The following is a 56461-nucleotide window of genomic DNA, read 5'->3' as shown; positions in this document are numbered from 1 at the left end:
CCGCCGCCTCCACCTCGGCCGGCGAGGCGTCGGGCCGGCCGTACGCGATCGCCTCGCGCACCGTGCCCGCGAACAGGTACGCCTCCTGCGGCACCACGCCCAGCCGGTGGCGGTACTGCGCCAGGTCGAAGCGGGTGAGGTCGACCCCGTCCACCCGCACGGTGCCCTCCGTCGCGTCGTAGAACCGGGCGACCAGCTTCACCAGCGTCGACTTGCCGGCGCCGGTCTCGCCCACCAGCGCCACCGTCTGCCCGGCCGGAATGTGCAGGTCCACACCGGTCAGCACCCTCGGGGCGCCGTCCGCACCACCGTTGTAGGCGAAGCCGACGCCCTCGAAGGAGATCTCGCCGCGCAGCCCCTCGGGCACCGGCACGGGGTCGGCCGCCTCGGCCGTGGCGGTCGGGGTGCGCAGCAGCTCCCGGATCCGGCCGAGACCCACCGAAGCCTGCTGGTAGCCGTCGAACACCTGGGACAGCTGATTGACCGGTGCGAAGAACAGATCGATGTACAGCAGGTACGCGACCAGCGCGCCGACCGTCAGCGTCCCGGCGTCGACCCGGGCCGCGCCCACGATCAGCACCAGCGCGGCGGCCACGCTGGAGAGGAACTGGACGAACGGGAAGTACAGCGAGATGTACAGCTGCGCGCGCACCCGGGCCTCGCGATAGGCGACGCCCCGGGCGACGAAGCGGTCCGTGTTGGTGTCCAAGCGGCGGAAGGCCTGGACGATCCGCATGCCCGCCACGTTCTCCTGGAGGTCGGCGTTGACGGTGCTGATGAGGTCCCGGGACAACTCGTACTGATCCCTGGACTTCCGACGGAACACCAGCGTCGCGATCACCAGCAGCGGCAGCACCGCGAAGACCACCAGGGCCAGGCCGGCGTCGATGATCAGCAGCGCGGCGAAGATCCCGCCGAAGGTCAGCAGGCTGACCACGGCGGTGACCACGCCGGTCTGCAGGAAGGACGTCAGCGAGTCCAGGTCGGTGGTCATCCGGGTCATGATCCGACCGGACAGCTCGCGCTCGTAGTAGTCCAGGCCGAGCCGGTTGAGGTGGGCGAAGATCTTGAGGCGGAGCAGGTAGAGCACCCGCTCACCGGTCCGGCCGCTGACCCGGTTCTCGGCGCTCTGCACCAACCAGTCCAGCAGCACCACCACCAGCGCGGCGAGCGCGGCCACGGCGACCCCGGACATCAGGGCCTTGCTGACTCCCTGGTCGATGCCGTGCCGGATCAGCACCGGCAGCACCAGGCCGGAGGCCGCGTCGAGCGCGACGAGCAGCAGGGCCAAGGCGAGCGGGACGCGGAAGGGGCGCAGCAGGCGGCGGAGGGTGAAGTCCGGGTCACCGGCCTCGGCCTCGGCGCGCGGGACCGCCGGGGAGTCGGCGGCCGGCGGGAGGGCCGCGACCTTGGCCAGCAGGTCAGGGTCGGCGGTGCGGGCCGCCTTGACCAGGGCGGGGGTGGGGAGGTCGGGGGTGGCCGGGGCGGGGGTCTGCGTGGCGACGGGTTCCGGGGTGGGGGGCGAGGCCGGCGTGGGGGTCGGTTCGTGGACAGGCTCGGGGGTGGACCACGCCTCGGTCTGCTCAGCGGCCGGCTGCTCGGGGGCCTGCTGCTCGGGGGCCTGCTGCCCAGCAGGCTGCTCGGGGGTCTGCGGAGAGGCCTGCTCGACGGTCCGCGCGGAGGTCTGCTCGACGGTCTGCGGGGCCTCGGACGACCGGGGTGTGCGGCCGGCCTCGGGGTCGGTGATCAGAGCCCGGTACTGGGGACATCGGGCGTCGAGTTCCTCGTGCGTGCCGATGTCCAGCATCCGGCCGTGATCCAGGACGGCTATCCGGTCGGCGAGCTGCAGGGTCGAACGGCGGTGGGCGATCAGCAGCGTGGTGCGGCCGGTCATCACCGAGCGCAGCGCGTCGTGGATCTCCGCCTCGACCTGCGGGTCCACTGCCGAGGTGGCATCGTCCAGCAGCAGGATCCGGGGGTCGGTGAGGATCGCCCGGGCCAGCGCGATCCGCTGGCGCTGGCCTCCGGAGAGGGTCAGGCCCTGCTCGCCGACCTTGGTCTCGTAGCCGTCGGGCAGCGCGCGGACGAACTCGTCGGCCTGGGCGGCCCGCGCGGCCGCCACCACCTGCTCGTCCGTGGCGTCCGGACGGCCGTAGGCGATGTTGGTGCGGACCGACTCGGAGAACAGGAAGCTCTCCTCGGGGACGATGCCGACCGCCGACCGGACCGAGTCCAGGGTGAGGTCGCGCAGGTCGTGGCCGTAGAGGCGGACGGCGCCGGCCGCCGGGTCGTAGAAGCGCGGCACCAGCTGCGCCACCGTCGACTTGCCGGAGCCGGAAGCCCCGACCAGGGCGAGGGTCTCGCCGGGGGCCAGCTTCAGGCTGAGGCCGTGCAGGACGGGGGCGGGGTGCTCGGGGTCGTAGCGGAACTCGACCTGGTCGAACTCCAGGGCGACATCAGAGGTTCGGGTGTCTGCGGTGGCGCGGGGGCCTGCGGTGGCGCGAGGGCCTGCGGCGCTGCCTTCGCGGACGCCGGTGGCGGCGCCTTCACGGGTGCCGTCCCCGGTGAGGTCCAGGGTGAGCGCGTCCGGGCGCTCCTGGACCAGCGGGCGCTCGTCGATCAGCTGGAGGACGCGCTCCACACCGGCCCGGGCCTGCTGGCCGACCGTGATGACCATGGTGAGCATCCGCACCGGCCCGGTCATCTGCGCGACGTAGGTGGAGAAGGCGACGAAGGTCCCGAGCGACACCTGGCCGTCGACGGCCAGCCAGCCGCCGAAGGCCAGCACCGCGACCTGCGCGAGCGCCGGGATGGCCTGCATCGCCGGGTTGTAGCGGGCGTTGAGCCGGATCGACCGGAGCCGGGCGGCGAACAGGTGACGGGAGGCCCGCTCCAGCTTGTCCAGCTCCTGCGCCTCCTGACCGAAGCCCTTGACCACCCGGACGCCGCCGATCGCGCCGTCCACCACGCCCGCGACGGCGGCCGCCTCCTGCTGGGCGGCCCAGGTGGCGGGGAAGAGGCGCTTGCGGCTGAGGACGGTGATCCACCACAGCGCGGGGGCCATCACCAGGGCTATCAAGGTGAGCGGCGGGGAGAGCCAGACCATCACGGCCAGCGACATGACGAACATCACCAGGTAGCCGGTCATCATCGGCAGCATCGAGAGCAGGCCGTTGATCAGCTGGAGGTCGGAGGTCGCGCGCCCGACCACCTGGCCGGTGTCCAGCCGGTCCTGGCGGTGGCCGTCGAGCCGGCCGAGCGAGCGGAACAGGTCGCTGCGCATGTCGTGCTGGACGTCCAGGGCGAGCTGACCGCCGTAGTAGCGGCGGACCTGGGTGCAACCGAAGACGACGACGGCGGCGAGCAGCAGCACCACCGCCCAGGGGACCAGCGAGCGGGTGTGCGCGGTGATGACGTCGTCGATGATCACCTTGGTGACCAGCGGCACCAGCGAGGTGACGGCCATGCCGACGAGCGAGGCGCCGAAGGCGAGCAGCACGCTGCGGCGGGACCGCCAGCAGTAGCCGACCAGGCGGCGCAGCCAGCCGACGGCCTGCGGGTGGTCGCCGTCCGGCTGCGGGTGGTCGCCGTCCAGCTGCGGGCTCGCGCCGGGGTCCGGTGAGCCGCTCGGGGATTGCTCCACCGTGGATCCGTGAGTCTCAGGCATATTTAGGGATGCTAACCATTTCGTCGGGTGGCCGCCATGGCGTTTCCGGCCCGGATGGGGCCGGAGCGGACCGGGCGGCCCAGATCGTCCGGTCCGGCGGACTGGCCAACAGCCTGAGGCCTGCGGTGATTCCCGGCCGAACGCGTCCCGGCCGAACGCACACACGGCCCGCCGACCCCGCCCGCCTCCAGGGTCGCCTGACTCCAGGGTCGCGGACGACCCGCCGAAGGCCCAGCGGCCAGGGGCGGGCGGGCGGGCGCCATCCTTTGGTCCTAGACCTCCGGTGGCCGTAGGCCTCCGGCCTCGGAGCCGGACCGCCGACGCTTGGGCCCGGACCGCCGGGCAGGCCCTCCGGGGGCGCAGGGATCAGGCCTGCGCGGACACCGACTCTGCCGCCGCCGCGAAGGCGCCGTGGGCGAGGGCGTGCAGCAGGACGGCCATGCCGTCGCGCTGGAGGCCGGAGCGCTCGTCCTGGGCGGGGCCCGGGCCGAGGCTGTGCGGGGTCGAGTTGATCAGGCCGAAGACGGCGTGGACGGCGGCCCTGGCCACCGGTTCGGCGGCGGGGCCCGTCAGCTGCGGATAGGCCTGCCGGACCACGTCCACCCACAGCTCGACGTAGCCGCGCTGGAGCCGGCGGACGGTGCGGCGGTCCTCCTCCTTGAGGTTCAGCAGCTCGCGGTCGTGGAGGGTGATCAGGTCGCGGTCGTCGAGGGCGAAGTCGACGTGGCCGCCGATCAGCGCGTCCAGCGCGGCGGCCGGACCGTCACCGCCGCCCGCCCGGCGCCGCCCCTCCTCCAGCAGGCGCTCGCTGATGCCGATCAGCAGATCGGCGAGCATCGCGTCCTTTCCGGCGAAGTGGCGGTAGAGCCCGGGGCCGCTGATGCCGACGGCCTTGCCGATCTCGTCCACACCCACCCCGAGGAAACCCCGGGCCGCGAAGAGTCGCGCGGCCTCCCGACGGATCTGGTCGCGGCGTGGGAGCGCGGAGGCTGCGGGGACGTTCGGCATGCTGCCCATCGTAGACAGTGGGGTTATCGGCCGTTAACCTGGGCGCGTAAGTTAACGTTAATTAACGTGGGGTCCACGGGCGCACCGCATTCGGCCGCCCACCTGGTGCCGAGGGCAAGGGAGCTCTTGGGAATGGTCATCTCAACCGCCGGTGTACCCACCGGCGTCCATGGCAGCGCAGCGGCCGGCACCACGGCGGCGCCGGGTGCCGTACCGCCGGGAGCCGCTGCTCCCGCGCCCCGGCTCGGCACCGCGGTCGACCCGGGCTCCACCACCTACCGGGCCAACACCGAGGCACACCGGGCCCTCGTCGCCGAGCTGCGCGAGAAGCTCGACGCGGCGGCCCTCGGCGGCGGCGCCAGGGCCCGCGCCCGGCACACGGCGCGCGGCAAGCTGCTCCCCCGCGACCGGGTGGACACCCTGCTCGACCCGGCCTCGCCCTTCCTGGAACTGGCCCCGCTGGCCGCCGACGGGATGTACGACGGGGCGGCGCCCGCGGCCGGGGTGATCGCGGGCATCGGCCGGGTCGCCGGACGCGAGGTGGTGGTGGTCGCCAACGACGCCACCGTCAAGGGCGGCACCTACTACCCGATGACCGTGAAGAAGCACCTGCGCGCCCAGGAGGTCGCGCTGGAGAACCGGCTGCCCTGTGTCTACCTGGTGGACTCCGGCGGCGCCTTCCTCCCCATGCAGGACGAGGTCTTCCCGGACCGCGACCACTTCGGCCGGATCTTCTACAACCAGGCCAGGCTCTCCGCCGCGGGCATCCCGCAGATCGCCGCCGTGCTCGGCTCCTGCACCGCCGGCGGGGCGTACGTCCCGGCGATGAGCGACCAGGCCGTGATCGTCCGCAACCAGGGCACGATCTTCCTGGGCGGGCCGCCGCTGGTGAAGGCCGCCACCGGAGAGGTGGTCACCGCCGAGGAACTGGGCGGTGGTGACCTGCACTCCCGCACCTCGGGGGTGACGGACCACCTGGCCGAGGACGACGCCCACGCCCTCTCCATCGTCCGCACGATCGTGGCCGGGCTCGGCCCGCGCTCGGCCAGGCCGTGGCCGCTCACCCCGGTCGAGCCGCCGGCCGTGGACCCGGTCGGCCTGTACGGGGCCGTCCCGGTCGACCCGCGCACGCCCTACGACGTGCGCGAGGTGATCGCCCGGCTGGTCGACGGCAGCCGGTTCGCCGAGTTCAAGGCCGAGTACGGCGCGACCCTGGTCACCGGATTCGCCCGGATCCACGGCCACCCCGTCGGCATCGTCGCCAACAACGGCGTGCTGTTCTCCGAGTCGGCCCTCAAGGGCGCCCACTTCATCGAGTTGTGCGACCAGCGCGGCATCCCCCTCCTCTTCCTACAGAACATCAGCGGGTTCATGGTCGGCCGGCAGTACGAGGCGGGCGGCATCGCCAAGCACGGCGCCAAGATGGTCAACGCCGTCGCCAGCACCCGCGTCCCGAAGCTGACCGTGGTGATCGGCGGCTCGTACGGAGCCGGCAACTACTCGATGTGCGGCCGGGCCTATTCACCTCGCTTCCTGTGGATGTGGCCGGGCTCGAAGATCTCCGTGATGGGCGGCGAGCAGGCGGCGTCCGTCCTCGCCACCGTCCGCCGCGACCAACTGGAGGCCCACGGCGAGCAGTGGCCGGCCGAGGCGGAGGAGGAGTTCAAGCGCCCCGTCCGCGAGCAGTACGAGCGCCAGGGCAACGCCTACTACGCCACCGCCCGCCTCTGGGATGACGGCGTGATCGACCCGATGGACACCCGCACCGTCGTCGGCCTCGCCCTCACCGCCTGCGCCAACGCCCCGCTTCCGCCGCCCGGCCCGTACGGGGTCTTCCGGATGTGACCCCGCCCCGGCGGGTGTGACCCGCCCCTCCCACGCGACCTCTCCTCTCCTGTCGGTGTGACCCCGCTCCTGCGGGCGTGACTCCCGCGGCGCCGGCGCACCGCCCGGGCCGGCGCCCTCCCCTCCCCGCCGCCACTCCGCCGCCACCTCCTTCGTACGGCTCCCCTCGACCCGGAGGAACGCCTCCCATGTTCGACACAGTTCTGGTCGCCAACCGCGGCGAGATCGCCCTCCGGGTGATCCGCACCCTGCGGCGGCTCGGCGTGCGCTCGGTCGCCGTGTTCAGCGACGCCGACGCCGACGCGCCGCACGTCCGCGAGGCCGACATCGCCGTCCGGCTCGGCCCCGCCGACCGCAGCGACAGCTCGGCGGCCGAGACCTACCTGCGCACCGACCAGATCCTCGCCGCCGCCCGCCGCACCGGGGCCCAGGCCGTGCACCCCGGTTACGGCTTCCTCGCCGAGAACGCCGGCTTCGCCCGCGCCTGCGCCGACGCCGGCCTCGTCTTCATCGGACCTCCTCCCGGTGCGGTCGAGCTGATGGGTGACAAGATCAACGCCAAGGAAGCCGTCCGAACCGCCGGCGTTCCGGTGGTCCCCGGCAGCCAGGCCACCGCGCCCACCGACGGGGAACTCCTCGCCGCCGCCGAGGAGATCGGCTACCCCGTCCTGCTCAAGCCGTCCGCCGGAGGCGGCGGCAAGGGTATGCGCCTCGTGCGGGACCGCGCCGACCTGCCCACCGAGATCGCCGCCGCCCGCCGCGTCGCCCGGACCGCCTTCGGCGACGACACCCTGCTGCTGGAACGCTGGGTCGACCGGCCGCGCCACATCGAGGTGCAGGTGCTCGCCGACGCCCACGGCACCACCGTCCACCTCGGCGAGCGCGAATGCAGCCTCCAGCGCCGCCATCAGAAACTGATCGAAGAAGCCCCCTCCGTTCTGCTCAATGCCGAGACCCGCGCCGCGATGGGCGCCGCGGCCGTCCGCGCCGCGGAGTCCTGCGGCTACACCGGGGCCGGCACCGTGGAATTCATCGTTCCCGGCATCGACCCGGACTCCCCCGCCACCGCCTCCACCGAGGGGGTACGGGACTTCTTCTTCATGGAGATGAACACCCGCCTCCAGGTCGAACACCCCGTCACCGAACTCGCCGTCGCCGTCGGCGATGATTCAGCCCGACTCGACCTGGTCGAGTGGCAGCTGCGGATCGCCTCGGGCGAACGGCTCTCCTTCGATCAGTCCGACATCTCCTTCCTGGGCCACGCCATCGAGGCCCGGATCTGCGCCGAGGACCCGGAACGGGACTTCCTGCCCACCGGCGGCCGCATCCTCGTTCTGGAGGAGCCCCAGGGCGAGGGCGTGCGCGTCGACTCCGGAGTCGCCCCCGGATCCGTCGTCACCAGCGCCTACGACCCGATGCTTGCCAAGGTCATCGCGTACGGGCCCGACCGCCCGACCGCGCTGCGCCGGCTCCGCGCCGCACTGGCCGACACCCGCATCCTCGGCGTCACCACCAACACCGGCTTCCTGCGACGGCTGCTCGCACACCCCGAGGTCGTAGCCGGCCGACTGGACACCGGCCTGGTGGAACAGACGGCCCAACAGCAGCCCGCCCTGCTCGCCTCGCCGTACTCCCCGGCGAACGCGCCGAGCGACGCGAACGAGACCGGCGAGGCCGACAAGGCCAACGAGGCCGATGGCACGCACGAGGCCGATGCCACAACTGCCGACCCGCTGACGACCGAGACGCCACCACCTGCCCACCTCCTCTACTACGCGGCCGCGCTGGCGCGGCACCTGGACCTCACCCCGGCCGCCGACCCCGGCGGCTGGACCGACCCCTTCTCCCTTCCCTCCGGCTGGCGCCTGAGCGGCACCCCCGCCTGGACCACCCACCGACTCCGTACCCCCGGCCAGGATCCGGTCTCGGTGCGCATCCGTTCGATCACTGCGGGCAACGTAGCCGATGCCACTGACAATCCCGCCGAGCTCACCCGCGAGGTCGAGCTCCGGCTCGGCGCCGGGCCCGTCCACCGTGCCCGCGCGACCCGGACCGCCGACCGGCTGCACCTGACCGTCGACGGTCTGCAGACCACGTTCGCGCTGGCCACCGACGCCGCTCCCGGCCTCGCCGCCGGCCCGGTGACCTGGCTCGGCGTCGAGGGCGACGCCTGGTCGCTGCACGCCCACGACCCGGTGGGCGAGCGCGCCGCCGGAACCGCCGCCCACCACGGCGCCCTGACCGCCCCGATGCCCGGGACCGTCACCGTCGTCAAGACCACGACGGGCGAGACGGTCCGCAAGGGCCAGCCCCTGCTCGTGCTGGAGGCCATGAAGATGGAACACGTGATCGCCGCCCCGCACGACGGTGTCGTGGCCGAGCTGCGGGCCACCGCCGGCGCCACCGTCGCGATGGAGGAACTGCTGGTCGTGGTCGCCCCGGCCGGGGACAGCGCCGACGAGCAGGGCGCCCCCGCGACCGCCGGGGTGCGGTCATGACCGCACCCGCCCGCGAGCCCGACGCGCTGGACCTGGGCCTGCCCGACCCCGTCCGCGCCCCCGGCCTGCCCGAGGAGGTCCGGATCCACGAGGTCGGACCGCGCGACGGGCTGCAGAACGAGGGCTCCCTGGTACCCGTGGAGGTCAAGGCGGAGTTCATCGCCCGGCTCGCGACCGCCGGGCTGCGCACCGTCGAGGCCACCAGCTTCGTCCACCCGAAATGGGTCCCTCAGCTGGCCGACGCCGAGGAGCTGATGCCCCGGCTCGCCGACCTGCCGGAGCGCCACCCCGGCCTTCGGCTGCCGGTACTGGTGCCCAACGAACGCGGCCTCGACCGGGCGCTCGCCCACCACGCCACCGACGTCGCGGTGTTCGCCAGCGCCACCGAGACCTTCGCCCGCCGCAACCTCAACCGCTCGGCGGACGAGGCGATGGCCATGTTCCGCCCGGTCGTGGCGCGGGCGACCGAGGCCGGGCTGGCGGTCCGCGGCTACCTCTCGATGTGCTTCGGAGACCCCTGGGAGGGTCCGGTCCCGGTCTCCCAGGTGGTCGCGTACGGCGTGCGGCTGTTGGAGATGGGCTGCGCGGAGCTGAGCCTCGGCGACACCATCGGCGTGGCCACCCCCGGGCAGGTCGGCGCCCTGCTGGCCGGCTTCGCGCGGGCCGGGGTGCCGGCCGACCGGCTCGCCGTGCACTTCCACGACACCTACGGCCAGGCACTCAGCAACACCCTGGCGGCCCTGCGCGAGGGGGTCACCACGGTGGACGCGTCGGCGGGCGGCCTCGGCGGCTGCCCGTACGCGAAGAGCGCCACCGGCAACCTGGCCACCGAGGACCTGGCGTGGATGCTGCACGGGCTCGGCATCCGGACCGGGGTCGACCTGCGCGCGCTGGTCGCCACCAGCGGGTGGATGGCCGAGCGGCTCGGCCGTCCGAGCCCGTCCCGCACCGTCCAGGCGCTGCTCGGCGCCGCCCGGGGCTGACCCCGCCCCACCACCGCTCCCCGGTGCCGGCCGCGCGGAATCCCGGCCGCGGCCGGCACCGGGCACCACGTTCATCGCCCAACCACACCGTGCGACCGTCACACCGTCAGACGGGCGCCGGTCGTCCCGCTCACGCCCGCGGCCACCCCGGCCGGGCTCCAGGAGGATCACCGTGTTCGACCACCGGCTCAGCAGCGAGTACGAAGAACTGCGACGCACCGTCGCCGAGTTCGCCCAGGACGTGGTGGCGCCGAAGATCGGCGGGTTCTACGAGCGGGAGGAGTTCCCCTACGAGATCGTCCGCGAGATGGGGCGCATGGGCCTGTTCGGCCTGCCCTTCCCGGAGGAGTACGGCGGCATGGACGGCGACTACTTCGCGCTGGGCATCGCCCTGGAGGAACTCGCCCGGGTCGACTCCTCGGTGGCGATCACCCTGGAGGCGGCCGTCTCGCTCGGCGCGATGCCGATCCACCGGTTCGGGACGGAGGAGCAGAAGCGCGAGTGGCTGCCCCGGCTGACCTCCGGCGAACTCCTCGGCGCCTTCGGTCTGACCGAGCCCGAGGGCGGCTCGGACGCCGGCGCGACCCGCACGACCGCGCGGTACGACGAGACCACCGACGAGTGGGTCATCAACGGCACCAAGTGCTTCATCACCAACTCCGGCACGGACATCACCGGTCTGGTCACCGTCACCGCACTCACGGAACCGATCGCTCGTTCGAGTGAAGAAGGCGAATTCCGCTCGCCAACGCGCGAAATCTCTTCCATTATCGTGCCCACCGGGACCCCGGGGTTCCAGGTATCGAAGAAGTACTCGAAGGTCGGGTGGAACGCATCCGACACCCGCGAACTGTCCTTTACCGACTGCCGCGTTCCCGCGGCCAACCTGCTGGGCGAGCGTGGCCGAGGCTACGCCCAGTTCCTGCGGATCCTCGACGAGGGCCGCATCGCGATCGCGGCCCTGGCCACCGGCCTGGCCCAGGGATGCGTCGACGAGTCCGTCAAGTACGCCGGCACACGCCGGGCCTTCGGTCGGCCGATCGGCGCCAACCAGGCCATCCAGTTCAAGCTCGCCGACATGGAGCTGCGCGCCCACACCTCTCGCCTGGCCTGGCGGGACGCCGCCTCCCGGCTGCTGCACGGCGAACCGTTCAAGAAGGAGGCCGCGATCGCGAAGCTGTACTCGTCCGAGGCCGCCGTCGACAACGCCCGCGAGGCGACCCAGATCCACGGCGGGTACGGCTTCATGAACGAGTTCCCGGTCGCCCGCTTCTGGCGCGACTGCAAGATCCTGGAAATCGGGGAGGGCACATCGGAGGTTCAGCGCATGCTCATCGCCCGGGAGATCGGCGCCGGGTTCTGATCCGGCCCCACCGGAGCAACTACCCGCTCCTCAGGCGACATTGAGGAGCCCCCGACGCAGAGGAGCGGGCCTACGTCGGCGGGGCGGTCGACGCCAGTAGCGGCCGACACCATCGGCCGACAACGGAGAGACGCCTCCGGGGGCGCGGACACGCCACGCCCGACGGAGCGTCAGGGGATCACGATCACGGGGCGGTTGGCCCGCCGCGCCAGCCGCCCGGAGACCGAGCCGAAGATCTTGCCGAGCAGGCCGTGCGTCGTGCCGACGACGATCGCGTCGGCGGCGTACTCGCGGCCGACCTCCTCGATCTCGTGGCAGATGTCGCCGCCCCGCTCGATCAGGATCCACGGCACCCCGGTGAGGAAGTCCGCGCAGGCGAGCTCCAAGCCCAGGACCTCGGTCCGGTGGTCGGGGAGGTCGACGAAGACGGGAGGTTCACAGCCTGCCCAGACAGTGGCGGGCAGGCGGTTGGCGACGTGCACGATCACCAGGCCGCACTGCGAACGGCGCGCCATGCCCACCGCGTACGCGAGGGCGCGCTCGCTCGACAGGGAGCCGTCGAAGCCGACGACCACGCCGTGCTGGAAGACCGGGTCGAGGGAGCGTGCGGACGCGTCCCGGGCCGTCGACTCGGTGTGCGCGCCGGGCAGGCCGGACGCCTCCGGGCGCTCGGCGCCCGGGCCCAGGCGGCCCGTCACCGGAGAACCTGCGGGGTCGGCCGGGTGCCCGCCACGCCGCTGGCGAGGCCCTGGACGGTCGTGCCGGGCGAGGCCGCCCCGTCGGACCAGGCCGCACAGAGCGCGCACGAGGCCCCGGGGAGCGCCCGGCTCCAGGCCTGCTTCCTCGGCGCCCGGGATGAGATCGGCGGTACCAGCGACGCCCGAGGTGCCAGCCGGTTCGTCGGCTTCGTCGGCTCGCTGGGCGGCGGCGTCGCCAACCCGCTCACCGACAACCCGCTCGCCGACGTGCTCGTCGACACGATCATCAGCCCGCCCGCCCCCACGCTCACCCCCGTGCTCGTCGGCCGGTACGCAGCACGGCTCGTCGGCCTGGGCGTCGACCTGGCCATCGGCCTGCCTGCTGGCGGGCAGACGACCCGATGCATCGGCGTGGCCGTCGGCTGGAGCGAGGTCCGCGCGGCCGCCGTCGTCCCCGGTGTCCGCGCCCGCGTTGCGGGGCGCGTCCGGCTCCACCGGTCGGAAGGACTCAAAACCAGCCATGGCTCACGGCTCTTCATGGGAGAGGGGCCGACAGGAGAGGACAACGCCGCCCGGGCAGCAGGCCCGCCCACGGGATGACGTCGGTCTGCGCCGCGCAGCACCGTATGTGACCTGTTCCTTTCAGAGTACGACGGGTGTGAGGCCCAGCCCAGCGGTGAGGCCTCGGAGCGGCATTGTTCCCGCGAAAGGAGGATGCGCCCGCCGTCGGCAGTGCGCCCTGCCCGCAGGCCACGCGCCCCCTCCAGAAAGGAGGTTCCCTGGAGCTTGACTGAGCGGACCGGGCGACGCAACAGGCCTGCCGGACACCGTGACCGGACTGTCATGGATCGGCGACGATCCGTTGCGACACGTCGCGAACCGTCACGTCCCGCCAGCCTCAGCCGGCCCGCCCGGACCCACCCGTACGCCAGGTTCTGGAACCCGTTTCAGCCACTACGTACGGCTTCGCGACGCGGTCTGGCATTTGCCAGGTGCATAGGCGCGGCCGCTGGCACCATGCTCGGCATGCCCCTGCTCCTGTTCGACCTCGACAACACGCTGCTCCCCAGGGACGCCGCTTTCCGGGCCTGGGCTCAGGATTTCCTGTCCGAGCGCGACCTGCCGCCCGGAGACCTCGACTGGTTCGTCACCCTCGACGGCGGCGGCTACGTGCCGCGCAGCACCGTACTGTCCGCCGTCCGGCGCCGCTACGGGTTGGACGTCTCCGTCGAGTTCCTGCTCGCCCACTACCGACGCGGCATCAACTCCCATATCCACTGCCCGCCCGGACACGTCGACGCGCTGCGGGCGGCACGGGCGGCCGGGTGGACGCTCGGCATCGTCAGCAACGGCGGCACCCGGCCGCAGTTGGAGAAGATCCGGCTGACCGGGCTGGGGCCGTTGGTCGACGGCTGGGTCATCTCCGAGGAGGCCGACTGCGTCAAACCGGATCCGCTGATCTTCGAGATAGCCGCCCAGCGGTGCGGCGTCGCACCCACCGGGACGTGGGCCGCGCACACCTGGATGGTCGGGGACCACGCGCCCGCGGACATCGCCGGCGCCGAACTGGCCGGCCTGCGCAGCGTCTGGCTGCACCACGGCCGGCCCTGGGCCGAGAGCGGCTACCGGCCGACGCTGAAGGCGGCCGGCCTGCCGGAGGCCGTCGGCCAGGTGCTCGCCGCACGCGGCGCGCCGTCGGCCAGGCCGGGCCTGCGCGCGGGTGGGCCGGTCCAGCGGCGGTCCGCCGGGGTGCCGGTGCGCGCGGGGGCCCTCACCGGCGCGCAGACCAGCGCACAGCTGACGGAATCCGCCCCTGACGGCCCGTTCACGCCTGCCGCCGTGAACGCCGGAGCGGCGAGTGCCCCCGATGGTTCGACGGCGGGGTCGGATGTCCGAAACCGCACCGGCGAGTTTGCCGTGGTCGCCAACAGCCGTCCTGGCCTGATCCCCGGCGCGGGCCAGGCGACGGACCGCGGGTCGAGCGTGCTGCGCCCCGTCGCGGTGGCGCGCCCAACGGCCGTCCGCACGGCGGCGGATGGGGTCGGGCCCGCGCGGACCACGTTCGCCGTGGCACCGGCGGCGGCCGCCCCGTAGCGCCCTGCTTGAAGGCGCCACCTCGCGCACCCCGCCCCACACGCCCTTCACGCACCCCACCGCACCGCACCGCACCGCACTCCACCCAACCGCACCGCACCGCACCGCAACCAGCGACCCGCCCCGCACCTGGCGACGACCCGCCGCGGGGCGGCCCGGCCGTCAGCCGTGCGCGGAGGTCCGGGTCCACCAGCAGGTGCGGGCCTGCTCGGTGAACCCGAGCTTGCGGTAGAGCGGTTCGCCGAGCGAGGTGGCGACCAGGGTGGCCGGGCGATCGGGGTGCGCATGGGCCAGGGCGGTCTGGAGCACGGCGCGGGCCACGCCCTGGCCGCGCCGGCTGGGCAGGGTGGCGACCCAGTACACCCCGGTGGCCTGGCCGTCGTCGTAGGTGAGGCAGGTGCCGGCGGTGGCGCCGTCGACGCGGCCCAGCCAGGCCCGGAGCCCCGGTTCGCGCAGGAGCTGTTCCGGCAGCGCGTCGCCACGGGTCCAGGGCTGCCGGGCGGGCAGCGGGAAGCCGTCCACGATCGCACGCTCGACCTGCGCGAAAGCATCGCCGTCCAGCGCCTCATCGACCGTCAGGGATCCTCCGTGGTAAGCCTCCGAGCGGAAGGGGAGGACGGCCGGGACGCCGTCGACCGGGCCGGGTTCACGGGTCATCACCGGCATGACCGGCATCCGGGTGGCGCCGAACCGGGTCAGGTCGAGTGCGCCGTACGGGTCCTCCAGGGTGAAGCAGATGGTTTCCCACTCCTTCAGGAGGTCCGCCAATTCACCTTCCACCAGCGCTGGTTCGATATACGGACCGGTGACCACGAAGCGGTGCGAGTCCTCCGGGGTGCGGGCGCAGCGGACCGCCGTCAAGCCCGGGCGGGTGCGGAACCGCCAGCCGTGCACGCGGGCTTGGGCGAGCCAGAAGGCGGCGGCGTTGTCGTTGGCCTGTTCGAGCCGGCTGTTGGTGTTCACGGCAGGACGGTAACCCGGACGTCACGCCCAGGTTTCGCCGCCCCGGCCCTGGCCGGATGAAGCCTGGGAGGCGCACGAGCTCATTTCGTGCGCCCTCTCGTGCACCGCCGATTTTCGGTCAATTTCGCGCCAATCCCTCCCGCTTGGGCAAATCCGCAGCCCAGACCCGCCGACCGGGCGCGCGCGGGCCGGACGCCCCAGGAGCGGCCCCGCGACAACCAGCCACCGTTACACCGGCCCTCTTCCCAGAAGGGTCGACGGGTGCCACGCTTCGTGATCGAATGCATCACGCCAAATTGCCATGTCGACATAGCGTCGGATGGTGAACTTGTCACAACGGCAATGGTCAACCCGATAGATTTCGATCTTGGCGAGCAGTGCCGCACCACCCACACCACACCACCGAGGGGGCTTGAGCGCCTTGAGCAGGGTGAGCAGGAGCGACGCGGGTCCTGACAGCGGCCAGGCGGCGGCCGGTATCGCGGCTCGGTCCGCGAGAAGCACCGGCACCTCCGCGACCGCCGCCACCACCCGCAACTCCGGCACCCCGGGCGCCGCCTCGCACTCCTCGTACCCCACAGTGCCCTCCACCGGCACGGCCGCCACCGGCACCCCGGCGGCGGCCGCAGAGCACAGCGGAGCGGCACACGGCGGGCAGGCGTACGGCGGTCCCGCGTACGGCGGGCAGGCATACGGCGGAGCAGTGCACGGCGGCCAGCAGTCGCACTCCGGACAGGCCGTCAGCCGAGGCACCGTCAGCCCGGCGCAGGCCTACGGCGCCGACTTCCCGGCCTACCCCGGCTACCCGGGGACGGGCGCGACGAACGGCGCGATCGGAGCGAACGGCACTCCTGGCCTGAACGGCGCCCCCACCAACTCCCTGGGCGGCCCGCTCGCCGGCCTCCCCCTGGGCTCCCCCGGCCACGGCCCGCTGGGCCACGGCGGTGGCCCGGGCGCGAACGGCTCGTCGACCCCGATGACGGTCTCCGCCCCGCGCAAGCTCTCCGGCCGCCGCCGCCGGGAGACCGTCGCGGTGCTGATCTTCGGCGGCGCCCCGATCTTCGAGAGCTCGATCCCGCTGTCCGTCTTCGGCGTCGACCGCCAGGACGCCGGGGTACCGCGCTACCGGCTGCTGGTCTGCGCCGGCGAGGACGGCCCGCTCGCCACCACCGGCGGCCTCACCCTCTCCGCTCCGTACGGTCTGGAGGCCCTCGCCCGGGCCGGCACGATCGTCGTACCGGCCTGGCGCTCGATCTCGCAGCCCCCGCCGGTCGAGGCGATCACCGCCCTGCGCAAGGCCCACCACGAGGGCGCGCGGATCATCGGGCTCTGCACCGGCGCCTTCGTCCTGGCCGCCGCCGGCCTGCTCGACGGCCGTCCGGCGACCACCCACTGGATGTACGCACCGACGCTGGCCAAGCGCTACCCCCGGGTGCACGTGGACCCGCGCGAGCTCTTCGTCGACGACGGCGACGTGCTCACCTCCGCCGGCACCGCCGCCGGCATCGACCTGTGCCTGCACGTGGTGCGCAGCGACCACGGCGCCGAGGCGGCCAACGCGCTGGCCCGCCGCCTGGTGGTCCCGAGCCGTCGCAGCGGCGGCGGACAGGCCCAGTACATCGATCAGTCTTTACCGGAGGAGATCGGCAACGACCCGCTGGCCGAGGTGGTCACCTGGGCGTTGGAGAACCTCAACCAGCAGTTCGACGTCGAGGTGCTGGCGGCCCGCGCGTACATGAGCCGACGCACCTTCGACCGGCGGTTCCGCACGCTCACCGGCAGCGCGCCGCTGCAGTGGCTGATCACCCAGCGGGTGCTCCAGGCGCAGCGGCTGCTGGAGACCTCGGAGCTGTCGGTGGACGACGTCGCCCGCCGGTGCGGGTTCCGTTCGCCGGTGGCGCTGCGCGGGCACTTCCGCCGCCAGCTCGGGGTCTCGCCGGCCGCGTACCGGACCAGCTACCGGGCGCGCCGGCCCGGGCCGCAGTCGGCGGTGCCGACCGGTCCGCACGGCGGCGACCTGCGGCTGCCCGGCGCGCTGCCGCACGCGGCGGCCGCGGCCGGGTCGGCGGCGGGCGCGGCGCTGTTCGGCGGGGCACACGGCACGCAGCACGGCATGCAGCACGGCGCGCAGCCCGCGTACCCGTTCCCGGCCGGGAACGGCGCACCGGCACAGGCCGGACCGCACGGCCAGCCGCTGCCGCACGGCGCGTCACCGGCCTCGGCGGGGCAGCCGGGCCCGCACGGCCAGCCCGGCCCGTTCGCCCCGGGGCAGGCCGGGACGCCGGCCGACCGGGCCTTCCACGCCCGTGCCGGGCAGCCGTACCCGCACCAGCAGGCCGCGCAGCAGCCGCACCCCGGGCAGCAGGGTGCGGGGCGCGGTCCGGTGCGGTCACCGCTGGTGCCGCCGCAGGCCGGGTCGGGGGCGGGGCGTCCGCCGCGCACCGCGGAGCACGCGGCGGCGGAGGACGGCCACCCCCAGCCGGGGGCGCGCGGCCAGGGGCAGGGACACCGCAGTGCGGTCGAACGGCCCGCGGACGAACCGGGTGCCGCGGCGGGCTCCGCCCGCAGTCACGGCTCGGCGAGCGGCCGGGTGCCGGCCCCCGCCCCCACCGGGCAGCCGACGACCGGGGCGGGCGAGCTCCGGGGCCGGCAGGCACGGGTGCCGCAGGCCCGTCCGCAGGGCGGCCGGGCGGCGGCGACCGACGGTGCCCGGGCGGCGCGCGAGGCCCGTCCGGCCCGGGACGGTCACGCGGTCCGGACCGGGCGGGAGGGCGAGCGGCCGGACGGCCACGGCCCGCACGGCGGCGCGGAGGAGCACCAGGCCGAGGGCTGTGCCCCGGAGCCCCGCTCGGCTCCGCCGGTCCCCGCGGCGCGTGATCGCGCCGTAGGGTGAGTTGTGTGAATGACCGTTTGGTATGGATCGACTGTGAAATGACCGGCCTCGACCTCGACCAGGACGCCCTGGTCGAGGTCGCGGCACTGGTGACGGACTCCGAGCTCAACATCCTCGGCGAGGGTGTGGACGTCATCATCCGCCCGCCGGCGGAGGCGCTGGCGGGCATGCCCGAGGTGGTGCGCGCGATGCACACCTCCTCCGGCCTGCTGGAGGAGCTGGAGCAGGGCGTGACGCTGGCCGAGGCCGAGGCGCGGGTGCTCGCGTACATCCGCGAGCACGTGCCGGAGGCCGGCCGGACGCCGCTGTGCGGGAACTCGGTGGCCACCGACCGCGGCTTCCTCGCCCGGGACATGCCGGCCCTGGAGAAGCACCTGCACTACCGGATCGTGGACGTCTCCTCGATCAAGGAGCTGGCCCGCCGCTGGTACCCGAAGGCGTACTACAACAGCCCGCAGAAGGGCGGCAACCACCGGGCGCTCGCCGACATCCGCGAGAGCATCGACGAACTGCGGTACTACCGCGAGGCGGTGTTCGTCCCGCAGCCCGGACCGGACACCGACACCGCGCGCGCCATCGCCGAGAAGTACCAGGCCCCGGAGGGCTGACCGGAGGAGCCCGGGGGAGGTGCCCGCGTTCGCCTGGACGAAAGCCTGGCGCGAGCACCCTCCCGGATCCTGTAGAGTTCTTCCTGTCGGAACGGGAACGCGGAAGCGGGAACGAGCCGGACAGATGGTGGGTGTAGCTCAGTTGGTAGAGCACCTGGTTGTGGTCCAGGTGGCCGCGGGTTCAAGTCCCGTCACTCACCCCAGAGCCTGAGGGGCCGATCTCTTCGAGAGATCGGCCCCTCAGGCGTTTTCGCGTTTCCTCAACTCTCCACCGCGGTTCGGGTTTTCCCGGCGCAGGCCTGCCGCCAGAAGCTACCGGCTAGTAACATTCCTGCCATGACCACACCTTCGATCGGCCAGCTGCTCGACTCCACCGTGCCGATGGCGCACACCCTCAAGCTGGAGTACCTGGAGACCGCCCCGGACCGCGCCGTACTGCGACTGCCCGACCAGCCCGCGTACCACAACCACGTCGGCGGACCGCACGCCGGCGCGATGTTCACCCTCGCCGAGTCCGCCAGCGGCTGCATCGTGCTCGCCGCCTTCGGCGACCAGCTCTCCCGGGCCGTGCCGCTCGCGGTGAACGCCGAGATCGCCTACAAGAAGCTCGCCATGGGCGAGGTCACCGCCACCGCCGTCCTCGGTCGCCCCGCCGCCGAGGTCGTCGCCGAGCTGGACGCCGGCGGCCGCCCCGAGTTCCCGGTCACCGTCGAGATCACCCGCGCCGACGGCGCCGTCACCGGTGTGATGACCGTCACCTGGACGCTGCGCCCCAACTCCTGACCGCGCCACGGCCGGTGGCCCCGGGCAACCCGGCCCCGGGGCCACCCGTGCGATGACTGTCCGTGACGGCGGGCGTGACCTCACGACCCGTCCGCTCGTTCTCAACTCACATGCGAGCCAATCACGCGACCAAGCCCCAGGAACCCGCCCCCCGCGGCGTCGGCGCACGGCGCGCGATCGGCCGGTGGCTGCCCCGCGTCCTCGCCGCCGGCGGCGCCCTCCTCGCCCAACTCGGGGGCTTCGGCGCGCAGGGCGCCTCCGCCGACCCGCTGCCGGACCAGACCCGCCCCGCCGTCCGCCGCACCCTGGCCGGCGGGCCGCCCGGCCGGCTCGTCCAGGCCGGGCGGCCCGCGCACGACGGGCCGTCGGCCGAGCGGTCCGACGCCCCCGGGCGCCCGGCGGCCGAGGAGACCGACCGCCCCTCCCCCGGGCTCGCCGGGGAACTGACCGGCACCGTCCCCGACGCCGGGATCGACGGCGCCACCGGCACGGTCGGCAGCGTCTTCCAGGACCGGATCCGGGCCGGCGGCCTCCCCCTGCCCGGGCAACGGGCCGCCGTCCCCGACGCCTTCGCGATCGCCTCCGGCCTGCTCGACACCGTTCCCGCCCAGGGCCGCCCCGCCGAGACCCGCGCCTCCCGGGAGGGCGGGCCCGCCGAACTGCCCGCCACCGCACGGTCCGGCGCCGCCGGAGGCCGCTCCGCCGCACCGGCCGCCACCACCCGCCCGTCCGGGGCGGCCGACGCGCCCCCGGTCCAGGAGGCCACCGCCCCGGACGGGCGGAGCGCGGCCGGACCCGCCACGAGCCGTGACCGGACGGGCGCCACCACCGCCCCGCCGGTCGGGCCCGGCGCACCCGCCCAGCCGCCCGAAACCCTCGTGCTCGCCGACACCGCCACGGTGACGGCCGTGGGCGACGGCTCCGCCACCGCGACCGCCGTCCTCGCGCCGATCGCCGCCGGGCTGCTGCTGACCGGCGCGGCCATGTGCAAGCACCGCGGCCTGCCGCGCGGGCACTGACCGGGCTCACGCTCCTGGCGACGGCTCCAGCGCCAGCGCCAGCCGCGGACGTGCACGCCCGGGGGCGAACCGGGCGGCGTGCTGCCGATCCGGGTCGCGCTCCTCGCCGGACGGGACGGCTCCGCGTCCGGACCGGAGTCGGGATGCCGAGCCGCCGCAGGCCGGACGGCGACCGCCGCTGTCAGCCGCGACCCGGACCACCGTCAAAGGATTTCAGGCGGCGGTGGGCAACCCCGCCGGGCGGTCAGCCGGGAGGTCAACCGGGCGCCCCGCCGAGCGGTGAGCCGGACGCGGCCCCGCCGGGCGGTCAGCCGGGAGGTCAACCGGGCAGTCAGCCGGGGGGTCAGCGGAAGACGCCCGGGGGCGGGGCCGGGGAGGGGGCGGCGGTGGCGTCCGTGGCGGGGACGGCCCCGGCGGCGAACGCGGTGAGGGCGGGGCCGTGTTCGACCCGGCCGAGGGCGGCGTCGGAGGCGACGCGGCGGGTGAGGTCGGCGATCGGGAGGGGGGCGTGCGCGCCGGCGAGGACGAGGTTGCCGAAGCGCTTGCCGCGCAGGACGGCGGGGTCGGCGACCAGGCACAGTTCGGGGAAGACCGCACCGAGGGTGGCGATCTGGGAGCGGGCGAAGGGCAGCGCCGAGCCGTCGGCGATGTTCGCCGCGTACCAGCCGCCGGGGGCGAGGGCGCGGGCGGCGAGGGCGGTGAACTCGACGGTGGTGCAGTGGGCCGGGGTGCGGGCGCCGGAGAAGACGTCGGTGATGACCAGGTCGGCGCTGCCCTCGGGGGTGCGTTCGAGCACGCTGCGGGCGTCGGCGCCGCGCACCTTGATCTGCCAGCTGCGTTCCAACGGCAGCTCGGTGCGGACGAGTTCGGTGAGCGCGGTGTCGATCTCGGCGACCTGCTGGCGGGAGCGGGGCCGGGTGGCCGCGACGTAACGGGCCAGGGTGAGGGCGCCGCCGCCGAGGTGCAGCACGGTGAGCGGGCGGCCGGACGGGGCGACCAGGTCGATCAGGTGGCCGAGCCGGCGCTGGTACTCGAAACCGAGGTGGGTGGGGTCGGCGAGGTCGACCATGGACTGCGGGGCGCCGTCGATCAGCAGCGACCAGGCGGCGGGGCGGTCCCGGTCGGGGCGCAGTTCGGCGAGGCCGGAGCCGACCGGGCGGGTGAGCGGGCCCTGAGCATGGGTGCGGCCGCCGGGGCCGGTGACGTCCGGCCCGGTGTCGCGCTCGGTGCCGCGCTCGGTGCCGCGGCCCGTGCCCCGGGCTGCTCTGCTGCTTCGTCCCATGACCGCCATTATCGCCGCCGGGCGGGGCGGCCTCGCCGGTCAGGGAGGTCCGGGGCGTGCCAGGTGGATCCGGCCGGAGGGGCGGGCCAGGCTCGCGGGCCCGGCGGGATCCGCACGGCACGCCCGCTAGAACGGGCCGAGGCCGCCTGCGGTGAGCGTGCAGGCGGCCTCGCAGAGGGCGGATCGGAGCACCCAGGCGTCGGTGGGACGGGCGGCGCAGGCGGCGCCGGAGGGGGGCATCACCCACCGTGGGTCGGTGGCGGTCGGCAGCAGGGCGCCGGCGGTACAGGAACTGCCGGGCAGGTGCCAGGTCTCGCTGGTGCCGGCGGGGACGAGGAAGGTGACGGTGCTGCCGTTGCGGCTCTGCAGGACGGCTCCGCAGGCCCTGCGGAGCCGCAGGATGTCCACCGCCTCCAGGCCGTGCCGCAGGGCGACCGTCACGGTGTCGCAGGCGGTGACGAGGGTGTCCTGGTCCGGTCCGGGGCCGAGGCGGTGGCCGGGGTGCCGGCCGCCGCGGGGCGCGCGTCCGCCTTCGACCGGGCCCCGGCCGGGGATCCGGTCGTCGGCCGGGTCGGGGAGCAGGGCGGGGGCGGCGCCGGCGAGCACGCCGCCGGCGGCCGGTCGGTACTGCGGCAGTCCGGTGGCCATCATGGGCCCTCCTGTACCTCGTCGGGTCGGAAGCGCCGCCGCCCGGGAGGTGGGGGCCGCGGGGACGGACGGCAGGCCGGGGCGACGGCCTGGGCTTCCACGTATCAGGACAACGCGGCGGACACCGCGCAGGCCACGGGGCGCCTTACAGCAAGGCATGGCATTTCATGGCGGATAACCCGCAACCGCGCCCGCTTTATACCGAATTGGGGGCACATCTCCCAGGAACCGGCTGTGGTCGACCGGTCACGCCCGGTACTGTCGGTGGCGGGTCGCGACGACCCCACCGGCCACACCGGGCCGTTCCCGCACCGTCGCGCACCACCGTGCCGACACCCGGACCGTACCCGCACTTCGCCCCCGCACCCGACACCCGCGCACCTCCGGCGCCGCCGGCCGCGCCCCCGCACCACCACCCTCCGCACGACCACGGAGCGCACCATGGCAGCCACCCCACCGGCCGAGCCGAACCGCCCGTCACCCAACGCCGTGATGCGCGCACTGCGCGGCGACCGCTCACCCGGCGAGTTCGCCATGGCCGTGCGCCGGGCGGCCCGGGAGATCGGGGAGCACGTCTCCTGCGACGCCCGCTACGTCGGACGGGTCGAATCCGGTGAGATCCGCTGCCCCAACTACGCCTACGAGCGGGTCTTCCGGCACATGTGGCCGGATCGCACGCTCACCGAACTCGGCTTCTCCCCCCGGACCGCCGTCCGCCGCCGCCCGGCGGACGGTGCCGGCGGGAGGGCCGAAGCCCCCCCGCTCCACCCACCGTTCCCGCCCCCGCCCGCCCCGCGCTCACCACTCTCCACTCAACTCCCGTACGCTGCCTCGCCGTACGCGGACCCAGCCGCTCCGACCAAGCCCCCGTGGCCGAAGGCCGTCGCGGTGCCCCGGGGGCCTGATGGATCGCCCTATCTCGACGAGGAGAACGACGACGTGCGTCGCCGTACGTTCCTGGCCGGCGGCCCGACCGCGCTGGCCACCGTGATCGGCATCGACCGGCCGACCGTGGCCGCCGCCGCGGCCACCGGCAGTGCCGCCACCGACCCCGCCGCACCGGTGCTGTTCGAGCCCGGCCCCGGCGCCTTCGTGCCCGGCCGCCCCGGGCCGGTACCGCCACCCCGCAAGGTCGGCGCCGCCGAGGTGCTCGGCGTCGAGGAGGCCGTCCGGGAGATCCGGCTGGCCGACGACGCGCACGGCGGCGACACCCTGTTCGAACGCGCCGGGCAGTCGCTGCGCACCGCCTACCTGCTGCTCAACGAGGGCGAGTACAGCGCGGAGACCGAACGCCGGCTCCAGGCCGGAGCCGGCGAACTCGCCATTTCGGTGGGCTGGTTGGCGCACGACTCGAACCGGCTGGCAGACGCCCGCTCGCTCTACGCCGAGGCGCTCGCCACCGCCCGCATGGCCGGCGACGCCGCACTGGAGGCGCACGTGTTCTGCAACAGCGCCTTCCTCGCCCGGGACGCCGGCCGCCCCCGCGAGGCGCTGCGCGCCGCCCAGGCCGGGCAGGTCGCCGCCCGCCAGCTGGACTCCGCCCGGCTGCTCGCACTGTTGGCCATGCGGGAGGCCGGCGGCTGGGCGCTGCTGCAGGACCGCGCCGCCTGCGAACGCGCGATCGCCCGGGCGTACACGCTGTTCGGCCGCGGCCGCTCCGAGGACGATCCGGAGTGGATGTCCTTCTTCGGCGAGGCGGAGATCGCCGGCCTGCAGTCGCAGTGCTGGTCCGCGCTCGGCGACTGGGACCGCGCCAGCGAGCAGGCCGGGCTGGCCATAGCACTGCAGAAGCCGCACTTCGTCCGCAACCGGGTGCTGTACACCGCCGAGCTGGCCCACGACCGACTCGGCCGGGGCGACTTGGCGGGTGCGGCGCACCACGGTTCGGCCGCCGTGGCGCTGTTCGGCGAGGTCCGCTCAGCCCGGATCCGGAGCATGCTGGCGGACACCGCCGAACGGCTGCGCCCGCACGCCGCCGTGACCGAGGTGCGCCACTTCCTGGCCGGGTACGACCAGGCGGCAGCCGCCTGAGGGACGGATCCTGACGATCCGTCAGTAGCCGGCGGCCAGGCCCTCCAGGTGGGAGAGGTCGTTCCAGACCTCCACGGCCGGCGCGCCGTACTCCCAGGAGAGCACGCAGAGCGCGGCGGTGCCGAGCTTGAAGCGCTGGGCGAACTCGGGCGGCAGGCCCAGCCAGCGCGCGGTCAGGATGCGCAGCAGGTGGCCGTGCGCGAACAGGACGACGTCCCGGTCCGCGCAGTGCATGACGGTGGTGTCCGGCTCGGGGACGCCGTGCTCCTCGTTGAGGCCGGCGAGGAAGGCGTCCACCCGGGCGGCCACCTCGGAGAGCTTCTCGCCGCCGGGCACGCCGTCGCGCCAGATCAGCCAGCCGGGGTGGTCGGTGGCGCGGATGTCCGCGCCGGTGCGGCCCTCGTACTGGCCGTAGTCCCACTCCAGGAGCTCCGGGCGCTCCACCGCCCGGTCCCCGAAGCCGGCCAGGGCGCAGGTCTCCTCGGCGCGGCCGAGCGGACTGGTGTAGACGAGCGCGTCCGGCAGCCCGTTCCAGGGGGCCTTGGCGAGGCGGGCGCCGAGCGCCCGGGCCATCGCCCTGCCCTCCTCGGTCAGCGGGATGTCGGTGCGGCCGGTGTGGCGGCCGGTGGCCGACCATTCGGTCTCGCCGTGGCGGACCAGCACGATTCGGGCGGGCATGGCAGGCTCCTCGCAGCGGGGCGGTGGCAACGGTCGGTCTCACCCTTGAGCACCGGGTTCCATGATCCCTCACCCGGACGGCGGGCACGATCGCGGGCCGGGCCGAAACGGCCCGGAAGGCGACGGCGGGCCGAAACGGCCTGGAGGGGGCGGCGGACCGAAACGGCCTCGGGCCCGGGCCGGCCGGGTCCCGGGGTGTCCCCACCTGGCACGCACGCGCGGTTCAGGCCGGAACAGGCCGGTCCGCACCGCATTGTCGGACCCGGGTGCGACACTGGGCCGCACCATGAACGTCTCGACGAACGTCCCGTCCACCGGGCACGCTGAGCCGCTCGCCCAGCGGCTCGCCGAACTGCGCGGTCCCGCGCCGCAGCGCAGCCTGAACGCCCGTTCCCTCGCCGCGCTCGCCGCCAATCCGGGCTGCCACCGCCGCGCCGTGCTCGACGCGGCGGGGGTGGACAAGTCGGCGCTGGCCGCCCGGCTCGGCCGCCCCGCGCCCTTCGGGCAGTCCCCGTTCGCGATCGCCCGCGGCGTGATCTTCGAGTCCCGGCTGAAGGCGGACGACTACGCCGCGCTGCTGGAGCCGCTGCGCGGCCACCTCGGCGTCCCGGCGGACGGCGGCGCCCCGTTGCAGGTGCCGGATCTGCTGCACCGCTCCGGGCCCGCCGTCCGGGCCGACCGGACGGTCGAGGCGCTGGCCCGGGCCGCCGCCGACCCGGACGCCTGGACGCTGCTGGACCACCCGATGCTGCGCCTGGACGTGGCCGGCGGCACCGCCTACCTGGAGCCGGACGCGGTCGTGGTGCACGGCGGGCGGTGCACGGTGGTCGAGATCAAGTCCTTCCCCGTGCTGGACGGCGGCGCGGACCCGGCCAAGGTCGGCGCCGCCGCCCGCCAGGCCGCCGTGTACGTGCTGGCGCTCCAGCGGACCGCCGCCGCGCTGGCCGGCCACCCGCTCGACGCCGACCCGTACACCGAGCAGCGGCTGCCCGGCAGCCCCCGGTCGAGCGTGCTGCTGGTCTGCCCGAAGGACTTCGGCAACCGGCCGACGGCCGTCGCCGTCGACGTCCGCCGCGAGCTGGCCACCACCCGCCGTCAGCTGAGCCGGATGACCGGCATCGACCGGCTGCTGGCGGAGCTGCCGGCGGGCGCCGACTTCGACCTGGCGGCCGACGAGGAGGGCGTGCCGGCCCGCTCCGCCGAGGAGCTGACTGCCTCGGTCGAGGCGGTGCCCGCCGCGTACGGCCCGGACTGCCTCTCCACCTGCGAGCTCGGCTTCCACTGCCGCGCCCAGGCCCGCTGCGGCGACCGGGTCGAGCAGCTCGGCCGGGGCGTGCGCGGCGAACTGGGCAGCATCCGGACGGTGACGCGGGCCCTGGCCGCCGCCGAAGCCGGCACCGCCGCCGCCGTGGACGAGAACGCCGACCTGGACGGCAACGCCGACACCGACGTGGACGAGGCGGCCGACCGGCTGGCCTACGCGGCCGCGCTGCGCGCCGAGGCGCTGGGCAAGGCCCCGACGGCGGGCCACGCATGAGCGGGCGCAGCACGGCCGTACGCGAACGCGGCGGGCCCGAGGCGGGGGCGGGCGCATGAGCCTGCTGACCACCCTCGCCCGGCTGGAGGCCGTCCGCAGCGGGCGGGCCGAGCCGCTGGCCACCGTCCGGCACCGGCACCTGTCCGACCGCCCGATGGTGGTCGTGCCGCTGACGGCCGCCGGTGAGGCCGGCGCGCCGCTGGCGGTGCTGCTGGGCACCGACCGGGACGCACCCCGGCTGCACCTGGTACCGCAGCCGCTCAACCGCACCCTGCGGTTCGACTTCCTGGCCGAGCTGGCCGCCGACCTGCTGCCCTACCTGGAGTCCTTCGCCGAGGACGTGGAGCAGATCGAAGGCTCCGAGAAGGACCCGGAGACCGGCGAGAAGACCCAGGTGTTCCGCGAGCTGTGCGCCGACGCGCCGCAGCTGATCGTGCCGAACGGCGCGGGCGTGCGGCACCTGGCCCTGCTCGGCCGCTCCACCCGGTTCCGCCGCACGGTCGAGGACGACGAACCGGGGCCGTACCCCGCGCCGGTGCGGGTGCCGCTGCTCGGCCGCTGGCTGACCCACCTCACCGACCGCGCCCAGGTGCCCGGCACCAGCCTGCTGCTGCCGATGACCGGCCTGCTGGCCCGGCACTGGGCCACCGGCCAGAGCCACCTGGAGGACCAGCACCTGGCCGCCCACCTGGCCTGGCACGCCCCGCCGGACGGCCTGACCGGTGCCGAGGCGGCCGAGCGCGCCGAGTCCGCCCGGGACGACCGGGGGCAGCTGCTGCACCCGCCGGCCGGCCCGGCCACCGATCCGCGCTTCGACGAGTTCGTGCTCGCCCCGGCGATCGCCCGCTACGACACCGCCACGGCCGCCCTTCAGCACAGCACCGAGCAGCGCGACGAGGCCGCCGCCGAGCGTGCCCGGGCGGCCGTCCGGGCCGCGGTCGAGCAGTTGCGCGAGGTGCTGGCGGCCGTGCTGCTGCCCACCTGGCGGGACGTCTGGCGCGGCCTGGACCTGTTGCGCGGGCTGCCGCCCGCCGGGCACCTGGCGGAACGCTGGACCGGCGACCGCTGGTCCTACACCGGCCACCGGGACCGGCTGGCGGCCGGCGAGCCGCCGCAGCCGCGGCAGGACGACGCCGTCACGGCCGCCCGCAAGCTCGCCCAGCGCGAGCGCGAGCAGACCCGGCTGGACGTCCAGGAGGCGCTGGACGATCCGCTGGCGATGGCCGAACACCGGCTGTCCGGCGAGGCGTTCAGCGGCGTGGTGACCGAGGTGGTGCCGGACTACGACACCACCGGCCGCTCCCCCAAGCCGCGCCCGCTGATCACCCTGCGCACCGCCGACCGCCCGCACGCGGACCTCGGACGGGAGGCGCACCGGGTGTGGGGGTCCCCCCAGCCGGAGGCCGGCGGCGGCCGGTCCCCGCAGAAGGCGGAGATCGCGGCGGTCGACCCGGCCGGGGGCACCATCACCCTGCGCCTGCTGTCCGGCATGGGGCGCAGGAAGGAGCCCGAGCCGGGCAGCCTGCCCGAGCCCGGCGATCCGGTCACCTTCACCCTGTTCGAGCTGACGGTCCGCCAGTCCGCGCCGCTGCCCGAGCCGGACGACACCCCGTGGACGCACGGCGGCCCGCCCGGCGCCGCGCCCGCACCCGCGCCCGCCCCGTCCGTCTCCGAGGAGTGGGAATGATGGCCGAGTTGAGCGCCGAGCAGGCCCCGGGCGCTGCCGCCGACGCCGCCGTGGCCCGGATCCTGGCCGCGACCGTCCACCCGGCGGCCGGCGCCCCGCGCGGCGTGGTGGTCGATTCCCCGCCCGGCGCCGGGAAGTCGACGCTGGTGGTGCGGGCGGCCCGGGAGCTGGTCGAGGCCGGCGAGCGGCTGATGATCGTCGCCCAGACCAACGGCCAGGTGGACGACCTGGTCGGCCGACTCGCCGAGAAGGCACCGGACCTGACGATCGGTCGGTTGCACGCCGCCGACGCCCGGCCCGGCCCGGAGGTGCTGAAGCACGCCAACGTCACGCCCTCCGACAAGGTCGCCGAGCTGGTCGAACACGACGTGGTGGTCTCCACCTCGGCGAAGTGGCAGTGGGTGCGGGCCGAGGCGCCGTGGCGGCACGCGATCGTCGACGAGGCGTACCAGATGCGTTCGGACGCCCTGCTCGCGGTGGCCCGGCTGTTCGAGCGGGCACTGTTCGTCGGCGACCCGGGCCAGCTGGACCCGTTCACCGTGGTCGGCACCGAGCAGTGGGCGGGCCTGTCGTACGACCCGTCGAGCAGCGCCGTGGTCACCATGCTGGCGCACAACCCGCAGATCGAGCCGCACCGGCTGCCGGTCTCCTGGCGGCTGCCGGCCAGCGCGGCGCCGCTGATCTCGCGGGCGTTCTACCCGTACACGCCGTTCCGCTCCGGCACCGGCCCGGACGACCGCCGGCTGAGCGCCGCCGTCCGGCCGGACGGCGGCGCGCTGGACGCCGCGATCGACCGGGCCGCCGAGCACGGCTGGGCGCTGCTGGAGCTGCCCGCCCGGCACACCGTGCGGACCGATCCGCAGGCGGTGGCGGCCGTCGCGGCCACCGTCCGGCGGTTGCTGGAGCGCGGGCTGACCGCCCGCTCCGAGCAGGGCGAGGCACCTCTCACCGCCGACCGGATCGCGGTCGGCACCGCCCACCGGGACCAGGCCGCGGCCGTCCGCGCGGCCCTGCTCAGGGTGGGCGTCCCGGTGGACCAGGCGGCCGGCCCGGCCGTCACGGTGGACACCGCCAACCGGTTGCAGGGCCGCGAGTACGACGTCACGGTGGTGCTGCACCCGTTGTCCGGGCGGCCCGACGCGACGGCCTTCCACCTGGAGACCGGCCGGCTGTGCGTGCTCGCCTCCCGGCACCGGCACGCCTGCATCGTGGTCGCCCGGGCCGGGATCGGCGAACTGCTGGACGAGCACCCGTCCACCGAGCCGGTCCAGCTGGGCGTCCCGGTCGCTTTCCCGGACGGCTGGGAGGCCAACCACCAGGTGCTGCACCACCTGAGCGGCCACCGGGTGCGGCTGGGCTGACCGGCCGGGCGGGTCAGGTCTCGGTCTCGGTCTCGGTCTCGCAGGCGGCGTAGGCCCGGACGGTCCCGTGCTCGGCCCGCACCGCCCAGGTGCTCGGGTCGTCGGGGTTCGGCGCGTTGACCAGGACGGCGTCGCCGGAGGCGGCGGGCCGGAAGACGTAGCCGCCCCCGGTGAGGTGGGAGCCCTGGGGGCAGGTCGCCATCGACCAGCCGCCCGGGCCGCTCCACGGCCCGGTCACCACGACGGTCGTCTCGGCGGCCCCGGCCGCAGGTGCCGCGGCCAGTCCGAGGGCCGGGGCGATCAGCAGGAGTCCGGCCGCGAGGCCCTTGCGTAGGGGCATGGGTTCTCCCTGGGGTGGTGGATCGCTGGAACACCCGGGACAACGACGGCCCCGACGCCCCGACGCCACCGCACGCGCCCGACCACCCGAAGGAGTAGCGCGACCCCGGCGCGTGCGGGGGAATAGCGCCCGCACGCGCACCGTTCCGTTACCGGCCGCCGCCGCGCGACAATGGACGGCGGCCACGGCCGTGCGGCGCGGCCCGGAGCAGCCGCCGCCCACCCCCACCGAGACCCGGAGGTGTCCGTTCATGCCCGACTCCCACACGAAGGCGTCCGACCACGGCGGTCAGGCCGACCCCGCGCGGCGTCTGCGTCCGGTGCAGCTGCTGTTCGAGCCGCAGTCCGCCGAACCGGAGCCGGAACGATTCTTCGATCTGGAGTCGATCGACGACCCCGCGGACCTGCTGCGCCGCTCCACCGAGCTGGCCCTGGCCTTCCGGACGGCCGCCGAGCGGGCCACCGACTTCCAGGCGGTCGCCGCCGCACAGCTGGCGGACCCGCGCCGCTTCGACGCGCTGTCCGACGCCGAGATCGCGCAGCGGGCGGACTGGACCCCCGACTACGCGGCCAAGATGATCGAGTACGGCCGCGGGCTGCTCCAGCCCCGCCGCCACGAGGACTGAGCGCAGCCGGGCACGGGGCGCCGGAGCGCCGGGCCCCGGTGCTCCGGCATCAGCCGCTGGCATATGCGCGAGCGGGGAAGGGTACGCCGTTCCCCGTCGTCCTGTACGGCAAACCGTGCTTTCCCTCCCGTCCGGCCCGCGGACGGCACAGGCTGCTGTCCGTGGACATCTGGACGTATCAGTCGGTGGAGTACGTCACCGTGGCCGGCGAGGCCTGGCTCGCCTCCGCCAGCGAGTACCCGCGCAGCATGCGCGCCCTCTGGGAGGCCCGGCCGTGGGCACCCTCGGTGCTGCCCTGCGGGCGCGCCTTCGACGTGATCAGCATGCCGTCGCTGTTCGGCCGCCGGGTGCTGGACGAGCTGTGGGCCTCCGGGCCGGGCTGCGGGCCGGTCGCCTCCTACCGGGGGCGGACGCTGCTGTTCGTCCAGCCCGGCGCGGGGCCCCGGCTGCGCAGGCTGCTGGCCTGGGAGGAGTGGGCCCGGGACGTGCCGCCCCTGCTGTGCCACGGCAAGGGCGACGCGGTGACCGTGCCGCCGGTGCAGCGGATGGTGAACGGCCCGGACTCCCCCGGGCTGGGCTCCGGCCGGTGGATCGTCGCCCCGGAGGACCGGGAGCCGTGGCTGCCGGGCGCCTCGGTGGTGCTGTGGGCGTGCGTGCGTGCGGCCCGGGAGCCGGCTGCGGCCGTGCCCGCCGGCGCGGCGGCCGTGACCGGGGGGTGAACGGAGGACGGCCGGTATTCGATTTTGGCGCGGACCCCGGGCGCTGCTAAAGTCTTCTCTGTCAGCAGGCGCCGCTAGCTCAGTTGGTTAGAGCAGCTGACTCTTAATCAGCGGGTCCGGGGTTCGAGTCCCTGGCGGCGCACAGACAGCCGAGAGGCCCCTTGCGAAAGCAAGGGGCCTCTCGGCGTTTCCCGCTCGAATCAGCGAATCAGGGAACAAGGGAACAGGACCGGGCCGCCCACCGGAGCGGACGGCCCGACCGGGGCTCAGCGGCCGCGCAGCGCGCGGTAGCGGGCGACCAGCTCGGCGGTGGAGCTGTCCAGCTGCTCGGCGCCCTCGCCGGTCAGCAGCACCGACTCGATCCGCTTGGCGAGCACCTTGCCCAGCTCGACGCCCCACTGGTCGAAGGAGTCGATGTTCCAGATCGCGCCCTGGACGAAGACCTTGTGCTCGTAGAGCGCGACCAGCTGGCCGAGCACCGAGGGGGTCAGCTCGGCGGCCAGGATGGTGCTGGTCGGGTGGTTGCCCTGGAAGGTCTTGTGCGGAACGAGTTCGGCGGGCACGCCCTCGGCCGCCACCTCCTCCGGGGTCTTGCCGAAGGCCAGCGCCTGGGTCTGGGCGAAGAAGTTGGCCAGCAGCAGGTCGTGCTGGGCGACCAGGCCCGGGAGCAGGTCGGCGACCGGCTTGGCGAAGCCGATGAAGTCGGCCGGGATCAGCTTGGTGCCCTGGTGCAGCAGCTGGTAGTAGGCGTGCTGGCCGTTGGTGCCGGGGGTGCCCCAGACCACCGGGCCGGTCTGCCAGGTCACCGGCGAACCGTCGCGGGTCACCGACTTGCCGTTGGACTCCATGTCCAGCTGCTGGAGGTAGGCGGTGAACTTCGACAGGTAGTGCGAGTAGGGCAGCACGGCGTGCGCCTGGGCGTCGAAGAACGCGCCGTACCAGACGCCGAGCAGGCCGAGCAGCAGCGGGACGTTCTGCTCCGGCGGCGCGGTGCGGAAGTGCTCGTCGACCAGGTGGAAGCCGTCCAGCATCTCGCGGAAAGCGTCGGGGCCGATGGCGATCATCAGCGAGAGGCCGATCGCCGAGTCGTAGGAGTAGCGACCGCCGACCCAGTCCCAGAACTCGAACATGTTGTCGGTGTCGATGCCGAAGTCCCGCACGCCCTCGGCGTTGGTGGACAGCGCGACGAAGTGCTTGGCCACCGCCTCGGTGCCGGCGCCCAGCCCGGTGAGCAGCCAGTCGCGGGCCGAGACCGCGTTGGTGATGGTCTCGATGGTGGTGAAGGTCTTCGAGGCGACGATGAACAGCGTCTCGGCCGGGTCGAGGTCGCGGACCGCCTCGTGCAGGTCGGCGCCGTCCACGTTGGAGACGAAGCGGACGTCGAGGTCGCGCTTGGCGAACGAGCGGAGCACCTCGTAGGCCATCGCGGGGCCGAGGTCGGAGCCGCCGATGCCGATGTTGACGACGGTGCGGATCGGCTTGCCGGTGTGGCCGCGCCACTCGCCGCCGCGGACCCGCTCGGCGAAGCCGGCCATCTTGTCGAGGACGGCGTGCACGGCGGGCACCACGTTCTCGCCGTCGACCTCGATCACGGCACCGCGCGGGGCGCGCAGCGCGGTGTGCAGGACGGCGCGGTGCTCGGTGTTGTTGATCTTCTCGCCGCGGAACATCGCGTCCCGCAGCTCGGCGACGCCGGTGGCCGCGGCGAGTTCGCGCAGCAGCTCCAGCGTCTCGTCGGTGACCAGGTGCTTGGCGTAGTCCACGTGCAGGTCGCCGACCTGGAGGGTGTAGCGGCGGCCGCGCTCCGGGTCGGCGGCGAACAGCTCGCGCAGGTGCGTCTCGCCCAGCGCGGCCCGGTGCTTGCCGAGGGCGGCCCACTGCGGGGTGCGGTCGAGCGGGGTGCGGGCGTCGGCACGGGTCTCCGACATCGGTGGTTCCTCGATTCATCTGGGTGCGGAAACCGGCAGGGCCAGGCGGTGAGGGTCTCGCGAGGTCGTGCGGGTACTGGTGGTGCGCCGACTCCGTTGACGGCCTGCCCGGGCTCAGCCTATGCAACCGCGGAGCCGGTCGCGCACATTCCGCCCGGCGGGGCCGGACAGGCCGTCACTTGCGTTCCGAGCGCAGGTCCAGCCCCCGCAGCACCTGGTCGACCAGCTCCGGGTCGGCGCCGAGTTCGCTGCGGGCGGCGAGCATCTCGCGCCGGGAGGCGGCGATCATCTCCTGCTCGACCTCCCGGGCGGCCCGCCACTGGCTGAGCCGCAGCTTGGCCTCGGCGGCCTCCTCCTCGGCGTAGTTCTCCGGGCAGAGCCGGGCCAGCCGGTCGTGCTGACGGTCCCGCAGGCGGTCGGCGACCTCGGCGGGCAGCCGGTCCTGCTCCTCCAGTTCGCCCAGCCGCCTGAGCCCGGCCTTGGCGGCCCGCCACCAGAGCTGGCGGACGGCCTGCTCGTGCTTGTCCTGGTCGATGTCCAGTTCGAACCGCTTGGCCAGCCAGGGCAGGGTGAGACCCTGCACCAGCAGGGTGAACAGCACCACGCTGAAGGCGATGAAGACCAGGCGGCCGCGCTCGGGGAACTCCTCGCCGGAGTGGAGGGTGAGCGGGATGGCGAGGGCCAGGGCGACGGTGGCCACGCCGCGCATGCCGGACCACCAGAGGATCACGCTCTCCTTCCAGCTGAACGGGGTGTCCTCGTCGTCGCCGCTGCGCAGCTTCTTCGACAGCCAGCCGGCCGGCAGCAGCCAGAGCAGTCGGACCACCACGACCACGCCGATGACCACGGCGGCGTCGCCGATGAAGCCGGTCCAGCCGCGGCCGGCCTCCTTGAGCACGGTGGCCAGCTCCAGGCCGATCAGGCCGAAGGCGACGCCGGTGATCAGGATCTCGACGACCTCCCAGAAGGCGTTGCCGACCAGCCGGAAGGAGACGGCGTCGGCGTCGGAGGCCCGCTCGGCGAGGTAGAGCGCGCAGACCACGACCGCGAGCACGCCGGAGCCGTGGATCTCCTCGGCGATGGCGTAGGCGGCGAAGGGCACCAGCAGGTTGAGCGCGACCTGTTGGGTCGGGTCGTCCAGGCGCTCGGCGAGCTTGGTGTTGACCCAGCCGAGGGCGATGCCGACGACCACGGCGAGCACCGCGGACAGGATGAAGCGCAGCACCGCGTGGCCGATCGAGAAGTCGCCGCTGACCACGGCCTCGATGGCCAGCGAGTAGACGACGATCGCCGTGACGTCGTTGAACAGGCCCTCGCTCTCCAGGATCGACACCAGGCGCCGGGGCAGGCCGACGCTGCCGGCCACCGCGACGGCGGCCACCGGGTCGGGCGGGGAGACCAGCGCGCCGACCGCGATCGCGGCGGCGACCGGCAGGGCGGGCAGCAGCCAGTGCACCGCCCCGGCCACCGCGGCCGTGGTGACCACCACCAGGGCGACGGCCAGCAGCAGGATCGAGCGGACGTTGGCCTTGAAGTAGCGCACCGAGGAGCGCCGGGCGACCGCGAAGATCAGCGGCGGCAGGACCAGCGGGAGGATCAGCTCGGGCTCGATGGTGACGTCCGGGATCTGCGGGACGAGCGCCATGACGATGCCGAGCAGGGTCATCAGGACCGGTTGCGGCACTCCGGTCTTGCGTGCGAGCGGCATGGTCACCACGGAGGCGAGCAGCACCAGGAAGAACAGGGGCAGCTGGCCCACGGAAACGTTCCTCTCCACAACGGACGGCTGAGCGCCGCCCAGGATAAATCTGACAATGCGCCCATCAGTGAAGACACGCCGAACAATCGCTTGACCTCAAGCGGACTTCAGGTCCGAGGATCGGGGGTGTTCGAACAGTCAAGCAGTCGAATGTCGAACATTCGAGAGGGCGGGAGCAGACATGAAGGCGGTCACCGTCACGCGGTCCGGCGGTCTGGAGGTCCTGCGGGTCACCGAGGTGCCCGACCCGGAACCCGGACCGGGCGAGGTGCGGGTGCGGGTCCTCGCGGCCGGGGTGCAGCCGGTCGACCTCGCGATCCGGGAGGGCTTCCGCCCGCCGGGGGCCGTCGTCGAGCCGCCGTTCGTCCTCGGCAACGAGTTCGCCGGAGTGGTGGACCGACTCGGACCGGGCGGCTCCGGCCGGCAGGTCGGCGACGAGGTACTGGGCTTCCGCTTCCTGGACAGCCAGGCCGAGCTCGTCACGGTGGACGCCTCCCAGCTGGTGGCCAAGCCCGCCGGCATGCCCTGGGAGCAGGCCGGCTCGCTCTCCGCCTCCGGCCAGACCGCGCACCTGGCGCTCACCCTGCTCGCGGTGGGCCCCGGCGACACCGTCCTGGTGCACGGCGCCTCCGGCGGGGTCGGCACCGTCGCCGTCCAGCTCGCCCGGGCCTGGGGCGCCACCGTGATCGGCACCGCGAGCGAGCGCAACCACGACTACCTGCGCGACCTGGGCGCGATCCCGGTCGCGTACGGCGAGGGGCTGGTCGAGCGGGTCCGGGCGGTGGCGCCGCAGGGCGTGGACGCCGCCTTCGACGCCGCCGGGCGGGGCGCGCTGGCGGCCTCGGTCGAGCTGGTCGCCGACCGGAGCCGGATCGGCACCGTGGTCGACTACCCGGAGGCCGAGCGGCTGGGCGTACGGGGGCTGCGGGGGCCGCGCACGGCCGCACGGCTGACCGAGCTGGTGCGGCTGTGGGAGGCGGGCGGGCTGCGGCTGGAGATCGCCGAGGCGCTGCCGCTGGAGCGGGCCGCCGAGGCCCACCGGCTGGTCGGCGCCGGGCACGTCCGGGGCAAGGTGGTCCTGGTGCCGTGACGCTGCGTGCGCAGCCACCCGGGCCGATTGTGTGTTTCGGCTGCTGACCAGGTAATGTTCTCCGCGTCAGCAGGCGCCGCTAGCTCAGTTGGTTAGAGCAGCTGACTCTTAATCAGCGGGTCCGGGGTTCGAGTCCCTGGCGGCGCACAGACAGCCGGAAGGCCCTTCGCGAGAGCGAGGGGCCTTCCGGCGTTTCCGCGCTCCCCGCCGGCAATCCCACCGGCATCCCCGCCGACTGTGGCAGGAAAGGTGGGAAACGGGTCATTGCTGCCACTGCGGCCCGGTGACAGGCTGGTCGCATGAGAGCGCGCAGCGTGGTCGTCGTCCTCTACGAGGGCGTGCAGAGCCTCGACGTGACCGGTCCCGTGGAGGTGTTCGCGGGGGCGGGCGCGGCCGCCGGGCAGCCGGGGGCGTACCGGGTGACCACCGCCTCCCCGGGCGGCGGGCCGGTGCGCAGCCACAGCGGGCTGCGGCTGCTGCCGGACACGGACCTGGCCGGGGTCGGGCCGGTGCACACCCTGCTGGTCCCCGGCGGGCTGGGCAGCGACCTCCCGGACGGTGCGCTGGTGGCACGGATCCGGGAGCTGGCCGGCCGGGCCGAGCGGGTGGTGTCGGTGTGCACCGGGGCCTTCCTGCTCGCCGAGGCCGGGCTGCTGGCCGGGCGCCGGGCGACCACGCACTGGGCGTACTGCGAGGCGCTGGCCCGGCGGTTCCCGGACGTCGAGGTGGACCCGGACCCGATCCACGTCCGGGACGGGAACGTCGCCACCTCGGCCGGGGTCACCGCCGGGATCGACCTGGCGCTGGCCCTGGTCGAGGAGGACCTGGGACGCGACGCCGCCCTGCTGATCGCCCGCCACCTGGTGGTCTTCCTGCGCAGGCCGGGCAACCAGGCCCAGTTCAGCACCCAGCTGGCCGCCCAGGTGGCGGCCCGGCAGCCGCTGCGCGAGGTGCAGCGGTGGATCGCCGAGCACCCGGAGGCCGACCTGTCGGTCGAGGCGCTGGCCCGCAGGTCGGCGCTGTCACCGCGGCACTTCGCCCGGGCCTTCGCCACCGAGGTGGGGGTGACCCCGGGCCGGTACGTGGACGGGGTCCGGCTGGAGGCCGCCCGGCGGCTGCTGGAGGACACCGCCGACGGCATCGAGGAGATCGCGCGCTCCTGCGGCTACGGCACCCCGGAGGCGATGCGGCGCGCCTTCGTCCGGTCCCTGGCCGCCCCGCCCGCCGAGTACCGACGCCGCTTCCGACCCGATCCTGTTGGAGGACACTGATGCGCATCGCCGTTCTGCTCTACGACCGGTTCACCGCCCTGGACGCCGTCGGCCCCTGCGAGGTGCTGTCCCGCATCCCCGGCGCCGAGGTGGTGTTCACCGCCGCGAAGCGCGGCCCGGTCCGCACCGACATGAAGACCCTGTCGCTGACCGCGGAGGCCGCCCTGGACGAGGTGGCCGCGGCCGACGTGCTGCTCGTCCCGGGCGGGCCCGGGACGGAGGCCCGGCTGGCCGACCAGGCCGTGCTGGAGTGGGTGCGCGCGGTGGACGCCACCACCACCTGGACCACCTCGGTCTGCTCGGGCTCCCTGCTGCTGGGCGCCGCCGGACTGCTGGCGGGGCGCCGGGCCACCTCGCACTGGTGCTGCCTCGACGCGCTGAAGAAGTTCGGGGCGGAGCCGACCGGGACGGAGCGGGTCGTGGTCGACGGCAAGTACGCGACCGCGGCCGGGGTCTCGGCCGGGATCGACCTCGCGCTGACGCTGACCGGCCTGATGGCCGGGGACGCGACCGCGGAGGCGATCCAGCTGGTCATCGAGTACGACCCGCAGCCGCCGTACTCGGCGGGCTCGGTCGCGACGGCCCGGCCCGAACTGGTCGCCGAGCTGCTGGCCAACGGGCTCCAGCTGCGCTAACGGCGCCCGGTCGGGAAGCCGTGGCGGCGGGCGCCGGTGACCACCGCCAGGACGGGCAGCATCAGGGCGAGCACCGTCCAGGGCAGGGCGCCGGTGCCCAGGCGGCCCAGCACCAGGCCGCCGACCACGCCGCCGCCCGCCATCGCGGCGTTCCACAGAGTGACCAGTACCGCCTGGGCGGCGTCCGCCCGCTCGCCGCCCGCGTCGCCGACGGCGGTCTGCAACAGGGTCGGGGCGCCGCCCCAGCCCAGGCCCCAGAGCGCGGCGGCGGCGTACACCAGCGGTGTGCTGTGCGACCAGAGGCCGAGCAGGCCCGCGGACAGGGCGACCAGCAGCGCACCGCCGATCGTCAACTGCCGTAGCCGGCGGTGGATGTGGGAACCGGTGAACCAGATGCTCGCCAGCGAGGCCAGGCCGAAGACCAGCAGCACGGTGTCGGTCGCGTCGCCGAGGCCGGTCCGGTCGAGGAAGGGCGCGATGTAGGTGAACAGGATGGTGTGGGCGAGCACGAAGAGCACCGTCACGGTGAGCACCGGCGCCACCCCGGGCACGGTGAGCGCGCTCCGCACCGGGGCGCGCTCACCGGCGGGTCGTCCGGGCTGGTCCGGCAGCAGGGCCGCGATCCAGCCGATCACGCCGAGCGCCAGTGCCGTCATGGCCAGGAAGGGCACCCACCAGGCGAGCGCCTGGCCGAGGAAGGTGCCGACCGGCACTCCCAGCGACAGCGCCACCGGCACGCCCGCCATCGCCACCGCCATGGCCCGGCCCTGCTGCTCGACCGGCACCAGCCGGCGCGCGTACCCGGCCAGCAGCGCCCAGGCGAGGCCGGCCGCGACGCCCGCGAGGAAGCGGGCGGCCAGGGTGAGCGGGTAGTTCGCGGAGGCCGCGGTGACGGTGTTGGCGGCGGCGAAGCCGGCCATCGCGGTGAGCAGCAGCCGCTTGCGGCCCCAGCCGGCGGTGGCTGCGGTGAGCGGTATCGCGGTGGCGGCGGTCCCGAGCGCGTAGACGGTGACGGTCTGCCCGGCGGCCGACTCGCTGACGCCGAGGGCCCCGCCCATCCCGGGCAGCACGCCGGCGGGCAGGGTCTCGGTGAGCGCGGTGACGAAGACGGCGGTGGCCAGGGCGAGCAGGGCGGGCAGGGGAAAAGGGGTGCGGGCTAAGGGAGTCGGGAGCTGTGTGGTCGCCATGGGAACCATGCTCGATCCTCACACCGGTGTCAGGTTCAAGCACGGTTCCCACCGACGTCACCTCAGCGGCGGAAGTAGCCGTCGAAGTTCTTGGAGAACTCCCGGCCCCCGAACTGGTCCCAGTTGACGGACCAGGTCATCAGCCCGCGCAGGTTCGGCTGGGCGCCCGAACGCGGCACGTACGAACCGCAGTTGGCCAGTTTGGTGAGGCAGTCCAGGGCCTTGTTCACCTCGGCCGGGGCGACGTAGCCGTTGCCGGCGTTGGTGGTGGCCGGCATGCCGATGGCCACCTTGGAGGCGGGCAGCGGCGGGAACATGTTGTTCGTGTTGCCCGCCACCGGGAAGCCGTTGAGCAGCAGGTCGGTCATCGCGACGTGGAAGTCGGCGCCGCCCATCGAGTGGTACTGGTTGTCCAGGCCCATGATGGAGCCGGAGTTGTAGTCCTGGACGTGCAGCAGGGTGAGGTCGTCGCGCAGCGCGTAGATGACCGGCAGGTACGCCCCGGCGCGCGGGTCCTGGCCGCCCCAGGGACCGGAACCGTAGTACTGGTAGCCGAGTTGGACGAAGAAGGTCTCCGGCGCCATGGTCAGCACGAAGCCCGGGCCGTACTTGGCCTTGAGGGTCTTCAGTGCGGAGATCAGGTTGACGATGACCGGGCTGGTCGGGTTCTTGAAGTCGGTGTCGCCGGTGTTGAGGGAGAGCGAGTGCCCCTCGAAGTCGATGTCCAGGCCGTCCAGGCCCCACTTGTCGATGATCGCCGAGACCGAGCTGACGAAGGTGTCGCGGGCGGCGGTGGTGGTCAGCTGGACCTGGCCGTTCTGGCCGCCGATCGAGATCAGCACCTTCTTGCCCTGGGCCCGCTTGGCGGCGATGGCGGCCTTGAAGTCGGCGTCGGACTCCACGGTCGGGCAGTCGGTGACGGAGCAGCGGTTGAACCGGATGTCGCCGGAGGTGACGGAGGTGGGCTCGCCGAAGGAGAGGTCGATGAAGTCCCAGGAGTTCGGGACGTCGGCCATCCGGGTGTAGCCGGCGCCGTTGGCGAAGCTGGCGTGCAGGTAGCCGACCAGGGCGTGGCTGCCGGGCGGCGGGGTGGTCGGGGTGCCGGTGGGGGTGCCGGTGGGCGTTCCCGTCGGTGTCCCGGTGGGCGTGCCCGTCGGGGTGCCGGTCGGGGTGCCCGTCGGGGTGCCGGTGGGCGTCGCGGTCGGCGTGGGCGTCGGGGACCCGGTGGGCGTCGGCGTCGGGCTGGGGGCGCCCGGCCCGTCCAGCGAGACGTCGTCCGCGTAGTAGGTCCCCTGGCCGTACCAGCCGTGGGTGTAGACGGTGGCGCTGGTCTGGGTGGCGCCGGTGGTGAAGCTGACGCTGAGCTTCTGGTAGCCGCCGCCGGTGCCGGGGGTCCAGGTGCTGGGGCCGCCGCCGTCGACGCCCAGGTAGACGTACGAGCCGTTGACGTACGCGCTGAGCGTGTACGTGGTGCTGGGGGCGACGGTGACGGTCTGGCCGCACTGGGCGGTGTCGCCCGCGGTGGCCGCGGCGGCGAGGGCGTAGCCGCCGCCGTGCACCGGGCTGGTGACGACGCTGCCGGAGTTGGCGGTGCAGCTCCAGGGGCCGAGCGAGCCGGACTCGAAGCCGCCGTTGACCAGGAACTCGCCGGCCGAGGCGGCGGGCGCCAGGCCCAGGGTGACCCCGACCAGGGTGGCCGCGGCGACGGCGGAGGCGGTGCCGGCGGCGAGCAGGGTGCGGGGCTGCTTCCGGCGGGCGGGGGCGGGTGCGGGTGTGGTTCTGCGCATGCGGGGGCTCCTGCGATGGCGCGGTCGTGGGGGACGTCCGAGGGCACGCCGGAGCACGCGCCAGTGGGGGGAGCGGCCCGGCCTGGCACCCAAGTTGGACTAGACCACTGAAGTGGATTCGACACTGCGGTGTCAATGGTCCAGACCGGTCCGCGGCCTACGCACCGTCCGCCAGGCAGCCCCGACGGGCCGCCCCGGTTGCCGGAGGTGACACTCCGTCGAAGGATGGAGGGGTGACCCCGCCCGGCTACCTCCGCTACCCCCACCTGCACGGCGGGCTGCTCGCCTTCACCGCCGAGGACGACATCTGGATCGCCCCGCTCGACGCCGACGGCGCCGCCGGCCGGGCCTGGCGGGTCAGCTGCGACCGCACCCGGGTCAGCCACCCCCGCTTCTCCCCCGACGGCCGCACCCTCGCCTGGACCAGCTGGCTGAACCTGACCCCCGAGGTGTGGACCGCCCCCGTCGAGGGCGGCGAGGCCGAACGGCTCAGCCACTGGGGCAGCCAGGACACCCGGGTGCGCGGCTGGCTGCCGGACGGCGAGGTGCTCGCCGTCACCTCCTACCACGAGCCGTTCGGCCACTACACCTGGGCGCACGCCCTGCCGCCCGACGGCTCCCCCGGCCACCGGATGCCCTGGGGCCCCGTCGGCGACGCCCAGATGAGCCGCGAACGCACCGTGCTGCTCACCGGCGCCGCCCCGCACGAGCCCGCCGCCTGGAAGCGCTACCGGGGCGGCGCCACCGGCCGGCTCTGGGCGGACGGCGAACAGATCCTGGCCGGCCACCCCGGCCACCTCGCCTCCCCCATGCCCGTCGCCGGGCGGATCGCCTTCCTCTCCGACCACGAGGGCATCGGCAACGTCTACTCCTGCCGCCCCGACGGCACCGACCTGCGCCGGCACACCGACCACGCCTCCTACTACGCCCGCGAGGCCGCCACCGACGGCACCCGGATCGTCTACCAGCACGCCGGCGACCTCTGGCTGCTGGACGGCCTGGACGCCCCCGCCCCGCGCCGGCTCGCCGTCCCGCTCGGCGGCGCCCGGGCCGGCCGCCGCCCGTACCAGGTCAGCGCCGCCTCCCAGGTCAAGGACCTGGCCTGCGACCAGAGCGGCCGGGCCGGGGTGATCACCGTGCGCGGCAGCCAGTACTGGCTCACCCACAAGGACGGCCCGGCCCGCGCGCTCGCCGACACCCCCGGGGTGCGGACCCGGCTGCCGGTGATCCTCGGACACACCGGCGAGGCCGCCTGGATCACCGACGCCGAGGGCGCCGACGCGATCGAGGTGATGCCGCTGCCGGGGCACGAGGAAACGGAGAAGCACCGCCACCGGGTGCTCGCCGCCGACCGGATCGGCCGCGTCCTGGAACTCACCGCCTCCCCCGACGGCGCCCACCTCGCCGTCGCCGCCTCCGACGGGCGGCTGCTGCTGGTCGCCGCCGCCGACGGCGCCGTCCGCGAACTCGCCGCCTCCGGCTACGGGCCGGTCTCCAGCGCCCGCTTCTCCCCCGACTCGCACTGGATCGCCTGGTCCCAGCCGGTGGCCGGGCGCTCGCTGCGCCGGATCCGGCTCACCCGCACCGAAGCACCCGGGCCGGTCACCGAAGTCACCGACGGCCGCTTCGAGGACGAGCAGCCGGTGTTCACCCGGGACGGCCGCTACCTGGCCTTCCTGTCCTGGCGCGGCTTCGACCCCGTCCACGACGTGCACACCGGCGACCTCTCCTTCCCGCTCGGCTGCCGCCCCTACCTCGTCCCGCTCACCGCCGACACGCCGTCCCCGTTCGCCGCGCCCGCCGAGGACGGCGCCCCGCGCGGCAACGGCGGCGGCGACGGCACCGTCCGCGTCGACCCGCAGGGCATCGGCGAGCGGCTGCTGCAGTTCCCGGTGATCGCCTCCAAGTACTCGGCCACCGACGCGGTGCGCGGCGGCCTGGTCTGGCTGCGCTGGCCGATCTCCGGCACCCTCGGGCAGACCTTCGCCAGCCCCGACGACACCTCCGGCCGCCCCTCGCTGGAGTACTTCGACCTCGCCCGGGGCACCCGCACCACCCTGGTCGACAAGCTGGACGGCTACGCCGTCTCCGGGGACGGCGGCTCGATCGCGGTCTACTCGGCCGGGACCCTGCGGATCGTCCCGGTCACCGGTGGCGCCGGCAGCACCGTCGACCTGCGGCGGATCACCCACACCGTGCACCCCGCCGCCGAGTGGCGCCAGGCCTACCACGAGGCCGCCCTGATCGTCCGGGACCAGTTCTGGGACGAGCGGATGTCCGGCCTGGACTGGCCCGCCCTGACCGCCCAGTACGAGCCGCTGCTGGACCGGGTCTGCTCACCCGACGACTTCGCCGACCTGCTGCGCGAACTCCTCGGCGAACTCGGCACCTCGCACGCCTACGTCACCCCGTCCCGGCGCGCCGAAGGGCCCTCGCTCGGCCAGCAGCCGCTCGGCCTGCTCGGCGCCAACGCGCACCGCTCCCCCGACGGACGCTGGCTGGTCGAGCGGGTGCTGCCCGGCGAGACCTCCGACCCGCGCGCCCGCGCCCCGCTCGCCGCCCAGGGCGTCCGGGACGGCGACGAACTGCTCGCCGTCGGCGGCCGCCCGGTGGACCCGGTGCGCGGCCCGCTGCCGCTGCTGGCCGGCACCGGCGGCACCACCGTCGAACTGGCCCTGCGTAGCAGCCCGGACGGCCCGGTACGGCGGATCACCGTCACCCCGCTGACCGACGAACGGGCCGTCCGCTACCAGGACTGGGTGACCAAACGCCGCCTCCTGGTCCGGGAGTTCAGCGACGGCCGGTGCGGCTACCTACACATCCCGGACCTCGGCGGCTCCGGCTGGGCGCAGTTCAACCGCGACCTGCGGCGCGAGCTGGACAAGCCCGCACTCGTCCTGGACGTGCGCGGCAACGCCGGCGGCAACGTCTCCGAACTGGTCCTGGAGAAACTCACCCGGCACGTCCTCGCCTGGGACTTCGGCCGGGACCGCCAGCCGGTCCGCTGGCCCCGACACGCACTGCGCGGCCCGCTCGTGGCGCTCGCCGACGAGGCGACCAGCTCGGACGGCGACGTGGTCATCGCGGCGATCAAGCTGCTCGGCCTCGGCCCCGTCGTCGGCAACCGGACCTGGGGCGGGGTCGTCGGGATGACCGGGCGGCACACCCTCGGCGACGGCACCCGGATCTCGGTGCCCAAGAACGCCTCCTGGTTCGAAGGCGGACTCGGCTGGTCGGTGGAGAACCGCGGCGTCGAACCGGACGTGCACGTGCTGCGCACCCCGCGCGACTGGGCCCGCGGGCGCCACCCCGAGCTGGTCGCCGCCGTCCAGCTGGCGCTGGACCTGCTGGAGGACGCGCCCGCCGCGGCTCCCCCGCCGGAGGACACCCCCCGGCCGGATCTGCGACGCCCGCCGCTGCCGCCGCGGGCGCGGTGACCTGGGGGCTTGGGGCTTGGGGCTTGGGGGTCTTCTGGGGTTTCAGCCCCAGGGGTCGCCCTCGGCCGTCATGTTCTCGGCCGCGCGCCGGTCGGCCTCGTCCTGGGCGGCACGCCGCTCCGACTCGCGGGCCTCCTGGGTCTCGCGGGCCCGCTCGATCTCGGGACTGTACGCGTCCACGGCCTCGTCGTGGGCGATGGCGGCACGCTCGGCGGCGTCCTGCCCGGTCGCCTCGTGCGCCTTGTGGCGGAACCTGTCGAAGATGCCCATGACTCCTCCTCCGAACGGATACCGGGCTTCCCCCACTCTCACACCGGGCACCCGGAGTCGCACGTTGAGCCTTTGGTCCCTGGTGAACGCGCCCAACGGCCGTGGCGCGGAGGCGGGCACCCGGCGCAGATTGGAGCCGTCGGCCGAACTGACGCCACCGTCTGGAGCCCACCGTGACCGTCGCACCTTCCGCCCGCCAAGCCCGTCGCACCGCCGAGGACCCCCACGACGGGCCGCGCCGGCGGGTCGGGCCGCTGGCCGCGCTGGACGGGCGGCTGCCCGGCACCCACGACCTGCTGCTGATGCAGTGCCCCAGTTCGCTGCGCCCGCTGGCGGGCGGCGAGCTGCCGGACTGGACGCGGGCCGTGCTGCGGGTGCACCCCTGGGTGACGGTCGGCCGGGCCCCCTCCCTGGTCGGCACCCCGGCGGACGTGCCGCACCCGCAGCGCTGCACCCGGGACCCGGAGGCCGCCCCCGAGCAGTGGATCCCGGTGATCGTGCGCGGGCCACGCCCCGGACAGCGGCTGGACGCGCTGGCGCCCTGGGCCGCGGTGGCCCGGACGCTGCGGCCCGAGCAGCTGGCCGGGCGGTGCGGGCGGCTGGACCCCGAGCGGGTCGCCGGGATTCCGGCGCTGGCCCTGCTGCCGGCGGTCGGCCGGCTGGTCGCGGACCACCGGCTGTCCTGGGGCCCGATCGGCGCGGTCGGCTACGAGCTGGGCACCGGCGTGCCGGTCGCCGGACCGCTGAGCCCGCTGCGACTGGTCCTGCGCACCCCGCACCCGATCAGCCGCCGGGACGCGCTGCAACTGCGGCGGGCGCTGAGCAGGCTGTCGGTCCCGGTGCAGGCCGAACTGGAGACCCGCTACGGCTCGGTGCAGCTCGCCGAGTACGCGGCCTCGCCGTACACCCTCACCCTGCTGACTCCGGACGGGCCCCGGGAGGTCCGCGACCCGTGGTTCCCGCGCGGCCCGTTCGTCTGAGCCGTCGTAATTAGTTGGGACGGTTGGGCGGTCGGGGCGCCGCCCGAGGTCGGCGGCGGGGCGCCGGGGCGAGGTGGAGTCCGGCCACTGCCTCGGACAGCTCGGCGTGCAGGGCGTCCCGGGCGGCCTCGTCGCAGGTCTGCCGGATGTGCCATTCCTCGGCGAGTGTCCGTTCCACCGCCGCGACCGCTCGGCGCCGTTCAGGGCTGAGCCACAGGACCGGCGGCGCGAACTGGAGGTGTGCACCCCAGAGCCACAAGCAGGTGACCCGAGCCTTACGCATCAGGCCGAGGAACGCGCGCCCGAACATCGGCATCGCGGTTCACCACCTTCCGGACTTTCCGGCGACCGAGGACGACGAGGGGCTCCTCGAACGGCTGGTTCGCCAGGTAGCCCGACGACCAGGCGACGCCCCACCGGGCGCAGTTCGGGCAGTTCCACGTCCGTCCGGCCGCGTTGGCGTCGTTGAGCAGATCGACCGGGGCGCAGCAGTCCGGTGCGGGGCAGGTCGGAGGGTCGGTCATCGGCGGCGGTCCCGGCTGAGTCGCCGCCGGGTGGCCCGCCGGATGATCGGTTCGGACGCGACGACGCCGAACATGAGGACTACGGCCAACACGTCGACGCCGAGCGCCGGTTGGCGCTTCACGCGGTCCGACCACGGGGCTCGGCGGGGACGCCCATGTAGACGACGTCCCTGCCGGTCGTCCCGTCCTCGACCAACTCGCCGACCTGCGGGCGGTAGAGCGGCCCGGTCGGGGACTCCTTGCTCACCACAGCTGACTCCGTTCCGTAGTTTAATGACTACCCGGGGTCGCCACTGTCCTCTAGCATTGGACGTCCTTCAACCTCTCAAACGTGCTTGGAGAGTGGTTCATGAACAAGGCCGAGCTGGACCCCGACTCGTCTCCAGCCGCAGAGTTCGGTGCGTTCCTCCGCAGCTCACGAGAGGAACGGGGTTGGCGGCAGGAAGATTTGGCGAGCGCCATCGGCTATTCACCCACGCACGTGTCAGCCGTGGAAACTGGTCGACGTCCCCCAACACCGCGCCTGGCTCGCGAACTTGACAAAGCCTTCGGATGGGATCGCGTGTTCGCCCGCAAGGCGCTCGACCTCAAGACCTCGGCGCTCCTCGAAGGCTTCCCGGAGTACGTCGCGCACGAGTCAAGGGCGGTGGAACTGAGACTGTTCACCTTGGGTATCGTGCCGGGGCTGCTTCAGACCATGGACTACGCACGGGCCATCGCGGCGGGCGCGCTCCGGCGGGGCAGCATCACGGAGGACCAGGCTGAGGAGCGGGTTGCCTACCTTGCGCGCCGACAGGCGAACTTGCGCCGGGAAACCCCTCCGCTGATCCACGTCGTCCTGGATGAGAGCTGCATCCGACGGCCGGTCGGCGGAAAGTCCATCATGGCCGCCCAGCTCGACGAGCTTGCAGCCTTCGCCCGGATGCCCAACACCGTTCTCCAGGTGGCTCCGTACGCCATAGGCGAGGAACGATCGTTCGATCTCCCGGTGAACATCATCACCCTTCCGGACCGATCGCTGATGTCCTACGCCGAATCAGCGCAACAAGGGAACCTGGAACGGGACAGCGGCGCAGTACCGCCGATCCTCACGGCCTACTATCAGCTACAGGCCCTCGCACTCTCACAAGCCGAGTCTGTGGCCCTGATCAGCCAGCTGAGAGAGGAACTACCGTGACCGCCGAGCCTCAGTGGTTCAAGTCTTCGTACAGCAGCAACGGCGGCGACTGCATCGAGGTCGCGGGGAACTTGATCCCGTCCGGGACCGTCCCCGTCCGAGACTCCAAGGACACCGACGGCCCGGCCCTCCTCTTCGCGACCGAGGCCTGGCAGTCCTTCGTCTCCGCCCTCCGAGCCGGCGAGTTCGACACCGCCTGACGCCCGGTCTGAGCACAAGGGTCAGATCGGCAGGTTCCAGCCCGGTCCGTCCGCACTTCCGATCCAGACCCGCTGCCCGGCCGCCGAGACCGTCATGCCGAACCCCTCCTGGTGCGGCTCGCCGGCCCGCTGCCAGGCTTCGACGGCGTTCTCCACCTGGTCCCAGAGCCGGAGCGGGCCACGCTGAACCACGGCCCATCCCCCGTCAGGGTTGGACATGGTCCGGGCCTGCGATCCGGTGGCCACGTCGGAGAGGATCTGGTGCCCGCCGGCTCCCATCCGTTCGGCCGAGGGCGCCGCGAGCTGGGCGACCCAACTGCCGGTCCACGTGCCGATGACCTCGGGGTCGATCCGCGACGGACGTTCGTCCCCCGGAAGCAGCGAGAGGCTTTGGCGTGGCGGGCGGTCGTGCGGGCGGGCGATCATGAAGCTGGTGTAGCCGGGCATGAACAGCCCCGTCCCCTCTCCCGGGGCCGTCACGACCAGCCGCACGAGTCCGAACCCGAGCCCCCACCCGGACAGGGTGGCCAGGATGACGCCGCCGGGCTTCACCTGGTGCAGCCAGCGGGGTGGCAGGTACCGGACCGCACAGGTGGCGATCAGCCGGTCGTACTCGCCCCCGTCCGGGTCGCCGAGCAGCCCGTCACCGATGACCAGCCGGGGAGCGAACCCCGCCGCCTTGATCGCGGCAGCGGCAGTGGCGCCGACCGCCGGGTCGTACTCGATGCTGGTCAGGTTGGCGTCCCCGAGGCGGTGCGCGCCGAGGGCGGTCGAGTAGCCGGTCCCCGTGCCGATCTCCAGCACCCGGTGCCCGGTCTCGGCGCCGAGCTGGTGCCACATGCGCAGCACCAGCGACGGCAAGGTGGACGATGACGACGGAGTCCCGATCACCGCCCCCTCGGCCACGTTCTCGGGGCGGGTCCGCCCGTCGAGCTGGGTGACCAGCGTCTCGTTCGAGTAGACCTGCTCCAGCCAACCAGGGTCGGTCCTGTGCACCGGGCGGTACGCGGTCGGATTGCTTCCCGGGACCGCCGCGAAGAACGATCCGACGAACAGTTCCCGGGGCACCGCCAACGCGGCGGCCCTCCAGGCCGGATCGTCGACCGCGTCGTCCCCGGTGAGCCCGTCCACCAGGGCGGCGCGGAGCTGAGCCGATGCGCTCACGAGTCGGGGCCCTTCTCCAGTTGGTCGGCGATGGCGTGGGCAATCGCCGAAGCGGTGTCGACACCCTGCCAGGCCCATTGGCCGTTGGGGTTGTACTCAAGGAAGTACCAGTCACCTGCGGCGGTCACCGCGAAGTCGAACGCACCGTAAACCAAGCGGAGTTCGTTCAGATAAGCGATCACAGAGCGCGCAACGGGCCCGGGCACTTCGATCGGCGTACACGTCATCAGGTCTTGACGCTCGCGCCAGTCGAGATCGGGACTGCCGATCCGGACACCGAACAACCGGTCACCCACGGCGGTCACCCGCACGTCGAACGACTTGGACACGGCGGCTTGGAACATGTGCGGACACACGGACACGGCGTCGGTGATCTCGGCCGGATCGACTTCCCGTACCCACACCGTTTGCGCAGTGCCGTCGGGGGCTCGGTACCGGCTGTCCCACACCGGCTTGTAGACGGCTCCGCCGGACTGGTCGGCGCAGAACCGGCGCGCTTCGTCGGTATCGGCGGTGATGACCGTGTTCGGCACCAGGAAACCGCTCCGGCCCGCCACGACAAGCTGTGCGGGCTTGTACTCCGCGTTCCGGATGTGCCACGGGTGATTGACGTAGTGGGCGTCGGGAAGCGACGCGAAGATGCCGCCAGCACCCCAAAATGCTTGCGCACTGGTGAACTTGGACGCGTGTTCGTCCAGTCCCGGCGGCGCCCGGTAGGGCGAGGGCCGGCGGACCCAGACCGACCGCACCCGAGTGAGGTCGAGTTCCCGGCTTGATGTGCGGAGAGTGCCCCGCTGCTCGCTCCTGCTGTAGTGGGCGGTCAGCGAGGCACCCCCGAGCAGATCGGCACCGGGGTCCACCCGGACGACCGGGACTCGGCGCTCGGCCAGGATGCGGAGCACCACATCGGCCGTCACGTCGTGCGCGTTGGTCAGGACCAGGACAGCCCGGTGTCGATCCTGCGCCATGTCAGCCGGCGCCCTGGTCCTGGTCGTTCGCTGGCATGCTGTCCATGTCGGTGGGTGCGCTCTGCCCGCCGCTCTGCCCGTCACCGCCGCCCGTGTTCGTGGGCGTGCTGGTCTCCGTGCTGGTGCCGTGCGCCCCCATCTCGACCTTGCGACCCTGATCGTCCACGAACACGGCAACCTGCGTTTCGGGGTCGATCACGGCCGAGACGGCAGGGACCGAGCGGGTGTCCGGGTACGGACCCATTCGGGTCGTGCCCCACGGTGCGGTTGTCATCTGTGCTGCGCCTCCATGTTCTTCGTTGCCGTGCTCTTCCACGGCCCGAGCAACACCAACGACGGTAGGGAGAAGCCACGCCCGGCCTCAACGAAGTTGCGAGATATTGCGCCGATTCACCCGAGAGTGTCGAGCGCGGCTGTGATCACGGCGCGAGCCGCGTCCCCGTAGACGGCCGCTTCGGACAGCTGGACGAACGCCTTGGCGTAGTCGGCCAGTTCGCGAGGCTGCCTGACGTTGATCTCGGCTGTCAGGGTCTCCACCACGGCGTGCCGGTCATCGAACAAGTAGAACGCTTCCAGCGGCCAGACGGTGCGCTGGGCGGTGAACGGAACGATCCCGAGGGAGACGGTGGCGAGCGGCCCCACGGTGAGCAGGTGCCGAAGCTGGCCACGCATCACCTCGGTATCGCCGATGCGGTACCTCAGCACTGACTCCTCCATCGACACCACGAACCGGCGGCCGCCCTCGTACAGGAACCGGCTGCGGGCCACGCGGGCGGCAACGGCCTCTGTCACGTCGTCGGGAGTTCCCTGGAACTGCGTGATGGAGCGCATCAAGGCCGTGGCGTAGGCCGGCGTCTGGAAGAATCCGGGCACGACGTTGGACACGTACACCCGGCACAGACGGGCCCGCTCGTTCAGCGCGTAGACGTCCTCCTGGACCTTGCGCATGCCGTTGCGCTGGAGCCGACGCCACTCCATGTACATCGACTCCACCGCGCGCGCCGTGGCAATGAGGTCTTGCACCTGTTCCTCGGCGCCACAGGCGATGCACCAGGCCCGAACGTCCGCATCGGAAGGGGCCGTTTTCGCGGAGAGGATGCGCGAGGTCTTCGCCGGGTGCCATCCACACCGGGCAGACAGTTCTTGCCCCTTGAGGCCGGCGTCCAGCATCAGCTCGCGCAGACGCGCGGCAACGGCGGCGCGGGCGGCCTGCGCGCTGGATGAGGGAGAAGCGGGCATGAACTGGCTGTCCGGTGGGATATCGCAGAGGTCAGACGGTGTATTCCGGGTGGTCGATGCCCCGCGCCCAGACGGCTTCGAAGGCCGAGACGCAGAGCTTCACCACCGCCGGGTCCTCGGACAGTTCATATTTGGGGTCGGCCCAGTCCCCGACGCCGGTGAAGTGGTTGAACTCGACCAACCGGCCGTCGAAGACCCAGAAGTCATTGCCCGGTAGTGCGATGTCCGACGCCCGGCGGCGCGGAAGCCAACGGACCTGTTCGCCGGCCGCGACGTTCACGGCGGTCCCGGCGTGCTCGAAGCGGATGTAGTCGGTCACCGGCTCCGAAACGATCCGGGCCCTGCGCATGACCACGCCCCGGCTGACGGCCTCCCGGACGAGAGGCACCCACCCGGCCCAGCCCTCGGACTCGGGGTCGAGATCGGGGTGGACGCCGCTCCGCTGGAAGCGTGCGAAGTCCGTCGACTCATCGCCCACGCCGTACCAGTCACGCATCTCCAGGTGCACGGCCGAGTGTTGCGCGGCCTTGAGCAGGTCAGAGAAGTCCGGAACGTTCTGCGTCATCGAGTGCCTTCCTAATGATCGCCGCCATGCGGAGCGGGATACGGACCACGGCCTCACCCTCGGGGACGCCGATCGTGTGGCCAGGAACCCACTCGGTCGTGCTGACCTCGGTCAGCAGTTCCTCCCTGGGCTTCCAGCCCTGGAACACCAGCTCCCGCTCGTGGTCGTCCACCCACACCGTCGGCGATCCGTTCCCCTGGGTCTCGGGGTCCATCCCGTTGAACCGTAGTGCCATCGGGTCCTCCCGTGCCAAGCCGGTTGCGCGTCCTTGCATTACCGTTCCGCAGAGATGACGGACATTCAAGAGCGCAAGGGGAGCAGGCCGGCGCATTCGGAGCGGGTCCGACGCATCTCGCAAGCGGCACATCCCTTGCGAGTGGAAGGCAGTAAGAGAATGGGCGAGTTCACTCCTGAGGCCGCCGAAGCGCTGAAAACCGCGGCGGCCATCTGCGGACCGCTGGAGCTGGAGGAGATCAGCAACCGGCGGGGCTCGGCGGTCTGGAAGGCGACCGGTCCGCGGCGCGTCGCGAGTATCAAGCTCGGCACCGGCGAGGCCGCCGAGGTCACCGCGCGGGAAGCCTCGGTGCTGGACCAGCTCCCCGGCTACACCGTGACCGCCGGCCGGTTCGACGGCGGCGTCTGGTTCGTCACCCCGTGGCTGGTCGGACCGTCCACCTGGCAGGCCCTCCGCCCCCTGCGCAAGGGCGAAGGAGGGCGGGACGAGGCCCTGGCCGCTGCGGTCGGGCTGTGCCGCGCCGTGGCAGACCTCCACGCCGAAGGGTGGGTGCACGGAGACCTCCAGCCCCAGCACGGCATCCACGGTGGCGACGGGACCGTGCGACTCCGCCGTCCGATCCCCCTGTTCGGTCCGCCCAAGACCCCACTGCCCGGCGAGGCGGGTAGTGGGGTCTCCGTCCATGTAGCAACGACCGTCAGCCGGTGACGCTGGGGGTGCCCGTCTCCAGGTGGCCGGTGAAGCGCTGGGACCAGCCGGCGTCCGCGTCCACCGTCACCGTGAAGTCGTACCAGCCGTTGTTATAGGCCACGGCGTTGAAGAAATCGGTGACGTTGCCGCCGGCGGGGACCTGGTACGTCCAGGGGCCGTCCGTCCGGTAGTTGTTGGAGGCGATGGTGAAGGTCAGCGGCGTCGTACCGGAGTTGGCGAGCTTGAAGTAGACCGCCAGCTTGCCCGTCCCCGGCTCGACCGCGTACGAGGCGGTGACGGCCGCGTTCTTGCCGGCCTTGGTGGCGTCGCCCTTGAAGCGGCGCAGGAAGCGGTTGGGGCCGACGACGGTGAGGTCGTAGGGGCCACCGCCGAAGTTGGTGCCGCAGTTGAAGAAGTCGCTGGTGGTGCCGCCCGGGTCGACGGTGTACTGCCAGGGGCCGCCGCTGCGGTAGGCGTTGGCGTAGGCGGCGAAGTGGGCGGACTTCGCCGCTGCCGCGCCCCCGTTGTCCATCGTGATCCAGACCTTCATCACCCCGCCGGAGCCGAACTCCAGGTGGTCCAGGTTGGCGTTCGGCTGGTACGGCAGGGCGCGGGCCGGCCGGGTGCCGGTCTCCTGGATCGGCAGCTGGTTGTTGACCGGGGCCGGGTTGGGCAGCGGGCCGCACGCCGACAGGCCGATGGTCTGCGAGGTGTCGGGCAGCCCGGGCAGGCCGTAGACCGGGTTGGCGAAGTCGAACGCGCTGGTCAGGTCGCCGCAGACGCGGCGGCGCCAGTCGCTGATGTTCCGGCATTGCGCGGGCGTGCCGAGGGCGGCCGTCCAGGTCTCCAGGAAGCGCAGCACGGAGGTGTGGTCGAAGGTCTCGGAGTTGACCCAGCCGCCGCGGGTCCAGGGCGAGACGGCGATCATGGGGACGCGGAAGCCGAGGCCGATGTTGGTGCCGTTGTAGAACTCGCCCGGGGTGCCGGCGGGGGCGGCCGGCGGCGGGACGTGGTCGAAGAAGCCGTCGTTCTCGTCGTAGTTGATGAACAGGACGGACGAGTTGAAGACGTTCGGGTCGGCGTTCAGCGCGTCGATCACCAGGTGGACGAAGTGCGCGCCGTCGGCCGGGGTGGCGTACGGGTGTTCGGAGGAGGCCTGGTCGGGGACGATCCAGGAGACCTGCGGGAGGGTGCCGTTCAGCACGTCGGCCCTGATCGCGGCGGCGATGTCGTCCGGGGTCCTGCCGGTGGCCTTGGGCACCGAGCCCATGCCCTTGACGGCCAGCGGGCTGCCGGCCGGGGCGCCGGAGAACTGGGTGAAGTACGCGAGGGCGTTGTCGCCGTAGTTGTCGGCGGCGTTCTGGTAGACCTTCCAGCTGACGCCTGCGCTCTCCAGCGCCTCCGCGTAGGTCTGCCAGCGCAGGCCCTTCTCGTCGCCGCCGTCGTACGCGGGGCCGCCGGCGCTGCCGGCCGGGTCGATCTGGCCGGACCAGTGGTAGGTGCGGTTGGGGCCGGTCGCGCTGAGCACGGAGCAGTGGTAGGCGTCGCAGATGGTCCAGTTCTCGGCCAGCGCGTAGTGGAACGGGATGTCCTGGCGGGTGAGGAAGCCGAGGGTGCGGACGTTGCCCTTGGCGGCGACCCAGGAGTCCATCTTGCCGCTGTTCCAGGCCTTGTGCTGATCGCTCCAGCCGTGGCTGAGGTCACCGTTGCATTGGGCGAGGCGCTCGGGGTCGGCGCCGCCGGCCGGCTTGGTCTGGCTGAACTGCCACGGGTACTGGCGGCCGAGCAGGCCGTTGGGCTGGTTGAAGACGCTGTAGCCGCCGGCTATCTGGATGGCGCTGCGGTCGGCGAAGCCGCGCACGCCGCGCAGCGTGCCGAAGTAGTGGTCGAAGCTGCGGTTCTCCTGCATCAGGATCACCACGTGCTGCACGTCGTTGATGGTGCCGGTCTGCTGGAGCGTGGCGGTGGAGGCCACCGCGGGCGCGCCGGGGGCGGCCCCTGCGGCGCTGGTGCCTGCCACGGCGAGTCCCGCCGCGGCGGCACCGGACAGCGTGACGAACTTCCTACGACTCAGCTCGGCCATCAGCCCGGCCCGTCCCTTCACTGGCGATCTGGCGATGTTGTGTACACAAGTCGGGGCTCATCGATCGCGCAGCATCTTCCACCCCGGCCGGAGGCGTCCACCAGATGCGCGCGGCAGGGTTGGCGGACTGTTCGTCCGGGTGTCACCGAGCGACGCCGGGCTGAACGGGCGGCGGAAACGCCGGGGAGGGACGGAGCGGGTGGCTGGTCAGCGGTCCTTGACCTCGATTCCCAGCGCTTGGGCGAACTGCGGCGCCAGCTCCAGCAGTTGGGTGGAGCTGATGACCGCGCCGCGCAGCCCCTGGTGGCCGTCCGCGAGTCCGAGCCGGGCGGCCCCGCGCAGGTCGGTCTTCTTCAGGGTGGCACCGCGCAGCCGGACCTCCTCCAGCGTGGAGCCGGGGAAGGACACCTCGGTCAGCTTGGCCTCGCCGAAGTCCACGTCGCGCAGCAGGCAGTCCTCGAACACGACGTCCCGCAGCACGGCCGCCCGCAGGTTGACCGCCTCCAGCTTGCAGCCGCGGAACACCACCCGGCGCAGCGCCGAGCCGTATCCGGCGACCCCGGCCAGCACGCCGCCGACGAAGGCGCTGTCCTGCCACTCGGTGTCGCTCAGGTCGCAGGCCACCCAGCGGCCGGCCTGCACCCAGACCTCGTTGAAGCGGGCCTGGCGCAGCTTGACCCCGCTGAGCGCGACCCCGGTGAAGGCGCACTCCAGGAACGCCGCCCCGGCCGCCGACTCGTCGGTGTGCTCGCCGCCGTCGAAGTGCGTGGTGTCGTACCGCTCGTCGCTGCGCAGCCGCCCGGTGTGGGGGCGGAGCAGGTCCGCGTACGGCAGGTCGGTGAGCTGGTCGGGGGCGGAACGCGGCATGGCGGCGGCACCTCACGGTCGGGGGCGAACGGGTCTCGCCCGAATGCTCGCACGCGGCACCGACAACGCCCCGGACCGGCCGCAGCGGACTGCGGCCGGGCCGAGGTGTGGTCCTCAGAAAGGTCAGCCGCGCGCCCAGAGGGAGTTGACGCGGCTGCGCTCGGTGCTGTTCGGGTACGGGTTGGTGCAGGAGGTGCCGGGGCCGCCGCCGGACATCAGCTCGCTGCACGGGCCGGAGTAGTGGTCCGGCAGGCCGAGCACGTGCCCGGTCTCGTGCGCGGTCACCCGGACCGAGTTGTACTGCCGGTTCTGCTGGTAGTCGAGGAAGACGTAGCCGCGCCCGTGGCCGTCGGTGCTGGCGTAGGAGCCGCGGCTGTCGTTGCCCTCGTAGTACGAGAAGTCGCCGCCCGAGCCGGCCCGCAGCTGGACGTTGCTGACCGAGCTGTTCCAGATCTGCGCGGCGTTGGCTATCTGGGTGCGGAAGGTCGGTGCCGAGCTGGCGTCGTAGGTGACGACGACGGTCGCCAGGTTCGGGCTGGCGGCCTGCTTGGCCTTCGCGGAGGCCATCACGGCCTGGAAGAACGCCTGGTTGTTCGCGGCCTCGGCGGCCGAACCGGCGTACGTCGAGGCGGTGTAGCCCTGGACGGCCGGGCCGGGGGTGGCGGCGGACGCGGCGGTGGCGGGCAGCACGGCGAGACCGGCCGCGAGGGCCAGGCCGAGGGTCGCGGACAGCACGGATCGCTTCATGTGGGGGCTCCGATTCCGGTGGTGCCGTGGCCGGTTGGGGGCCGGCCCTGGGGGACACCTGGTCAGCGGGTGATGTCCCCAGAGCTTCGGGCAGCCCGGCGGGCGGGCGGATGATGTCAACCCGCGATAGCTTCGATCAATACCCCTTGCGGAAAAGGGGTTTGAGATGTCTTTAACCGGCCTTGACTCGCGCGTGCCCCTGGCATTCCGCTCCACCGGCGGTTAGGCTCCCGATCGGGGAAGCAACCGAGCGGGGGGGGGGGGGGGGGGGGGGGGGGGGGGGGGGGGGGAGACGAGGAGGAGGGAGAGGACGGCTGGTAGGCAAGAA

General features: G+C 73.6%; 47 protein-coding genes, 3 tRNA genes and 1 pseudogene (1 of these 51 running past the window's edge). 27 read left to right on the top strand and 24 right to left on the bottom strand.

Annotated features, from left to right (window positions below; all coding sequences use genetic code 11):
• A protein-coding gene (locus AC07AL_RS26950) for an ABC transporter transmembrane domain-containing protein (protein WP_478318465.1) crosses the window boundary here: on the bottom strand, nucleotides 1-3667 show its 5' portion. It extends 422 nt beyond the left edge of the window; only the first 3667 of its 4089 coding nucleotides appear in the window; the start codon lies at nucleotides 3665-3667; its stop codon lies beyond the left edge, outside the window.
• 366 nt (nucleotides 3668-4033) lie between these two features.
• Complete coding sequence (locus AC07AL_RS26945; RefSeq protein WP_363583548.1) at nucleotides 4034-4675, bottom strand: SACE_7040 family transcriptional regulator; 642 nt, start codon at nucleotides 4673-4675, stop codon at nucleotides 4034-4036.
• 132 nt (nucleotides 4676-4807) lie between these two features.
• Here AC07AL_RS26945 and AC07AL_RS26940 point away from each other — a divergent pair, with 132 nt between their 5' ends.
• The 4 genes from AC07AL_RS26940 (at nucleotide 4808) to AC07AL_RS26925 (ending at nucleotide 11364) form a co-directional block, all read left to right on the top strand.
• On the top strand, nucleotides 4808-6520 hold the full coding sequence (locus AC07AL_RS26940) for a carboxyl transferase domain-containing protein (RefSeq protein ID WP_478318464.1): 1713 nt from the start codon (nucleotides 4808-4810) through the stop codon (nucleotides 6518-6520).
• Nucleotides 6521-6708: 188 nt separating this feature from the next.
• Nucleotides 6709-9018 (top strand): acetyl/propionyl/methylcrotonyl-CoA carboxylase subunit alpha, encoded by a 2310-nt coding sequence (locus AC07AL_RS26935; protein ID WP_478318462.1) that lies wholly within the window; start codon nucleotides 6709-6711, stop codon nucleotides 9016-9018.
• A complete protein-coding gene (locus AC07AL_RS26930; protein WP_478318460.1) occupies nucleotides 9015-10001 on the top strand; it encodes a hydroxymethylglutaryl-CoA lyase in 987 nt (328 codons plus the stop codon). The genes AC07AL_RS26935 and AC07AL_RS26930 overlap by 4 nt, the downstream gene beginning before the upstream one ends.
• 172 nt (nucleotides 10002-10173) lie before the next feature.
• Nucleotides 10174-11364, top strand: a complete 1191-nt coding sequence (locus AC07AL_RS26925; protein WP_478318459.1) for an acyl-CoA dehydrogenase family protein — start codon at nucleotides 10174-10176, stop codon at nucleotides 11362-11364.
• 170 nt (nucleotides 11365-11534) lie between these two features.
• Here AC07AL_RS26925 and AC07AL_RS26920 read toward each other — a convergent pair whose 3' ends face one another.
• Nucleotides 11535-12014 carry a universal stress protein gene (locus AC07AL_RS26920; protein WP_063351389.1) on the bottom strand — a complete coding sequence of 160 codons (480 nt, stop codon included), beginning with the start codon at nucleotides 12012-12014 and terminating at the stop codon, nucleotides 11535-11537.
• Between the two features lie 72 nt (nucleotides 12015-12086).
• On the opposite strand from AC07AL_RS26920, the gene AC07AL_RS26915 reads away from it, so the two are divergent.
• Complete coding sequence (locus AC07AL_RS26915) at nucleotides 12087-12662, top strand: hypothetical protein (RefSeq protein ID WP_363583556.1); 576 nt, start codon at nucleotides 12087-12089, stop codon at nucleotides 12660-12662.
• A gap of 426 nt (nucleotides 12663-13088) precedes the next feature.
• A complete protein-coding gene (locus AC07AL_RS26910) occupies nucleotides 13089-14156 on the top strand; it encodes an HAD family hydrolase (protein ID WP_363628173.1) in 1068 nt (355 codons plus the stop codon).
• Nucleotides 14157-14318: 162 nt separating this feature from the next.
• Here AC07AL_RS26910 and AC07AL_RS26905 read toward each other — a convergent pair whose 3' ends face one another.
• Nucleotides 14319-15119, bottom strand: coding sequence for a GNAT family N-acetyltransferase (locus AC07AL_RS26905; protein ID WP_363628171.1), 801 nt, complete (start codon nucleotides 15117-15119; stop codon nucleotides 14319-14321).
• Between the two features lie 976 nt (nucleotides 15120-16095).
• On the opposite strand from AC07AL_RS26905, the pseudogene AC07AL_RS26900 reads away from it, so the two are divergent.
• The 5 genes and pseudogenes from AC07AL_RS26900 to AC07AL_RS26880 form a co-directional block, all read left to right on the top strand.
• A pseudogene (locus tag AC07AL_RS26900) lies at nucleotides 16096-17193 on the top strand (helix-turn-helix domain-containing protein); the annotation flags it as partial.
• Nucleotides 17194-18017: 824 nt separating this feature from the next.
• Nucleotides 18018-18620, top strand: coding sequence for an oligoribonuclease (gene orn, locus AC07AL_RS26895; protein WP_063349299.1), 603 nt, complete (start codon nucleotides 18018-18020; stop codon nucleotides 18618-18620).
• Nucleotides 18621-18747: 127 nt separating this feature from the next.
• Nucleotides 18748-18823 (top strand) — tRNA-His (locus tag AC07AL_RS26890).
• Nucleotides 18824-18956: 133 nt separating this feature from the next.
• Nucleotides 18957-19403: a DUF4442 domain-containing protein gene (locus AC07AL_RS26885; protein WP_363583564.1), complete on the top strand. Its 447-nt coding sequence runs from the start codon at nucleotides 18957-18959 to the stop codon at nucleotides 19401-19403.
• 110 nt (nucleotides 19404-19513) lie between these two features.
• Nucleotides 19514-20422: a hypothetical protein gene (locus AC07AL_RS26880; RefSeq protein ID WP_363628168.1), complete on the top strand. Its 909-nt coding sequence runs from the start codon at nucleotides 19514-19516 to the stop codon at nucleotides 20420-20422.
• Nucleotides 20423-20765: 343 nt separating this feature from the next.
• Here the strand turns inward: AC07AL_RS26880 and AC07AL_RS26875 are convergent, their stop codons facing one another.
• Entirely contained in the window at nucleotides 20766-21713 is a 948-nt protein-coding gene (locus tag AC07AL_RS26875) for a spermidine synthase (protein WP_363583568.1), read from the bottom strand.
• Between the two features lie 117 nt (nucleotides 21714-21830).
• The gene (locus AC07AL_RS26870; protein ID WP_363583570.1) at nucleotides 21831-22355 is read right to left on the bottom strand and encodes a hypothetical protein; all 525 of its coding nucleotides are present in this window, start codon (nucleotides 22353-22355) and stop codon (nucleotides 21831-21833) included.
• A gap of 438 nt (nucleotides 22356-22793) precedes the next feature.
• On the opposite strand from AC07AL_RS26870, the gene AC07AL_RS26865 reads away from it, so the two are divergent.
• The gene (locus tag AC07AL_RS26865) at nucleotides 22794-24383 is read left to right on the top strand and encodes an NsdA family TPR-like regulatory protein (protein WP_363583572.1); all 1590 of its coding nucleotides are present in this window, start codon (nucleotides 22794-22796) and stop codon (nucleotides 24381-24383) included.
• A 21-nt stretch (nucleotides 24384-24404) separates the two neighbouring features.
• On the opposite strand, the gene AC07AL_RS26860 is transcribed toward AC07AL_RS26865, so the two are convergent.
• Complete coding sequence (locus AC07AL_RS26860) at nucleotides 24405-25061, bottom strand: histidine phosphatase family protein (protein ID WP_478318456.1); 657 nt, start codon at nucleotides 25059-25061, stop codon at nucleotides 24405-24407.
• A 286-nt stretch (nucleotides 25062-25347) separates the two neighbouring features.
• On the opposite strand from AC07AL_RS26860, the gene AC07AL_RS26855 reads away from it, so the two are divergent.
• From AC07AL_RS26855 to AC07AL_RS26845, 3 genes are read left to right on the top strand one after another with little or no spacing between them, the layout of a single operon-like run.
• Entirely contained in the window at nucleotides 25348-26598 is a 1251-nt protein-coding gene (locus AC07AL_RS26855) for a hypothetical protein (RefSeq protein ID WP_478318455.1), read from the top strand.
• Nucleotides 26599-26653: 55 nt separating this feature from the next.
• A complete protein-coding gene (locus tag AC07AL_RS26850; protein WP_363628165.1) occupies nucleotides 26654-28285 on the top strand; it encodes a hypothetical protein in 1632 nt (543 codons plus the stop codon).
• Nucleotides 28285-29646, top strand: coding sequence for an AAA family ATPase (locus tag AC07AL_RS26845; RefSeq protein ID WP_400811785.1), 1362 nt, complete (start codon nucleotides 28285-28287; stop codon nucleotides 29644-29646). The genes AC07AL_RS26850 and AC07AL_RS26845 overlap by 1 nt, the downstream gene beginning before the upstream one ends.
• A 13-nt stretch (nucleotides 29647-29659) precedes the next feature.
• On the opposite strand, the gene AC07AL_RS26840 is transcribed toward AC07AL_RS26845, so the two are convergent.
• Nucleotides 29660-29986 carry a hypothetical protein gene (locus tag AC07AL_RS26840; protein WP_478318453.1) on the bottom strand — a complete coding sequence of 109 codons (327 nt, stop codon included), beginning with the start codon at nucleotides 29984-29986 and terminating at the stop codon, nucleotides 29660-29662.
• A gap of 250 nt (nucleotides 29987-30236) precedes the next feature.
• Here AC07AL_RS26840 and AC07AL_RS26835 point away from each other — a divergent pair, with 250 nt between their 5' ends.
• From AC07AL_RS26835 to AC07AL_RS26825, 3 genes are all read left to right on the top strand, one after another.
• Nucleotides 30237-30611, top strand: a complete 375-nt coding sequence (locus AC07AL_RS26835; protein ID WP_363583584.1) for a hypothetical protein — start codon at nucleotides 30237-30239, stop codon at nucleotides 30609-30611.
• Between the two features lie 161 nt (nucleotides 30612-30772).
• Entirely contained in the window at nucleotides 30773-31330 is a 558-nt protein-coding gene (locus tag AC07AL_RS26830) for a bifunctional DNA primase/polymerase (RefSeq protein WP_063349288.1), read from the top strand.
• A 68-nt stretch (nucleotides 31331-31398) separates the two neighbouring features.
• Nucleotides 31399-31472, top strand: a tRNA-Lys gene (locus tag AC07AL_RS26825).
• 124 nt (nucleotides 31473-31596) lie between these two features.
• Here the strand turns inward: AC07AL_RS26825 and pgi are convergent.
• Nucleotides 31597-33258, bottom strand: coding sequence for a glucose-6-phosphate isomerase (gene pgi, locus AC07AL_RS26820; RefSeq protein ID WP_478318452.1), 1662 nt, complete (start codon nucleotides 33256-33258; stop codon nucleotides 31597-31599).
• 175 nt (nucleotides 33259-33433) lie between these two features.
• On the bottom strand, nucleotides 33434-35017 hold the full coding sequence (locus AC07AL_RS26815; RefSeq protein ID WP_363583586.1) for a Na+/H+ antiporter: 1584 nt from the start codon (nucleotides 35015-35017) through the stop codon (nucleotides 33434-33436).
• Between the two features lie 181 nt (nucleotides 35018-35198).
• Here AC07AL_RS26815 and AC07AL_RS26810 point away from each other — a divergent pair, with 181 nt between their 5' ends.
• The 4 genes from AC07AL_RS26810 (at nucleotide 35199) to AC07AL_RS26795 (ending at nucleotide 38013) form a co-directional block, all read left to right on the top strand.
• Entirely contained in the window at nucleotides 35199-36107 is a 909-nt protein-coding gene (locus tag AC07AL_RS26810) for an NADP-dependent oxidoreductase (RefSeq protein WP_363628163.1), read from the top strand.
• Between the two features lie 73 nt (nucleotides 36108-36180).
• Nucleotides 36181-36254, top strand: a tRNA-Lys gene (locus tag AC07AL_RS26805).
• A 152-nt stretch (nucleotides 36255-36406) separates the two neighbouring features.
• Nucleotides 36407-37378, top strand: coding sequence for a GlxA family transcriptional regulator (locus AC07AL_RS26800; protein WP_363619950.1), 972 nt, complete (start codon nucleotides 36407-36409; stop codon nucleotides 37376-37378).
• Complete coding sequence (locus AC07AL_RS26795; RefSeq protein ID WP_363583592.1) at nucleotides 37378-38013, top strand: DJ-1/PfpI family protein; 636 nt, start codon at nucleotides 37378-37380, stop codon at nucleotides 38011-38013. The genes AC07AL_RS26800 and AC07AL_RS26795 overlap by 1 nt, the downstream gene beginning before the upstream one ends.
• On the opposite strand, the gene AC07AL_RS26790 is transcribed toward AC07AL_RS26795, so the two are convergent.
• A complete protein-coding gene (locus AC07AL_RS26790) occupies nucleotides 38010-39200 on the bottom strand; it encodes an MFS transporter (RefSeq protein WP_478318449.1) in 1191 nt (396 codons plus the stop codon). The genes AC07AL_RS26795 and AC07AL_RS26790 overlap by 4 nt on opposite strands.
• 62 nt (nucleotides 39201-39262) lie before the next feature.
• Nucleotides 39263-40987, bottom strand: coding sequence for a chitinase (locus AC07AL_RS26785; protein ID WP_363583596.1), 1725 nt, complete (start codon nucleotides 40985-40987; stop codon nucleotides 39263-39265).
• Nucleotides 40988-41220: 233 nt separating this feature from the next.
• On the opposite strand from AC07AL_RS26785, the gene AC07AL_RS26780 reads away from it, so the two are divergent.
• Complete coding sequence (locus AC07AL_RS26780) at nucleotides 41221-44424, top strand: S41 family peptidase (protein ID WP_400811767.1); 3204 nt, start codon at nucleotides 41221-41223, stop codon at nucleotides 44422-44424.
• A gap of 42 nt (nucleotides 44425-44466) precedes the next feature.
• Here AC07AL_RS26780 and AC07AL_RS26775 read toward each other — a convergent pair whose 3' ends face one another.
• Nucleotides 44467-44694, bottom strand: coding sequence for a hypothetical protein (locus tag AC07AL_RS26775; RefSeq protein WP_363583600.1), 228 nt, complete (start codon nucleotides 44692-44694; stop codon nucleotides 44467-44469).
• 173 nt (nucleotides 44695-44867) lie between these two features.
• Here AC07AL_RS26775 and AC07AL_RS26770 point away from each other — a divergent pair, with 173 nt between their 5' ends.
• Nucleotides 44868-45674: a phosphoribosyl-dephospho-CoA transferase MdcG domain-containing protein gene (locus AC07AL_RS26770; RefSeq protein ID WP_363628159.1), complete on the top strand. Its 807-nt coding sequence runs from the start codon at nucleotides 44868-44870 to the stop codon at nucleotides 45672-45674.
• A 10-nt stretch (nucleotides 45675-45684) separates the two neighbouring features.
• Here AC07AL_RS26770 and AC07AL_RS26765 read toward each other — a convergent pair whose 3' ends face one another.
• Nucleotides 45685-45990, bottom strand: coding sequence for a hypothetical protein (locus AC07AL_RS26765; protein WP_478318447.1), 306 nt, complete (start codon nucleotides 45988-45990; stop codon nucleotides 45685-45687).
• A gap of 326 nt (nucleotides 45991-46316) precedes the next feature.
• Nucleotides 46317-46445 carry a hypothetical protein gene (locus AC07AL_RS26760; RefSeq protein ID WP_400811758.1) on the bottom strand — a complete coding sequence of 43 codons (129 nt, stop codon included), beginning with the start codon at nucleotides 46443-46445 and terminating at the stop codon, nucleotides 46317-46319.
• A gap of 102 nt (nucleotides 46446-46547) precedes the next feature.
• Here AC07AL_RS26760 and AC07AL_RS26755 point away from each other — a divergent pair, with 102 nt between their 5' ends.
• Both AC07AL_RS26755 and AC07AL_RS26750 read left to right on the top strand, forming a co-directional pair.
• Nucleotides 46548-47375 (top strand): helix-turn-helix domain-containing protein, encoded by an 828-nt coding sequence (locus tag AC07AL_RS26755; RefSeq protein WP_363583608.1) that lies wholly within the window; start codon nucleotides 46548-46550, stop codon nucleotides 47373-47375.
• Entirely contained in the window at nucleotides 47372-47575 is a 204-nt protein-coding gene (locus tag AC07AL_RS26750; protein ID WP_363583610.1) for a DUF397 domain-containing protein, read from the top strand. The genes AC07AL_RS26755 and AC07AL_RS26750 overlap by 4 nt, the downstream gene beginning before the upstream one ends.
• 21 nt (nucleotides 47576-47596) lie before the next feature.
• Here AC07AL_RS26750 and tgmC read toward each other — a convergent pair whose 3' ends face one another.
• The 6 genes from tgmC to AC07AL_RS26720 all read right to left on the bottom strand — a co-directional run bounded on the left by tgmC (nucleotide 47597) and on the right by AC07AL_RS26720 (nucleotide 51746).
• Entirely contained in the window at nucleotides 47597-48739 is a 1143-nt protein-coding gene (gene tgmC / locus AC07AL_RS26745) for an ATP-grasp peptide maturase system methyltransferase (RefSeq protein ID WP_478318445.1), read from the bottom strand.
• Nucleotides 48736-49707, bottom strand: coding sequence for an ATP-grasp ribosomal peptide maturase (gene tgmB, locus AC07AL_RS26740; protein WP_478318443.1), 972 nt, complete (start codon nucleotides 49705-49707; stop codon nucleotides 48736-48738). The genes tgmC and tgmB overlap by 4 nt, the downstream gene beginning before the upstream one ends.
• Nucleotide 49708: 1 nt before the next feature.
• The gene (tgmA, locus tag AC07AL_RS26735) at nucleotides 49709-49981 is read right to left on the bottom strand and encodes a putative ATP-grasp-modified RiPP (protein ID WP_363583616.1); all 273 of its coding nucleotides are present in this window, start codon (nucleotides 49979-49981) and stop codon (nucleotides 49709-49711) included.
• Between the two features lie 116 nt (nucleotides 49982-50097).
• Nucleotides 50098-50946, bottom strand: a complete 849-nt coding sequence (locus AC07AL_RS26730) for a helix-turn-helix domain-containing protein (protein WP_363583618.1) — start codon at nucleotides 50944-50946, stop codon at nucleotides 50098-50100.
• A 31-nt stretch (nucleotides 50947-50977) separates the two neighbouring features.
• Nucleotides 50978-51511 carry a DUF6879 family protein gene (locus AC07AL_RS26725; protein ID WP_400811749.1) on the bottom strand — a complete coding sequence of 178 codons (534 nt, stop codon included), beginning with the start codon at nucleotides 51509-51511 and terminating at the stop codon, nucleotides 50978-50980.
• Nucleotides 51483-51746: a hypothetical protein gene (locus AC07AL_RS26720; protein WP_400844951.1), complete on the bottom strand. Its 264-nt coding sequence runs from the start codon at nucleotides 51744-51746 to the stop codon at nucleotides 51483-51485. Before AC07AL_RS26720 ends, AC07AL_RS26725 begins: the two co-directional genes overlap by 29 nt.
• A 159-nt stretch (nucleotides 51747-51905) precedes the next feature.
• On the opposite strand from AC07AL_RS26720, the gene AC07AL_RS26715 reads away from it, so the two are divergent.
• Complete coding sequence (locus AC07AL_RS26715) at nucleotides 51906-52454, top strand: serine/threonine-protein kinase (RefSeq protein ID WP_400986618.1); 549 nt, start codon at nucleotides 51906-51908, stop codon at nucleotides 52452-52454.
• Here the strand turns inward: AC07AL_RS26715 and AC07AL_RS26710 are convergent.
• From AC07AL_RS26710 to snpA, 3 genes are all read right to left on the bottom strand, one after another.
• Nucleotides 52444-54519 (bottom strand): phosphocholine-specific phospholipase C, encoded by a 2076-nt coding sequence (locus AC07AL_RS26710; protein WP_363619973.1) that lies wholly within the window; start codon nucleotides 54517-54519, stop codon nucleotides 52444-52446. The two genes, AC07AL_RS26715 and AC07AL_RS26710, sit on opposite strands and share 11 nt — an antisense overlap.
• A 207-nt stretch (nucleotides 54520-54726) precedes the next feature.
• Nucleotides 54727-55386 (bottom strand): pentapeptide repeat-containing protein, encoded by a 660-nt coding sequence (locus AC07AL_RS26705; protein WP_063349277.1) that lies wholly within the window; start codon nucleotides 55384-55386, stop codon nucleotides 54727-54729.
• 123 nt (nucleotides 55387-55509) lie between these two features.
• Nucleotides 55510-56133: a snapalysin gene (gene snpA / locus AC07AL_RS26700; protein WP_350882593.1), complete on the bottom strand. Its 624-nt coding sequence runs from the start codon at nucleotides 56131-56133 to the stop codon at nucleotides 55510-55512.
• Nucleotides 56134-56461: the final 328 nt, after the last annotated feature.

It is taken from the genome of Kitasatospora sp. NPDC043949 (genome assembly GCF_056435365.1).
The sequence above is the reverse complement of the archived record's forward strand: the minus strand, read 5'-3'. Positions and strand labels throughout refer to the sequence as shown.

Coding starts and splice junctions, on each gene's coding strand:
- AC07AL_RS26795 (WP_363583592.1), top strand. CDS start 37,378: ATGCGCATCGCCGTTCTGCTCTACGACCGGTTCACCGCCCTGGACGCC.
- AC07AL_RS26835 (WP_363583584.1), top strand. CDS start 30,237: ATGCCCGACTCCCACACGAAGGCGTCCGACCACGGCGGTCAGGCCGAC.
- AC07AL_RS26715 (WP_400986618.1), top strand. CDS start 51,906: ATGGGCGAGTTCACTCCTGAGGCCGCCGAAGCGCTGAAAACCGCGGCG.
- AC07AL_RS26940 (WP_478318464.1), top strand. CDS start 4,808: ATGGTCATCTCAACCGCCGGTGTACCCACCGGCGTCCATGGCAGCGCA.
- AC07AL_RS26845 (WP_400811785.1), top strand. CDS start 28,285: ATGGCCGAGTTGAGCGCCGAGCAGGCCCCGGGCGCTGCCGCCGACGCC.
- AC07AL_RS26800 (WP_363619950.1), top strand. CDS start 36,407: ATGAGAGCGCGCAGCGTGGTCGTCGTCCTCTACGAGGGCGTGCAGAGC.
- AC07AL_RS26860 (WP_478318456.1), bottom strand. CDS start 25,061: ATGCCCGCCCGAATCGTGCTGGTCCGCCACGGCGAGACCGAATGGTCG.
- AC07AL_RS26935 (WP_478318462.1), top strand. CDS start 6,709: ATGTTCGACACAGTTCTGGTCGCCAACCGCGGCGAGATCGCCCTCCGG.
- AC07AL_RS26840 (WP_478318453.1), bottom strand. CDS start 29,986: ATGCCCCTACGCAAGGGCCTCGCGGCCGGACTCCTGCTGATCGCCCCG.
- AC07AL_RS26705 (WP_063349277.1), bottom strand. CDS start 55,386: ATGCCGCGTTCCGCCCCCGACCAGCTCACCGACCTGCCGTACGCGGAC.
- AC07AL_RS26785 (WP_363583596.1), bottom strand. CDS start 40,987: ATGCGCAGAACCACACCCGCACCCGCCCCCGCCCGCCGGAAGCAGCCC.
- AC07AL_RS26755 (WP_363583608.1), top strand. CDS start 46,548: ATGAACAAGGCCGAGCTGGACCCCGACTCGTCTCCAGCCGCAGAGTTC.
- AC07AL_RS26765 (WP_478318447.1), bottom strand. CDS start 45,990: ATGCCGATGTTCGGGCGCGCGTTCCTCGGCCTGATGCGTAAGGCTCGG.
- tgmA (WP_363583616.1), bottom strand. CDS start 49,981: ATGACAACCGCACCGTGGGGCACGACCCGAATGGGTCCGTACCCGGAC.
- tgmB (WP_478318443.1), bottom strand. CDS start 49,707: ATGGCGCAGGATCGACACCGGGCTGTCCTGGTCCTGACCAACGCGCAC.
- AC07AL_RS26725 (WP_400811749.1), bottom strand. CDS start 51,511: ATGACGCAGAACGTTCCGGACTTCTCTGACCTGCTCAAGGCCGCGCAA.
- AC07AL_RS26775 (WP_363583600.1), bottom strand. CDS start 44,694: ATGGGCATCTTCGACAGGTTCCGCCACAAGGCGCACGAGGCGACCGGG.
- AC07AL_RS26720 (WP_400844951.1), bottom strand. CDS start 51,746: ATGGCACTACGGTTCAACGGGATGGACCCCGAGACCCAGGGGAACGGA.
- AC07AL_RS26855 (WP_478318455.1), top strand. CDS start 25,348: ATGAACGTCTCGACGAACGTCCCGTCCACCGGGCACGCTGAGCCGCTC.
- AC07AL_RS26870 (WP_363583570.1), bottom strand. CDS start 22,355: ATGATGGCCACCGGACTGCCGCAGTACCGACCGGCCGCCGGCGGCGTG.
- AC07AL_RS26875 (WP_363583568.1), bottom strand. CDS start 21,713: ATGGCGGTCATGGGACGAAGCAGCAGAGCAGCCCGGGGCACGGGCCGC.
- AC07AL_RS26710 (WP_363619973.1), bottom strand. CDS start 54,519: ATGGCCGAGCTGAGTCGTAGGAAGTTCGTCACGCTGTCCGGTGCCGCC.
- pgi (WP_478318452.1), bottom strand. CDS start 33,258: ATGTCGGAGACCCGTGCCGACGCCCGCACCCCGCTCGACCGCACCCCG.
- AC07AL_RS26730 (WP_363583618.1), bottom strand. CDS start 50,946: ATGCCCGCTTCTCCCTCATCCAGCGCGCAGGCCGCCCGCGCCGCCGTT.
- AC07AL_RS26945 (WP_363583548.1), bottom strand. CDS start 4,675: ATGCCGAACGTCCCCGCAGCCTCCGCGCTCCCACGCCGCGACCAGATC.
- AC07AL_RS26910 (WP_363628173.1), top strand. CDS start 13,089: ATGCCCCTGCTCCTGTTCGACCTCGACAACACGCTGCTCCCCAGGGAC.
- AC07AL_RS26790 (WP_478318449.1), bottom strand. CDS start 39,200: ATGGCGACCACACAGCTCCCGACTCCCTTAGCCCGCACCCCTTTTCCC.
- AC07AL_RS26930 (WP_478318460.1), top strand. CDS start 9,015: ATGACCGCACCCGCCCGCGAGCCCGACGCGCTGGACCTGGGCCTGCCC.
- AC07AL_RS26865 (WP_363583572.1), top strand. CDS start 22,794: ATGGCAGCCACCCCACCGGCCGAGCCGAACCGCCCGTCACCCAACGCC.
- AC07AL_RS26880 (WP_363628168.1), top strand. CDS start 19,514: ATGCGAGCCAATCACGCGACCAAGCCCCAGGAACCCGCCCCCCGCGGC.
- AC07AL_RS26885 (WP_363583564.1), top strand. CDS start 18,957: ATGACCACACCTTCGATCGGCCAGCTGCTCGACTCCACCGTGCCGATG.
- snpA (WP_350882593.1), bottom strand. CDS start 56,133: ATGAAGCGATCCGTGCTGTCCGCGACCCTCGGCCTGGCCCTCGCGGCC.
- AC07AL_RS26810 (WP_363628163.1), top strand. CDS start 35,199: ATGAAGGCGGTCACCGTCACGCGGTCCGGCGGTCTGGAGGTCCTGCGG.
- AC07AL_RS26850 (WP_363628165.1), top strand. CDS start 26,654: ATGAGCCTGCTGACCACCCTCGCCCGGCTGGAGGCCGTCCGCAGCGGG.